A 52578-nucleotide genomic window follows, 5' to 3' on the forward strand; every position below is an offset into this window, starting at 1 on the left:
GGCATGTCGAGCCGGCTGGCAAGGCCAAATCTTTGGCGGGCGCGCCCGAACGGTCGATGTCCCAACGCGCCGCGAATCGTTTATCTGGTGATCTGTTGATTTTCTGGCGCCGCTCTAACGAACCAGCGCATGGCCGCCCGAAATCCAGAAGGCTGCAAAAGCGGCACCGGCGCCGGCAATCCAGAAGATCGGCCCACCGTGCACCCACAACGGCCGTTGGACGGCGGTTTCGGGCTTGCGCAACATGTCCATGCCTTCGATCGAAGGCGTGGACATCATGCGCGCAGGCGGCGGCGCAAAGTCTGGACGTGTAAAATGGCGGGCCAGCACCTCATAGTCGGCATCGATAACGTCGGCGGCCACGTCGCGCATGATGCGTTCCGGTTCGGCGGCCGGATCGGTCATGATTTCGCCGGAAACCGGGCGCGCGGTTCGATCCTCAGCCATCATGGCCCAACACTACGGCACCTGTTCGCTGTTCGTTTCTTTTGGTAAACGCAAATGGTTAACGCTTCCCCACCGGAACCCCTGTGAGTCGCTCGAAAAGCCGCCAAATTAACCCTCGGTTAACCATGCCGGCCGATGGTCTTTCCACAGAAAGGGCTGGCATCTTGCCGCCGGGAATTTCAGGTCGTCGAAAGTGATCCGCTTCGAAAATGTCGGCCTCCGCTATGGCATGGGTCCGGAGATTCTCCGCGACATCTCCTTGCACATTCCGGAGCGCTCCTTTCAGTTCCTGAGCGGACCTTCAGGCGCCGGCAAGACGACGTTGCTGCGGCTTTTGTTCATGTCGCTGAAGCCGACGCGCGGTCTGATCACCATTTTCGGCAAGGACCGCTCGCGCATCTCGCGTACCGAACTGCCGCATCTGAGACGACGCATCGGCGTGGTGTTCCAGGATTTTCGCCTGCTCGATCATATGACCACCTACGAGAATGTGGCCTTGCCGCTGCGCGTGCGCGGCCGCGAGGAGGCGAGTTACCGCACCGACGTCACCGAGCTGCTGAAATGGGTCGGCCTCGGCGAGCGCATGCATGTGCTGCCGCCGGTGCTGTCTGGCGGCGAGAAGCAGCGCGCCGCGATCGCCCGGGCATTGATCGAGCAGCCCGAGATCCTGCTCGCCGACGAGCCGACCGGCAATGTCGACCCGCCGCTGGCGCGACGCTTGCTGCGGTTGTTCATCGAGCTCAACCGGCTCGGCACCGCCGTGGTGATCGCCACACACGACCTCGGCCTGATGGAACAGGTCGACGCACGGCGAATGATCCTGGCCGGCGGAAGGCTGGACATCTATGACTGAGCTCTCCGTCGAACATTTCGAGGGTCAGGACGCGGCCGCGGCCAAGCCCCGCGTCCAGCGCAAGCTGGCGCCGATCGTGCCGGCGCAGAACATCGCCGGCCGGGCGCTGGTGCTGGTTATCGCCATCATGACCTTCCTGTCCTGCCTGACGTTTGGCGCCGTCACGCTGGTGCGCGACACCGCCTCCGTCTGGGAGAACCAGATCTCGCGCGAGGCGACCATCCAGATCAAGCCGGTCGACGGCCTCGACATGGAGGCTGCACTTGCGCGGGCCTCGCAGATCGCCGGCGAATTCCCTGGCGTGAAAAGCGCCCGGATCGTCGACCGCGAAGCAACGGCCCGGCTGCTCGAACCTTGGCTGGGCTCGGGCCTGAACATCGATGAGCTGCCGGTGCCGCGTCTGATCATCATCACCATCGACGAGAACAACCCGCCCGATTTCGCCGCACTGCGCGCGGCGATCACGCCGAAACTGCCGAGCGCCTCGCTCGACGATCATCGCACCTGGGTCGACCGGCTGGTTGCCATGGCCCGCACCACGGTAACGATCGGTATCGCAGTGCTGGCGCTGATGCTGTCGGCGACGGTGCTGACCGTGGTGTTCGCGACGCGCGGCGCCATGGCCGGCAATGGCCACATCATCGAGGTGCTGCATTTCGTCGGCGCCGAGGCGCGCTTCATCGCGCGCGAATTCCGCCGGCATTTTCTGGTCACCGGCATGAAGGGCGCCGCGGCAGGCGGCGCCGCGGCGATCCTAGTCTTCATCGTCTTCTCCTGGTGGTCGTCACGCAACATGGCAACGCCGCAGGCCGACCAGGCGACCGCCCTGTTCGGCAATTTCGCCATCGGCTCCGCAGGCTATCTCGGTGTCGCCGTCATGGTGCTGGTGATCGGAGCGCTGACGGCGGCAACCTCCCATTTTACCGTGGTTACCTATCTCAGCGACATCGACATTCGCCAGCCGGACGCCGGCTAAAGGAAAGGTCGATCACGGATGAAAACGCATCGTCACGAAAATTGCATTTTTTTCCTACCAAAGGCCGTATTTCGGGATTAACCATTTCATGATGGACGTTCGGGACTCGACCGATACCGCTGGGTGCATGCCAGTGCTGGTTGCGCGTCCGCATGAATTCGCCGGGCCCGATGAATTTTCCAAGCCGGATCAATTCGCCAAACCGGATCAATTCGCCAAAGATCAATTCGCCGGACGTGGGCGGCTGCTGGCAGCTCGCTCCTTGCGCCTCTCGGCTCTCCTTCTGCTCGCGCTTGTGGTGTTGTTTGTCGCCGGCTTCGGCTGGTTCGCCAATACCGTCAGCCATCTGACGACGCCCGCCAATCCGGCAAGGGCCGACGCTATCATCGTGCTGACCGGCGGCCAGTCGCGCCTCGACGCCGCAATGGGGCTGCTTGCATCAGGCAAGGGCGAACGGCTGCTGATCAGCGGCGTCCATCCTTCCGCCAGCCGCCGCCAGCTTCAGGCCGCGACCGGCGGCGACAAGAGGCTGTTTTCCTGCTGCGTCGACATCGACCGCGCCGCGCTCGACACGATCGGCAATGCCGAGGAAAGCGCCAAATGGGTCGAAGACCACGCCTACGGCACCGTCATCCTCGTCACCAACAATTATCACATGCCGCGCAGCCTGCTGGAAATGGGCCGGCTGCTGCACGGCGCAAGGCTCCAGCCCTATCCGGTGGTCAATACCAACCTCGAGAATGGCGGCTGGCTGACCAAGCCGGAAGCCCTGCGCGTGCTGTTCACCGAATACAACAAATATCTGCTGGCGCTGGCGCGCGGCATCATGCCAGTGAAGCAACCCGACAGCGTGACGCTGGCCGACGCCGCAGGCGGAAGCTGAACGGCACCGGCACTTTTTATTCCCTGGTTCTTATTCCCTGGCTGCTGCATCCGATCGCAAGCGTGCGATCTCCTGTTCGAGCCGTTCGATGCGCTGGTCGCGTTCGCCCAGAGCCGCCGCCACGTCGGCCGCTTCGAAGCGCTGCGGGATGTGCTGCGAGCAATTTGAATCCCAGGCAGAAACGGTAAACAGGATGACCTGCTCGGGTCGCGCTTTATAGTCTTGCGGCATCAGCCTTGCCGTCAGTTCGGCATCGCCCTCGACGACCTGCGCTTTGCCCCAGATCTTGATCCGCTGCCGGTGCGCGTAATCGATCAGGAACAGGAAAGCCTGTGGGTTGTCGCTGAGGTTGCCCTGGGTGATGAACTGCCTGTTACCGGAAAAATCGGCAAAGCCGATCGTCCGTTCGTCGAGCACCTTGAGGAAACCGGCAGGCCCGCCGCGATGCTGGATGTAAGGCTGCCCGTCCGCATTGGCGGTCGACAGAAAGACGCTGGTCTGCGCCTCGATGAAGCCGGCGAGATCGGGCGTGATTGCCGCCTGCCAGCCGCCACGCTCTTCGACACGGGCATAGGCGTCACGTGAGCCTTTGCGAGCCTGGATCGCCTTCACCGTCGGGGTGAAGGCGACATCGCTGGTGAAAGCATGAGCATTCATGGCAAGCCTCCTTTAAAGGCCGAGTTCCGTCAGAGAGGGATGGTCGTCCGGCCGGCGGCCGAGCGGCCAATGATATTCGCGGTCGGCCTCGCGGATCGGCAGGTCGTTGATGCTGGCGATGCGCAAGCGCATCAATCCATGTTCGTCGAACTCCCAGTTCTCGTTGCCGTAGCTGCGAAACCACGAGCCGCTGTCGTCGTGCCACTCATAAGCAAAGCGCACGGCAATGCGATTGTCGCGGAAGGCCCAGACCTCCTTGATGAGCCGGTAGTCGCGTTCGCGATCCCATTTGCGCGTGAGGAAGGTCTGGATGGCGCCGCGCCCTTGCAGGAACTCGGCCCGGTTGCGCCAGCGGCTGTCGATTGTGTACGCAAGCGCAACCCGTGTCGGATCGCGGGAGTTCCAGGCATCCTCCGCCATGCGTGCCTTCTGTGCGGCGGTCTCGGCGGTGAATGGCGGAAGCGGCGGGCGGCTTTCAGACATGGGAACTCCTTGCGGCGCGGGCGGGACTGCGACCGGCAACGCAGTGGTCATTGAACTCAGGCTGCCTTGCGGGCAGAAACCACCGGAAAGTCGATCTCTGTCCCGGCGACCTCATTGATATAGTTGGTCCAGACATTGAGAGCGACATGTTGGACGATTTCGATGATCTGCGCATCGTCGTAGCCTGCGAACCTGACGGCGTTGAGATCCTCGTCACCGATACGGCCGCGGTCGCGCGCGATCTTGGCCGCGAAACGCACGGCTGCTGCAGCCTTGGGTTCGTTCGACCCGCCACCTCGGTTGGCCACCATCTCAGCGCCATCCAGATTGGCGAGGTTCTTGCCGAGATAGGTGTGGGCGGAAAGGCAATAGCTGCAACCATTAATTTCGGCGACGGCCAGCGCGATGCGCTCGCGCGTCGGCCCGGGCAGGCTGCCCTTGGCGAGTGCCCCGGACAGACCGAGATAGCCTTCCAGCGCGGCCGGACTGTTGGAAACGAGCCGGAACAGGTTCGGCACGAGCCCGAGTTGTTGCTCGACGGCCCGCAGCGCGGCCTGCGACGCAGCGGGCGCGGCCGCTATGGACTGAGGTGTGGGGATACGGGACATCGGCATTTCCTTTTCGTGCACCGGTTCTGTCCGCCAAATATGCGATCTTCCATATTCCGGATGTAGATGGCATATCTGCAACTCGCCCTTCCATTTTACGGGAGAAGTATGGATCGCCTCGACGCCATGTCGCTTTTCGTCGCCGCGGTGGACGCTGGGAGCCTTTCGGCCGCCGGGCGCCGGTTCGGCATTCCGCTGGCAACCGTCAGCCGCAAAGTCTCCGATCTGGAGAAGCACCTGAAGACGCGGCTGTTGAACCGCTCGGCGCGGCAGCTGTCGCTGACCGATGCAGGCCACGCCTACCTCGCCGCCTGTCGTCGCATTCTCGATGAGGTTGGCGAGGCGGAGCGAATAGCCGCCGGCGAGTATACCGCCCCGACCGGCGAACTGATCGTTACTGCACCGATCGTCTTTGGCCGCCTGCATGTGCTGCCGGTCGTCACCGGCTTCCTTGCCGCCTACCCGGATGTAAGTGTCCGGTTGACACTCGCGGACCGGATAACCCAGTTGATCGAAGAGCATATCGACGTCGCCATCCGTATTAGTCGACTTCCCGATTCAACCATGGTCGCGACCCGAATCGGCTCAATCCGTCACGTCGTTTGCGCGAGCCCGGCCTATCTCGCCGAGCACGGCATACCTAAAACCCCGCAAGAGCTTGCGGCGCACGTTGCGATCACCTTCGAAGGGCTCACCGCCGCCGGCTGGAGCTTCGCCACCGGCAAGGCCGAATTCACCGTGCCGGTCCGTTCCCGGCTACGGGTCAACACCGCTGAGGCAGCAATCGATGCGGCGGTTGCCGGCGTCGGCGTAACGAGGCTGCTTTCCTACCAGATCGCCGCCGCCGTCCGGTCGGGTACGCTGCGCCCGGTGCTGCAGGAGTTTGAGCCAGACCCATGGCCGGTGAGCCTCGTCCATGCCGGCCAGGGGCTGCTGCCGGTGAAGCTGCGCGCATTCCTCGACTTCGCCGCCCCGCGCCTGAGACAGCGCCTGCTGCAGGCGGCGTGGCAAACGTGACGGAGGCGGCCCATCGCAAGAGCGGCCGATCGGCCGCCTCGCAAGGTTTCCTTTTTGCCGGCGCTTGGTGTACCAACGCACACCTCCTCATCGGGCACTTGCTGTATGCTCTATTTCCGCTCGCTGGCGTTCAATCTCGCCTTCTACCTCAATCTGATCGTCCAGATGATCCTCTGGACCCCGTATTATTTCCTGTCGCCGCGCCATCGCGCCTGGTTCGTGCCGAAATTCTGGTCGCGCACCAGCATGTGGCTCTACGACAAGATCGCCGGCACCAGAAGTGAGATTACCGGCCAGGAAAACCTGCCTGAAGGCTCCTTCATCCTGGCGCCGAAGCATCAGTCTTTCTGGGACACGATCGCTTTCCTGCCGTATCTCGACGATCCCGTTTACATATTGAAACGGGAGCTGACCTGGATCCCGTTCTTCGGCTGGTACATTTTGAAGATGCGGATGATTCCGGTCGACCGCGGCAGCCGCTCGAAGGCATTGAAGACGGTGATCGCCGCGACCAAACGGGAATTGGCGCGCAATCCGCGCCAGCTCATCATCTATCCCGAGGGCACGCGCCGGGCGCCGGGCGACGAACCGGTCTACAAATACGGCATCGTCGAACTCTATGCGCAACTTGGCATTCCGGTGGTGCCGGTCGCTCACGTCGCCGGCCTCTATTGGCCGCGCCGCAAATTCCTGCGCTATCCCGGCACGATCAAGGCGCGCTTCCTGCCACCGATCCCGCCCGGCCTCGGCAAGGAAGAATTCATGCAGCGGCTGATCGGCGAGACGGAAGCCGCCTGCGACCAGCTCCTCGTCGAAGCGTCGCAGACGCCGAACCCGCCGCCGATGCCGCCGACGGCGGTGAAACGGCTTGGTGAGCTGGACGGGAAACCCGAATTGAAAGGCTGAGGCAACGCCCGCGGTGCCGGAACGGCTCACGGCAGGGCAGCCAGGGCGGCTGTTGCAATCAGCGTTACGGCAAACACCAGATTGATGATCCGCGACGCCAGCGGTTTGCGCAACAAACGTGCAAAGGCCGCGCCGGCGAGAAGCCACAAGAGATGAATGGCAACGATCATCAAGGCGAGGACCGCCAGCTTGGCTGAAATAGCAAGGCCGCCGGTGCCGGAAGACGCGCCGGCAAACACGGCGGCAATCGCCACATAGGCTTTCGGGTTGGCAACGGCCAGAAGGAACCCGCCAAGGAACGTGGGAAGCGCCGCCCCACCGACGCGTGCCGCCAGTGGCGGCGCCGTCGCTATCTTGAACGCCAGGTAGAGGATGTAGGCTGCTGACGCGAGCGCCAGCAGCGCTGCGAGTTTCGGCAGCGCGGTGAGAACGGCCATGATGCCCGTCGCCACCACCAACAGCACGAGGACCGTGCCGACAACGATCCCCGAGGCATAGCGGAGCGAATCGCGCAGGCCGAACGCGGCGCCGAACGCCGTGACACTTATCGTCGCTGGCCCCGGGCTGCCCATGACAATGGCCGATGCCAGCACAAGCGCCAGCAATTGCTGCCATAGCTGCTGATCGAAAAAAACCTGTCCGGCCATGCGGCGTTCCTGCATCCTGCGGCGATGCAGGGACGGTAGGGCAAGGCAGCGGCGCCGGTCTTGAACGATCGTGCGTGGCTATGCGCTGGCCTTATCGAGCTCGGCGATGTCGTCCGGGCTGAGCTGCAACGACGCGGCACGCACCAGGCTGTCGAGCTGGTCGAGCGTCGTCGCGCTGGCGATCGGCGCGGTGACACCGGGGCGCGCCATAACCCAGGCCAGCGCGACTTCCGCCGGCTTGGCCGAATGTCTGGCCGACACGCCATCGAGCGCTGAGAGGATGCGCATGCCGCGCGAATTGAGGTACCCTTTCACACCGCCGCCGCGCGGGCTTTTGCCGAGGTCGGCCTCGCTGCGGTACTTGCCGCTCAAAAACCCTTTGGCGAGGCTGAAATAGGTGATGACGCCGATGTCCTCGGCCACGCACAGGTTACGCAGCGGACCATCGAAGGACCAGCGGTCGTAGAGGTTGTATTCCGGCTGCAGTACCTCGTAACGCGGCAGGCCGCGCAGGCTTGCTACGTCGAGTGCGGCGCGCAATTGGGCGGCGTCGAGGTTGGAAGCGCCGGCATAGCGGATTTTGCCCTTGTCGAGCAGTTTCTGGTAAGCGCCGAGCGTTTCCTCATACGGAGTGGCCGGATCAGGCCAGTGCGACAGATAGACATCGACAGTGTCGACCTGCAGCCTCTTCAGCGAGGCGTCGATGGCCTTTTCGATATAGGCGGCGGATAGATCCCGTTTGCCCTGCCCCATGTCCGAACCGACCTTGGTGACGACGACCACCTTGTCGCGGTTGCCGCGGCTCTTCATCCATTTGCCGATGATGGCTTCGGATTCGCCGCCCTGGTGGCCGGCAATCCAGCGCGAATAGGAATCGGCCGTATCGATGGCGTTGAGGCCGGCGTCGACAAAGCGGTCGAGCAAGTCGAATGAGGTTTTCTCATCGGCGGTCCAGCCGAATACATTGCCGCCCAGAACCAAAGGCGCGATGGATAGGTCGGTGCGACCGAGACGACGCTTCTGCAAGGCTGATCTCCCTGATGATTCATGCTGGGGCGGTTGGGAGCCGCCGACCGGGCTAACCTATGTCGTGCTGCAGCGACGTCAAACGCATAGCCACTTATCCAGCCCGCTGGCGCTTCACAAAACCGCGACCCGTCGCGCCGCGTCCGGGATCTAAAACCAGCAGCGTCTGAAGAAACGATCTGGCAAATTTAGCACATAGATTGTCAAATCTGCCAATTCTGACTTTTGCCGGCCGACCGTAGGTTCCGCAGCGCCAACGCAAATCTCGGCACGGTCGGGCCAGGCCCAGACTGTTGGCCTCAGATCGTTTGTTATGGAGACCGGCATGAAAGCAATTGTATTTGACGCAATCGGCTCGCCGCACGACGTGCTCTATATGCACGATCTGCCGATGCCGCGGATCGGCGACGGCGAGGTGCTGGTCAGGATGGTCTCGGCCTCGGTCAATCCGGGCGACTTCCTGTTTATCCAGAACCTCTATCCCGAACCGAAGAAGCCGCATTTTCCCCAGCAGATCGCCGGAAACCATGGCGCCGGCATCGTCGAAGCCGTTGGCGCGAACGTCTTGCTGGAACCGGGCACGCTTGTCGCGTTCAGCTATTATGGCAGCTGGGCCGAGTACGCGGCCGTTCCCGCCGAATGGCTGATACCGTTGCCTGCCGGCTATCCGGTCGAACGCGCCGCGCAGATGGTGAACCCCATTACCGCGTGGGATCTGCTGACGGATTCCCGTGTGCGGCCCGGCCAGTGGCTGGCTGTCACGGCCGGCTATTCGTCGATTTCGACAATGGTGATGCAGTTCGCCCAACGACGCGGCATCAACGTCATCGCGCTTGTGCGGCGCTCGCACCAAAGCTTCGACCTGAAGACGCTTGGCGTCGCCGCCATTCTTGATCTTTCGGACTTGAAGGCAAGTATCCGGGAAGCGGTGATGGATATCACCGCTGGCGCCGGATCGAACGGGATAATCGACAGTGTCGGCGGACCTCTCAGCGGCGAATTGATCCGCACCCTGGCGCTCGGTGGGCAGATGGTGATCAATGGCGGCATGAGTGCCGAGCGTTTCGAACTGCACAATTTCGATATCTTGCTGAGCAGCGTCGAGATCAGGGCGAATATCTATCGCTATTTCTTTTCGCCGCCGGCCGAAGCCGACCGGCCTGTGCTACGCGAGATCATCGACATCTTCGGCCAGCCCGGCTTCCACGTTCCAGTCGGCGGTCTCCACGCGCTGACCGAGTTCAACCTTGCCGTGGCAAACAGCCTGGATCGCACCGATCTTGGCAAACAGATTTTTAGGATGTAGCCCGGATCACGACGCCGAAGCTAGGTCGCGATCCGTCTTGTCACCTCTTCCAGCCAGTGATCGCTTATACCCAGTGCTTCAAGGTGCTCCAGCGTGCTGAAGACGTAATCCTCATTCCTCCCCGACTGGCCGACGGCGCCGCGAACGACGGCCGCCGCCTCGGCCGGGTCGAGCGCACCGGCATATTGCTCATGGCTGCGGTCCACGACATAGGCGACGGCTTCGACCGTCTCGCCCTCATCCGTTTCACTCTTGTCGAGGCGAACGCTGAGCGCACGTTCGAGATAGACGTTGGTGACCAGCTCGCGCTCGCGCAGATAGGTGACGACCTCGTTGCGCAGCTCGCCTGGAACCCGGAATGCCAGCCCGATGCAGGAGCCGCCGCGGTCGAGTCCGAGCACCAGGCCCGGCCGTTCGCGCGTGCCGCGATGCACGAAAGAATAGACGCAGAGCGAACGGCGGTAGCCATGCAGGCGGGCGCGCCGCGTCTCGACATGCGCGAATCCCGGCCGCCAGATCAGTGAGCCGTAGCCAAAAACCCAAAAATCGCCCATATCGCCAAGCCTGATTGTGACGAACCACCGACCGGTGGTGTTTCGGTCCGTCTACCTGTTGTTGCCGCAAGCGACAGCCCGCCCGTGCCACCCGCGTTAACGAAAGCCGCAGCATGACGTCAAGTGACGAGCGACCGCCGCCCAGCCAACGTCGCCGCCTGTTGTGGCCTGCCGCTTTCATTCTCGTGCTGTTCGGCATCTACAGCGTGGGCTGGTTCTACCTGGCGGACCTGGTCGTGAGCGCAACCGAAAAGGCGGTCGCCGATCTCGACGACAAAGGCATCAAGGCCGACTGCGCCAATCTCGCGGTCAGCGGCTATCCCCTCAGCTTCACCCTTTCCTGCGACAGTCTGGCTTACGAGGACGACAGCCGCAACGTCGCGGCATCGACAGGCAAGATCAACGCCACCACGCAGATCACCCGGCTTTTGTCGCCTGCCGCCGAGCTCAGGGGGCCACTCAGGACCTCTGTTCCCGGCATGACCCCGCTGTGGATCGACTGGGATGATCTGCAGGCCGACATGAAGTTGTCCTGGCCGCTGCCAAACCGGCTGTCGCTGCAGGCAGAAGGCCTGTCCGGCCAGACCGATCCGGCAGACGACACCGGTCCCGTCTCGCTGTTCAGCGCCGGAACCGCCACCGGGCAATTGCGCCCAAACGGTCCGGACATCGACTATGCCGGCAATTTCACCGATCTCGAAATCGACGCGGCGGCCATCGACGGGCGCGTCTTGCCGCCGCTCGACGGCGGCGGCGACGTGACGCTGAAGAACGGCGTGACGCTGATCAAGGCAAATCCGAAGAGCCTGCGCGGCCAGGCGGCCGAAATCCACGAGCTCGATCTGTCGTCCGGAACTGCGCGCATCACCGTTTCCGGACCGCTGTCGGTCGATGACGACGGTCTCATAAATGCCGACCTGACGATCAGGCTCGATGACCCAAAGGCCGTGGCGGCAATCCTCGCCACCGCCATCCCCGAGCGGAAAAAAGAGATCCAAACCGGCTTTGCCGGACTGGCGCTGCTCGGCAACCAGCCGTCGATGCCGCTGAAGATCGTCAGGGGCAAGGCCTCGCTCGGCTTCATCCCGCTCGGCAAGATCAAACCGGTCGATTAGCCGGTCCGGCCTGCGATCGGCTGCCGCCGCTTATCCCTTCGGCGGGTGTTCGACTGCCTGGCGGCCGAAATCCGGTACGTCGATATCCTGGCCGGCCTCGATGATCGAGCGGCGGACGGCGCGCGTGCGGGTGAACAGGTCGAACAGTTTTTCGCCGTCGCCCCAGCGGATCGCCCGCTGCAGCGAGGACAGATCCTCGGAAAACCGCGCCAGCATTTCGAGGATGGCGTCCTTGTTGTGCAGGCAGACGTCGCGCCACATGGTCGGGTCGGACGCCGCGAGACGGGTAAAGTCACGAAAGCCGGAAGCCGAGTATTTGATGACCTCGGACTTGGTCACCGACTCCAGATCGTCGGCAGTACCGACGATATTATAAGCGATGATGTGCGGCAGGTGCGAAACGATGGCCAGCGTCATGTCGTGATGCTGCGGGTCCATGGTGTCGATGTTGGAACCGCAGCGGCGCCAGAATTGCGAGAGCTTTTCCAGTGCGGCGGGATCGGTGGCGGGCAGCGGCGTGAAGATGCACCAGCGGTTCTCGAACAGTTCGGCAAAACCGGCATCCGGTCCCGATTTTTCGGTGCCGGCCAAAGGATGGCCGGGAATGAAGTGCACGCCATCAGGCACGTGTGGCTGCATCTGCGCGATCACCGACGCCTTGGTCGAGCCGACATCGGTGAGGATGGCGCCCTTCTTCAGCGCGGGTGCGATCTCCTGGGCGACGGTGCCTGAAGATCCTACCGGCACGGATACGACGACCAGATCGGCGTCGCGAACCGCCTTTTTCGCGTCGGTCGTGTAGATGTCGCCGAGGCCGAGTTGGCTCGCCCGTGCCAGCGTCGTGTCGCTGCGCGTCGAAACCGCGACTTGGCCGGCGAGCCCCTCGCGGCGGATGACGCGGGCCAGCGACGAGCCGATCAGGCCGATGCCGACCAGAGCGATCTTTTCGAACATCGGTGAAGTCATGGTGCTCTAGCTTTTCAGGAATGTCGCGAGTGCTGCGACAACGCCGCGATTGGCCTCTTCGGTGCCGATGCTCATGCGCAGCGCGTTGGGAAAGCCGTAGCCGGAAACGCGCCGCAATATGTAGCCGCGCGCACTGAGGTAGTCGTCGGCCTCCGCCGCCGAATGCTTTTTGTCCTCGGGAAAGTGGACGAGGATGAAATTGCCGACGCTCGGCGTCACCCGCAGCCCGAGCCCGCTTAATTGCTCGCTCAGCCAGGCCAGCCAGCTCTCGTTATGCGCGACGCTGCGTTCGATGTGGGCGCGGTCGCGGATCGCCGCGATGCCGGCCTCGATCGCCGTCGCATTGACATTGAAAGGCCCGCGCACACGGTTGATCGCGTCGATGACGTGCATTGGCGCACACATCCAGCCGATCCGCGCGCCGCCCAGGCCCAATTTGGAGAAAGTGCGGGTCATGACCACATTTTCCGCGCTGCCCACCAACTCGACGCCGGCTTCATAGTCGTTGCGCCGGACATATTCGGCGTAAGCGGCATCCAGCACCAGAAGCACGTTTCGCGGCAGGCCGGCATGCAGACGGCGCACCTCCTGGAACGGCACGTAAGTGCCGGTTGGATTGTTTGGATTGGCCAGGAAGACGATCCTGGTGCGCGGCGTCACCGCGGCGAGGATCGCATCAATGTCGGCGCGTTCATCGGTCTCCTTGACCGTTACCGGGACGGCACCGGCCGACAGTATGTAGATCTTGTAGACCATGAAGCCGTGTTCGGTGATGATGGCTTCGTCGCCGGGCGCGAGGTAGGTCTGCGCCAGCAAGCCCAGAATCTCGTCGGAGCCGTTGGAGCAGACGATGTTCGCCGGGTTGAGCCCGTGCACCTCTGCGATCGCTTCCCTCAGGCGCTTGGCGCTGCCGTCGGGATAGATCGCGAGCTTGTCGGCGACCGCGCGCGCGGCCTCTATCGCCTTTGGCGAAGGACCGAGTGGGTTCTCGTTGGCCGACAATTTATGGACCTTGACGACACCTTCAGGCGCCGCGCTCTTGCCGGGCACATAGGCTTCGATGTCCATGATGCCCGCGCGGGGCGTCGGCCGTGCCTTATCCGGTATCTGATTCATCTCACAAATCCGTCGAGAATGCTTCCGCCGGGAAGCCGCAGCGGAAATACAAGCCGTGGCCCGGAATGTCGAGGGCCGGCAATTCGGGATCAAGAACTTGCCGTTGACGAAGCCATGCGGGAGTCATAGAAGAACGGCTACAGTTCCGTGGTGATTTGCCGGTCGGCTTGCAGCCACGTTAAACAACTTGCTAAAGGGCCGTTTGCATCTTGTAACCGGCTTTGCGAAGGCATGGCCGGTTTTTTGTTGCCCTGACTGGCTGTTGCCCAGATCGTGGACAACTGAAGGCCGGGCAAGGAGATGTGATGGTCGCTTTGCGCGCTCGAAAAACCAATAACGAGGCCGACCAGCCGTCGAGCCCGGTGTTGCGTTTCGGCGCCGACAAGCCGCTCAAGCTCGACGCCGGCACGCTGCTGTCGCCGTTCCAGATCGCCTACCAGACCTACGGCACGCTCAACGACGCCCGCTCCAACGCCATCCTCGTCTGCCATGCGCTGACCGGCGACCAGCATGTCGCCAACACCAATCCGGTGACCGGCAAGCCTGGCTGGTGGGAGGTGCTGATCGGCCCCGGCAAGATCATCGACACCGACCGTTTCTTCGTCATCTCGTCGAACGTCATCGGCGGCTGTCTCGGCTCCACCGGCCCCGCCTCGACAAATCCCGCCACCGCCAAGCCCTACGGGCTCGACCTGCCGATCATCACCATCCGCGACATGGTGCGGGCGCAGCTGATGCTGGTCGAGCATTTCGGCATCGAACAGCTGTTCAGCGTGCTGGGTGGCTCGATGGGCGGCATGCAGGTGCTGCAATGGGCCTCGAGCTATCCGGAGCACGTCTTCTCGGCCCTGCCGATCGCCACCGGCGCCCGCCATTCTTCGCAGAACATCGCTTTCCACGAGGTTGGCAGGCAGGCGGTGATGGCCGACCCGGACTGGCACGGCGGCAAATATTTCGAGCATGGCAAGCGGCCGGAAAAAGGGCTGGCGGTGGCGCGCATGGCCGCCCACATCACCTATCTGTCGGAAGCAGCGCTGCACCGCAAGTTCGGCCGCAACCTGCAGGACCGCGAAGCCCTGACCTTCGGTTTCGATGCCGACTTCCAGATCGAGAGCTATCTGCGCCATCAGGGCATGACCTTCGTCGATCGCTTCGATGCCAACTCCTATCTCTACATGACCCGGGCGATGGACTATTTCGATCTCGCCGCCGACCATGGCGGCCGGCTGGCCGATGCCTTCGCCGGCACCAAGACGCGCTTCTGCCTGGTTTCGTTTACCAGCGACTGGCTGTTCCCGACCGAGGAGAGCCGCTCGGTCGTGCACGCGCTGAACGCGGCCGGCGCCTCGGTATCGTTCGTCGAAATCGAGACCGACCGCGGCCACGACGCCTTCCTGCTCGACGAGCCGGAACTGTTCGCCGCCATCAAAGGCTTCATCGCCTCGGCGGCCCGGGCCAGAGGGCTCGGCGCATGACCTCGAAAGGTTGCAGACCGTTCGGATCAGGACCATGCGCCAGGCATAAGCGCATGACCCCGAAAAGTTGCAGACTTTTCGGATCAGGATCACGCGCCAGGCAGGAGCCGAACGCATGAGCGTCAACCGCGCCCAGCGCGTCGACCTCGAAGTCGTCGCCGATCTCATCCCGCCGCAGTCGCGGGTGCTGGATGTCGGTTCGGGCGACGGCCTGCTGCTCGAATTGCTGCAGGAGACCAAGAAGGTCGATGGCCGCGGGTTGGAACTGTCGCAGCGCGGCGTCAACGAATGCGTGGCGCGCGGCCTGTCGGTCATCCAGGGCGATGCCGACAAGGATCTCCAATTCTATCCCGACAAGGGTTTCGACTTCGTCGTCCTGTCGCAGACCTTGCAGGCGACCCGCAATCCGAAATTGGTGCTCGACGAGCTGCTCAGGATCGGCAACCGCGCCATCGTCTCATTCCCCAATTTCGGCCATTGGCGGGTGCGCTTTTCGCTGCTCTTCAACGGCCGCATGCCGGTGACCAAGGACCTGCCCTATTCCTGGTACGACACCCCCAACATCCATTTCTGCACCATTCGCGACTTCGTCAATCTGTGCGACGAGCTTGGCGCAACGGTGGAAAAGGCAACCGCGCTGGACGCGAACGGCCAGCGGATCGGCTTCTCCATGCCTTGGTGGTTCTGGAACTTTTTCGGCCAGCAAGCGGTGTTCCTGCTGAAACGATAGCAGGCCGCGCGCGGCCCGATCATTCGCTGTGGCCAGCCCGGCACCTCGCCGGCGGCCGATCGGAGCCTTGAGCGAGCCCGTCACCTGAAGAATCTTTCATCCGCACCGATGATTTCGGCACGCCTGCGCTGTCCTTATCGATGAGCGCGCCTGGATGGTCCGGCGCCCGGGGACAGAGAGGTGATCCATGGGATCGTTGCAAAATCAGAATGTCGTCGTCGTCGGAGGCAGCCGTGGTGTCGGCCGCTCGATCGCGGAGGCCGCCCTCAAGGAAAGAGCGACGGTGCTGGCCGTCGCCCGCGGAAAACAGGCCCTGGCGCAATTTGCCTGGGAGGTCTCGGGCGTAAAGACACTCGCGGTCGATGCGACGGTGGACTCCGCCCCGGACAAGGTCTTCGCCGCGCTGGAGCCGGACGTGCTGGTGATCTGTGCAGGTGCGCTGGCGCCATCCGCGCCGCTGCATGAACAGAACTGGAAGGCGTTCTCCGCAAACTGGGACACGGACGTCAAGGCGTCGTTCCTGTTTTGCCGGGCCGCTCTGCGGCGTCCGCTCAAGCCGGGAACCCGGATCGTTCTGATCTCCAGTGGCGCGGCCTTGACCGGCGGGCCACCCAATACCGGCGGCTACGCCGGCTCAAAACGCATGCAGATGTTCCTGGCCGGCCATAGCCAGAAGGAGTCGGACCGGCTTGGCCTCGGCCTGCGCTTCATGGCGCTCGCGCCGATGCGCATCATGCCGGAAACCGGCGTGGGCAAGGCCGGCATCGACAGCGTCGCGGCCTATATGGGCATCCAGCCGGCGGACTTCATCGCCGCCATGACCGACATGCAAACGCCGGCCGATGTCGGACGGGCGGTGGTCGCGCTCGCCACCGGTCAGCCGCAAGGCAGTTCCTTCATGGTGAGCGGTAGCGGGCTTGCACCGGCCGCCTAAAGGCGCGCGTAATGTAAACCTGAACCCGGAAGCCGCCCGAAAGTCGCATGACAGACGCTCAGCCACCTCTGGAGCCAGCAGGCCAGCCGATCCTCGATCGGCTGGCCTTCGAGAAGGTCACGGCCGCCCATCGCCGCGAGCTCAAGCTGCATTGCTATCGCATGATGGGTTCGCTGCACGAGGCCGACGACCTCGTCCAGGACACGTTGCTTCGCGCCTGGCGCGCAAGATCGGAGTTCGACGGGCGAGGTTCGGTTCGCGGTTGGCTCTACATGATTGCCACCAACGCTTGCCTCAACGCCATCAAGGCAAGGTCGAGGGCGCGTCGCATTCTCCGGGAAACCGGACGGCCGCCCTCGCACGGAGCGGCGATAGGCGGGCCGGTAGCCGACGTCGCCTGGCTGGAGCCCTACCCCGACGCCGAGCTTCCAGACGTTGCCGGCAGCGAGCCAGGTCCGGAAGCCCGTTACGAGAGCCGCGAGGCCGTCCAGCTCGCCTTCGTCGCCGCCATCCAGGATCTGCCGCCCAGGCAGCGCGCCGCGCTGCTGCTTGCCGACGTGCTGGGATGGTCGGCTGTCGAGACGGCGCGTTTGCTGGGCGGATCGACGGCTTCGATCAACAGCGTGTTGCAGCGCGCCCGCGCAACGCTGGCGGCGCGCTATCCTCAGGGGCGGCCGGCCAGCCGATCACGGCCCAGCCCCGAAGAAGGCCTGCTGCTCGAACGCTACATGCAGGCCTGGCAGGCGGCCAATCTCGACGGTTTGATCGAGCTGCTGCGCGAGGACGCCATCTATACCATGCCGCCTTGGCGCGAATGGTACCAAGGCCGCGAAGCGATCCGCGGTTTCTTCGAGACCGTCTGGCCGAGGTTTGGCGGCTTTCGCGCGCTGGCGACCCGCGCCAATGCCCAGCCGGCGGTCGGGGTTTATTCCCGCAGGCCCGATAGCCCTGAATGGCGTGCCCATTCCCTGCATGTGTTCGACGCAGCCGAGGGCGGGATCGCTTCCTTGACGATCTTCATAGGGCCCCTCGGCCCCAGCCTGTTCTCGGCCTTCGGCCTGCCACCAGCCTAGCTTACCCCTGGCAGCCTTACCGGTCGAGTTCCGGGAAATACGGGTCGGAGAAAAACCGCCGGTCGCGCTCGCCTTCCAGGCAGTCGATTGGTGCGTCGATGCGGATCGTCCTCGGATCCTCCCTGGAATATCCGATGCCGCTGACCTCGAGGATCAGTTTGCGGCGAGTGGCGGTGGCAAATTCGGAAGCCGCGTAGATCGGCAGCACGAACGAGCCGGGCCCGCCGGTAACGCATTCGGCATAATACCGGTCGAGATGGCTGAAGGTGGGTGACGGGCTGATCAGGATCGGCAGCCCGTTGATGACGATGCCCTTCGCCAGCGCCGCATCGCGCGCCGTTGTGACCGGCAGGCCGGTGTTGTTCGGGCCGTCGCCCGAGACGTCGATGACGCGGCGTTTGCCGGCGAAGGCCGTGCCGTTGAAAAGCTCGGCGCCGAAAGCCACTGCACCGGAAATGGAGGTGCCGCGAAAGCTCCTGAACGGGCGGGCCGCGATCTTGTCGGCGAAAGCGTTGGCGCTCTCCTTGCTGTCGACGACCTGCCAGGCAATGACCGCATCGTCGCGGATGGTGCCTGCCCATTCGAAATAGGCGATGGCGATGCGGCCGGAGGTGCCGGCACGCACGGCATTGATGAAATCGGGATGGCGCAGCGCCGCGACATAGCCGGCGCGCTGCAGGGCAAACTCTCTTTCATCCATCGACTGCGAGATGTCGACAGCCAGCACCAGCTCGACGTCGACGGCAATTGCATTGGCGGGCGCGGCCGCGAGTGCTGCGGGGGCGCAGGCAAAGCAGGCGAGCAGGGCGAGAGCATCAAGCATGGCCGATCGGAACGTTTCCATCTGAAACGATCGCGACAGTTTTTCGCCGGGATCGCGGCGAAATAAAGCTTGCCTTCTATTTCTTTCGGCCGGCCGAGGCGAAAACCGGGGGCGGTTCGATGGCGCCTGCCCTGATACGGGCCTGCTTGAGCGGCGGTTGGCCGGCATCCTTGACGATGGTCAACGCCCGCGGGAAAAAGCGGGAATTGTGCTGGCCGCGGCCGATGTTGAGGATCGCGGCGTCGGCAAGGCGCTTGTCCAGCATCGACAACACTTGCCTCAGCGTCGGGCCGTCGAACGCGTCCAGCGCCTCGTCGATGATGACCCATTTTGGCCGTCGCAAGGCGAGCCTGGCAAAAGCCAGCAGGCGCTGCTCGTCGTCGCTGAGCTCACGCTCCCAGCGCGCCGAGCGATCGAGTGAGGACGACAGGCGCTGCAGCCCGACATCGGCCAGCACCTCCGAAATCTCGGCATCGCTCGCCTCCGCCGCGCCGTCTGCATGGTTGAGCACCTCGCGCAGCCTGCCGAGCGGGAAATAGGGCGTTCGCGGAACAAAGATCGGCGCTTCTCCGGCCGGCATGCCGATCCGGCCGCCGCCCCATGGCCATAGACCGGCAATGGCGCGGAAGAACAGCGTCTTGCCGGCGCCCGGATCCCCGGTGATCATGACGCGGTCGCCGGCACGGATTTCGACATGCGGCTCGGCAAGCCTGGTGCATCCCTCCGGCGAGGCAATCTCGAGTTTCTCGAAAGTCAGGCTGCCGTCCGGGTTTTCGCCGAACGAAATGCGCCTTTCCGTATCGTGCAGCACGTCGGTGTCGTCGAGCGCGATGCGGAAGTCGGCGACCCGCATCAGCGTGGCGCGCCAATCGGCGATGCCGCCGATATTGTTGATGAACCAGCGCAGCGAGGAATGGACCTGGTTGAAGGCGCCGACCGCCATCATCAGCCCGCCAAAGCTGATATCGCCGGCAAAATAAACTGGTGAAGCGACGAGGATCGGCGCGACGACAGTGATCCAGCCATAGGTGTCGGTAACCCAGGAGAGATTGATCTGGGCGCTGTAGATGCGCCGCATGGCGCCCAGCACCATGCCGAGATCGAATTCGAGGCGGCGCCTGGCATCGGCCTCGCCATGCGCCAGCGCGATGGCATCGACATTCTCGTTGACGCGAACCACCGAGGAGCGCAGCTCCGCTTCACGCGTGTAGCGATCGTTGTTGAAGCGGATCAGCGGCCGGCCGACCAGCCAGCTCAACCAAGAGGCGGTGCCCGCATAAAGGATCGCCGCCCAGACCATGTAGCCGGGTATGGCCAGCGAATGGCCGCCTATGTGGAAGACGAAGCCGGAAGACAGCGACCATAAGACGCTGACGAATGAGGCAAGCAGGATGCAGGACTGCAGCAGGCCGATGCCGAGGCCGGTGGAAAGGTCGGAGAGATGCGCGACATCCTGCTGCAGGCGCTGGTCGGGATTGACGCCGATGGCGCCCGCATGGGCCAGCCGGAAGGCGCGCGCCGGCCGCATCCACTCGCCGATCAGGTCGAGCGTCAGCGCCTCGCGCAGCTTCAGGCGGATCATCTGGTCGAGCCAGGTCTGGCTCACGTTAAACAGAAGCAGCCCGCCGGCTATTGCCGCAAAGACCAGAAGCTGATGCAGGAAACCCGGCATGTCGCGCCGCGCCAGCGCGTCGAAGAACGGCTGGTTCCAGCGATTAAGCAGAACCTGCCCGACCGAGGTTGCGACAATGACGGCGACGATGCCGATTGCGGCCCAAAACAATTGCTTTCGCACCGGCGAGGTGGTCAGCGCTAATTTGATTGCTGCCAGCTGCTCCCGCAGGCTGCTGGCTTCGATTGACGCGGCAAGCGTCTGGGCGCTTGGCTCGACATCCGGACGATCATCCATCGGTTAAATCCTTGCATTCGGAGCGATGCCGAACCGGTCATAGGGGTCGGCCGCACGGCCTTCAATCGGACAGCAAACCCGATCTCGTCAGATAGGCGTGAAAAAGCCTGTCCCAGATCACGAACGCGTCATCCTGGCGGCGCCGGATGTTCGGCCCGCGACAGCCGGCCGAGCGTCGGCGCGCCATGCGGCGACAGAACCGGCACGAAGACACGGCGGGACGCGCGCTGGGCGACCGGCACGCCCTGATAGAGCCGCTTCTGCGCCTCGACGACGATGACGCCGGAAAAGATCGGCCAGAAGCGCCGACCGGCACGTTCCAGCACATTGTGGAACTGCATCATGAATCGTCGCGGCGACGGCGGGAAGAACAGCGCATCGGACCATGCCGCCGGCGTGAAATTCGCTTCGCGCAGCAATTCGGTCAGCTGGCCGCGCGAGAACGGCCGGCCATTGCCGAAAGGCGTATGCTCGAAGCGCGCCCAGACGCCGCGTCGGTTGGGCACAACGATGACGACACGGCCGGCCGGCGACAGCACCCGCCAGATCTCGTTCAGTGTCTCGCGCGGGTTCTCGACATGTTCGAGCGAATGGACGAGCAGCATGCGGTCGATGCAGGAATCGACCAGCGGCAGCTCCTCGTCGAAGACCAGAGCGGTCGCCGTCGGGCCCGTCGCCGGCCAGACCACCGCACCCTGCGTCGCCGGCATGAAGGCAAAGACCCGCTCGGCATCGCTGCCGAAGCGCTCCAGCCATGGCAAGGTATAGCCGAGGCCGACCAGCCGCTCGTTGGGCACAACAGCCCATAGCGAGGACAGCGCCATGGTGATCGAGCGTTCGGCCAGGCGCCCGAGCGTGGTCGAATAGAAGGAACGGAGGTCGACAATATCGGAATGCATGGGCGGAACGGTAGCTTCGAAGCAGTCCAAGTTCAACAAAGGCAGATGACATCGGCTGGCAGGCGGCCTATGTCTGCGGCAATAAAGGGAGAGGTATGATGCCGGTCGAGATCGAACAATTCATGTGCCGCAGCGACAATTTCGGCGTGCTGATTCATGACCCCAAAAGCGGCCAGACGGCGCTCATCGATGCGCCCGAGGAGGCGCCGATCCTGGCAGCGATCAAGCGCACCGGCTGGACCCCGACGATGATCCTGACCACCCACCACCATCTCGACCACGTTGAGGCCAATCTGGCGCTGAAGGAGCGTTTCAAGCTGCGCATAGTCGGGCCGGAAGCCGAAAAGGCAAAGATTCCCGGCATCGACGAAACGGTCGAGCAAGGCTCGGTCCTCCGCCTCGGCGACGAGCGGATCGAGGTCATCGCCACACCTGGCCATACCGCCGGCCATGTCACCTATCATCTGCCGGCGTCGAAAGTGGCATTCGCCGCCGACACGCTGTTCGCGCTCGGCTGCGGGCGGCTGCTCGAATGCAAGCCGCCGGTGATGTACGAATCCCTGAAGAAGCTCGCGGCGCTGCCGGCCGAGACGGTCATCTATTGCGGCCATGAATATACGCTGGCCAATGCCCGTTTCGCGCTCACCGTCGACCCGACCAATTCGGCGCTGAAAGAGCGCGCCGCGAAAGTCGAGGCGCTGCGCGCCGACGGTAAGCCGACGCTGCCGACGACGATCGGCGAGGAACTGTCGACCAATCCGTTCCTGCGCTGGCACGACCCGGCGATCCGCAGACATCTCGGCCTGGAGAAGGCCTCTGACCCCGAAGTGTTCGCCGAGATCCGCAAGCGCAAGGACAATTTCTGAGCGGCGCCAGGAGCCAGGGTCATGACCAGTTCCGCCGAAATCATCGCCCTGCTCGGCCTGAAGCCACATCCGGAAGGCGGCTGGTATGCCGAGACCTTTCGCGACGGCGCGGCAGGCACGCGCGGCCATTCGACAGCGATCTATTTCCTCCTCGAGAAGGACCAATTGTCGGCCTGGCACCGGGTCAAGCACGCGGCCGAGGTCTGGCATTTCTATGACGGTGCGCCGCTGGCGCTGTCGATACATCGAGAAGGCGGTCCCGTCATCGAGGAGATCCTCGGTACGGCGCTTGCCGCGGGCGAGCGGCCGCAGATCGTCGTGCCGGCGGGCTGGTGGCAGTCGGCACGCAGCCTCGGCGAATGGACCCTGGTCGGCTGCACCGTGGCGCCGGGCTTCGATTTCGCCGCCTTCGAACTTGCCGAACCAGGCTGGCTGCCGGGAACGCCCTAATGCATGTCGCGCAAATGTGTGCAGCGGTTTTGCGATAATGACATGCATTAAGAACAAGAACCTAAAGCGCGCGTCGCATGAGGCCGATCGAACGCGACACGCTTTTAGGCACACCTAGCCTAAAACGAAACCCAGCGTGATCGCCAGCTGGCCGGCGTAATGCAGCACCCAGACGGCGTGCCCCATCCAAGCGCGGTGCGGCGAGATGGCGGGCAGCAGGAACTTTTCCGCGGCGTATAGCCCGTCGGACAGGATGAGCAGGACGACGCCGCTCACGACCCAGACGCTGTTCAGGGTGAGCGCCGCAATCCCCATGGCAAGCAATGCCGCGGCATGCACACCGATCGGCAAACGCAAGGCGGGGCCGACGCGATGCCGGAGCGCGAAAAGCATGGCCAGCACCAACACGATCATCGCCGGCACGATCGCTGCCCGCCATGGCTCGACCGAAAGCAGCTCGAGGCCGCCGCCGGCACGCAGGAACAGCACGACGTAAAGCACATGCGCGGCAAGAAAACTGGCCGTACCGCCAAGAAATGCCTTCTCGCCGTCGCGCGACAGGAAGGCGTCGCCGACGGCGCTGACGCCGAGCGCCGCGACGAGCAGCCATGGACCGCCCTGCTGCGCGACCAGCACCGCCAGCATCGCCGGCGCCAATGTCCTTGCCGCCGACCGCGAAAGACGCGGCGGCATGCCGAGGCTGAACGCGTAGATCACCGCCGCCGCCAATGAAAACAGCAGCGTCGCATTGGCATTGGCATCGATGCCGCCGGCAAACGGCATCATGCGTTTGCCTCGCTCGCCGCCCTCTTGCGCAGGAACAGCGATTTCGCCGCCAGTGCCGCGCCGCCGGTGATCAGCACGCAGGCGGCGAGGATGCGCCATGACGGCTCGGCGAAGCCGGCGGCGATCAGCACCAGGGTGGACAGCAGCGGCGCGGCGTAGCTCGCCGCCCCCAGCACCTGGATGTTGCCGCGCTTGACGCCGATGTCCCACGCATAGAACGCCGCCCCCACCGGCATCAGCCCGAGACCGAGCACGGCCAGCCACTGGCCGGCGCCGGCGGGCAGCACCGTCTGTTCCAGCAACAGATGGCAGACCAGCGAAAGCGCCGCGGTGGCGGCGCAGAACCAGGTGACGATCGAGGTCGGCACCGACGGGAAGCGCCGCGACAACAGAGAATAGGACGACCACAGCAGCGCACAGACGCCGGCCATCGCATAGCCGAAGGCATAACGCGCATCGAAGGCAAGCCCGCCGCCCTTAGTGACGATCAGGACCGTGCCGGCAAGACCGAGCAGCGCGCCGACGATATGGTTCCAGGCCAGCCGCTCGCCAGGCATCAGCGCCGATCCCAGCACGATCAACAGCGGCCACAGATAGGCGATCAGGCTGGCCTCGACTGCCGGCGCATTGCGCAGCGCGGTGAAATAGAAGAAGTGATAGCCGAACAGGCCGGCAATGCCGATAACCCAGACTTTGCGTGGTATTTTGACCTGGCGCGGTATCTTCGCGGCGCCGTCGGCTGCCGGCATCAACAGCCGGGCAACCAGGCCGACGCAGGTGCCGATCGTAAAGGTGATTGCCGAAAGCAGGAACGGCGGCACCGAACCCGAAGCATCCGTAAGCAGCGCCAGCAGCGCCCACATGGCGACCGCGGAGAAGCCGATCAGTGTTGCGCGCGCCATACCCGTGTCCACCGTTGGCGGCGCACCGTCACGCCTATTCTTTTGCTTCGAACCGCTCTGCGCTGATCGTCAACGGGCCGATTTGCGTGCTGACCGTGGCGCGGATCGGCGCATATACGGCGCTTTGACCGACCGGTGCAAACGTCACCATGATGCGGCTGCGTTTCTTCAGGTAGTTCAGCGCCTTGCGGTTCTTGCGGTAGCCGGCCACCGGCTCGAAGCCCAGCCTGCAGGTGACCGTATCGCCCTCATAGCCGGCCACCGAGATCGACCCTTTCGATTCGTAGGTCAGTTTCAGATCGGCACGCATTTCGCCGTCATAGAGCTTCACCGTGCGCCCGCAGACCTGGTCGAGGCTGTCGGCATGGATGACGGTGGCGGCCATCGGATCGAGGACGGATACGAGATCGCTGCCGGCCAGCGGTATCCAATTCTCGGGATTGCGCTTCTTCGGCTCAGGCACGACCTTGGTCGAGGTGACGACGCCGTTGGCAAACTGGATATCGATCATCGATGCCTTCTTGCCGGACGTGTAGTCGGCACGAAACGCCTGCGGCTGCAACTGCTTGCCCGAAATCTTGCCCTTCGACGAGATAGTGCCTCGCGTATCGTCGAACAAAGTGGCGAGCCCGGCGGCGGAGACGCTGCCCTCGATCGAATAGGTGTCGCCCTCGTAATGGCTGGAGAATTTCGCCTTGGCCACGGAGAGGCCGAGGAACGACACCGAATACTCGCCCGTGAAGGATTGCGGCTCGGCGGCAGAAGCCGTCGTCGGCAGCGCGACGATTAACAGCACGACCAGGGCATGGAGGAAAGAACGAAGCATGGCGGGTCCTTGATTGTCGACCGGAGACGGGCGGCACCGGTCTGGCATGTCCCTGTGCGACCGCTTATAGGCCGAATTCCGGCCTTAATGTGAAAGGCGGCCTCGGCAGGAAACGTTCGGGGCTGGCCGACGGCCAAAACAAAAAACCCGCCTCGGCGGGCGGGTCGTTGGAGCCAATTGGCACCATACCCAAATTAGTAGCATAGATGCCGGCACAAAGCAAGAACAAAATGTGGCGCCATCGACGAATTTGCCGATCTCCCCCTTGCGGCGGAGATGTCCGGCAGGACAGAGGGGGGTGTGACGGATCGCCCAAGGTTCAATTTTGTCCTCCCAATGCCGAGAGTTTCGGCTGCAACGGTGCCAAGTCGGCGGGACAGCACCCCCTCTGGCCTGCCGGCCATCTCCCCGCAAGGGGGGAGATCGGCAGCGTCGCTGGTGTCGCCTCCTCCGAAAGTGCGATTCCCTCCCGCCAACCAACCCCAAGCTTGACGCCTCGGCGAAATGCAACTATGGAACGCCAACTTTTTCCATAAGGCCGCCTGACCGAAACCGCGCGCCACCCGGCGCGGGTCGAATGTTTGGCCAGGACCGAGAACCGAAGGTTAGAACCATGTCCCGCACCTGCGAACTCACTGCCAAGGCAGTCATGTCCGGCAACAATGTGAGCCACGCCAACAACAAGACCAAGCGTCGCTTCCTGCCCAATCTCGTCAATGTGACGCTGATCTCGGAAGCGCTGAACCAGAATGTGCGCCTGCGCATTTCGGCCAACGCGCTGCGTTCGGTCGAGCATCGCGGCGGCCTCGACGCCTTCCTGGTCAAGGCTGACGCCAAGGAATTGTCGCAGCGCGCCCGCCTGTTGAAGAAGCAGATCGCCAAGAAGCTCGCCGAACAGCCGGCCGCCTGAGTTTTTCGGCGTCAGCCGCCTTCCAGGGCGTGACCCGGGTTCCGGATCGCGTTCCGCTGGTTCCATTACCCAGGATAAAAAAATGATTTTCCTCTCGCGGTACCTGCCCTTCGTGGCGGCCATGGCGCTCGTCGTCGTGGCTTCGAACATCCTTGTGCAGTTCCCGATGCAAGGTGCAATCGGCGGGCTGTCGCTGGCCGACATCCTGACCTGGGGCGCCTTCACCTATCCGTTCTCCTTCCTGGTCACCGATCTCGCCAATCGCCGCTATGGGCCAGCGGTGGCGCGCAGGATCGTCTTTGTTGGCTTCATGACAGCGGTGATCTGCTCGATCGTCATCCCGCCGCTGCTGTTTCGCCACGGCTTGATCGAATTCGAGACCGCCGCGGACCGGCTGGTTCGCATTGCCGCGGCGTCGGGCGCCGCCTTCCTCACCGCGCAATTGCTCGACGTCACCGTGTTCAACCGGCTGCGCCGGCAGAGCTGGTGGCGCGCGCCGATCGTCGGCACGCTGGTCGGCTCCGTTTTCGATACAGTGGTGTTTTTCACCGTCGCCTTTGCCGCGGCTTTCGCCTTCGCCGGGCCCAACGACGGCTTTGCGCTGGAAACCGCGCCGCTGATGGGCGTGTTGCCGGTCGAGACGATGCGCTGGGTATCCTGGGCGCTCGGCGATCTCAGCGTCAAGCTGGTCATAGCGGTGGTGGCGCTGATCCCTTACCGGCTGCTTGCCGCCCGCTGGAGCCAGCCGGCACTGGCGGCATAGTCTGTGATCCCTTGGGTCCAGCTTGATTCAGCAAAGACGCCTGACGGCAGACAAGAGCTCCGCCTGAAGCGGCGCGGCGGCGAATTCTCGATCATGCTTGGCGCCAACGAGCTGATGAACAGCCGGCTCAGCGGTTCCGAAGAAGCGCTGGCGAAGCTGTCCTGCCAAAGGATTGCCGGCGTTCAGAATCCAAGTATCCTGATCGGCGGCCTCGGCATGGGCTTTACGTTGCGCGCGGCTTTGGCCGAGCTTGGCGATGATGCACAGGTCACCGTTGCCGAATTGGTGCCGGCCGTCGTGATTTGGGCACGCGGCCCGATGGCCGAGCTTTTCGACGGCTGCCTTGACGACCGGCGCGTCAGTGTTCACGAGACCGATGTCGGTCAGCTCATCCGTTCGCAAGCATCGGCCTGGGACGCGATCCTGCTCGACGTCGACAACGGCCCCGAGGGCATCGTCTACGAGGCCAACGACGCGCTCTACAGCGCCGCCGGCCTCAACGCCGCACGCGCCGCGCTCAGGCCCGGCGGTGTGCTGGCGGTCTGGTCGCAGGGCCCTGATGCAGGCTTCACCCGAAGGCTCAAGCAGGCGGGCTTCACGGTCGAGGAGGTCAAGGTACGGGCTCACGGCAAGCGCGGCGCCCGTCACGTCGTCTGGCTGGCAAGCAAAGCATAGCGGAAGCATTTCGGGCGGAGTACTGTTTGGGCTCCGCCCGGCATGCCGACACCTACTACTTCGCTTTCTGAAGCTCAGCGGCGAGCGCCTGCAGCAGCCCGCGCGTGCCCTCCTCGCGTCCTTGCGCTGAATCGACGCCATCGAAGAACGCGCCCTGTTCGGTATAGGTCAGGCGGGTGCCGTCGCCGGAGGGTGCGAGCTCGACAGTGGTGAGCGACGCCGACAGCGGCTGCGGCCCGACCGCCATCCGGTAGGAAAATACGATGCGCCGGTCAGGGACGATGTCCTGGAACTGTGCATCGAGCCTGATCTCCGGGCCGCCCTGATAGCTGAACCGCGAAACCTCGCCGCCGCCGACACGGAAATCGAAGGTGAATTCGGCGATGGTGAAGCCGTCACCTTCGACGCGCCAACGCCGCACCGTCGCCTTGTCGGCAAAGGCGAAGAAGACGCGCTCGGGCGATTGAGGATAGGTCCGCTCGATCGTGAAGGTCGAATGGATGACGGAGTGCTCGTCGTTAACCGGGGCAATCTGGTTCATTTCTTGTCGTCCTTTTCCTGGTCGTGGAGTGTTGCGTTCGGTTGGTCAGTCTCCGCCAGGATCAGGCCGAGACGGTCGAGGTGGCGTTCGGCCGGCGTACGGCGCGCAGCGATCCAGTCGGCGAGCGGGGCGAGCCCGCCGGGCTCGATCCGGCAGGTGCGCACGCGTCCGACCTTCTCGCTTCGGATCAGCCCGCACGCTTCCAGCGCCTGGAGATGCTGGAGCACGGCGGCGAAGGTCATGCCGAACGGCTCCGCCAACTGGCTGACGGTGGCCGGCCCGCGGCTCAGTCTTTCCAGGATTGCCCGGCGCGTCGGCTCGGCAAGAGCCCGCAGGATGCTGTCGATCCCGGAATACTTAAGCATGGACTTGAGTATTTCGCCGATGGCGCAAATTGTCAAGTCACGACTAAAGTATTTTTTGCAGATGGTGAGAGCTGGCTGGAAAACCCGCGACGCCGGTCATTCCAAGGGAAACGTGTATGAGCTGCGAAACAGCGCTGGGACGGCAGCATGCCATCAGCCCCGCAACGGGGATCGCGCGTCAATCCTCGTGCAGGATGAATTCCAGATAGAGGTTGCGCTGCAGGATCGAGTGGTTGTCGTCGGACATCAGCGACACGATCAGCGTGCCGTCGGCGCGGGTCCAGACGTCGAGCGCTTCCATATTGTCGATCTGGTAGCCCATATCGGCTTCAAGCAGCACCGGCCCGTCGGCGACGGCGCCCTTCTCGACGCTTTCGCCATAGATGCGCCGCAGCCGCATCTTGACGCCGCCGGCCATCGAAAAACTGCGCTCCAGTAGCAACAGGTCGCCATCCGGCAGGAAAGCGCCGTCGGTGATGTCGAAATCGCCATTGCGCTTGACGGTGAAGACGCCCTTGTGCGGCCCTTCGATGATCGCGGCAAAGATGTTGCCGGCCTTGTCGAGGCTCTTTTCCGACACCACGACCAGCCCGCCCGCATGCTGTCCGTAAGGATGGGCGCGGGTGACGGTCTCGAAGCCGCGATTGCGGCGAAGTTCCCAGGCAGGGATCAGGAAGTCCAATTGCTTGAACGGCGCCTTCATGTCGTCCGGGTCGATCTTGAACTCTGCGATACGGTGATCGCGCTCGAAGCCGACCGTGGCAATGCCGTCCTTGACCGCGAGGCCTTCGGCATCGACCGCCCATTTCGGCTGGCCGGCCGCATCGACCATTTGCTGCATGCGAAAATTCTGTATGCCGGAAGGCCGCTTCTCGGCATCGTGGACGAGGGTGCCGAAAAACCAGAAACCGGTGTCGGCGACGCCGATGAAATCGCTGCCGGGCTTGAGGAAGCGAAGCGCCGACAGCGCGCCGAAATCGCGCGTCGGCGAGGTCATTTCGAGCCCGCCGACGAATTCGAGCGGCCCGAACTGTTTGTCCGGCCGGCCGATATGGAATTCGCTGATCGGCCGTGCCGAGATTTCGGCCGGCTCGACCGAGGCCGGGCCGGCAGCAACAGCCGGGGCCAAACTGATGCCTAACAACGCAATGGCGGCCAAAAGCTTCTGCCGAAAGCCGCCGCGGGAAAAAATCATCCGGCGCGCCGCATGCCGCCGCGCCGCGTATCGCGCACGGTTTCCTCGGCGAACAGCGAGGCCAGTTGCTCGGTCATGGCGCCGGCCAGCTCCTCGGCATCGACGATGGTGACGGCGCGGCGATAGTAGCGGGTGACGTCGTGGCCGATGCCGATGGCCAGAAGCTCGACCGGCGAGCGCGTCTCGATGAGCTCGATGATGGCGCGCAGATGCCGCTCGAGATAATTGCCCGGATTGACCGACAGCGTCGAATCGTCGACCGGCGCGCCGTCCGAGATCATCATCAGGATCTTGCGCTGCTCCGGCCGCGCGATGAGCCGGTTGTGCGCCCACAGCAGCGCCTCGCCGTCGATGTTTTCCTTGAGCAGCCCCTCGCGCATCATCAGCCCGAGATTGCGGCGCGCCCGCCGCCACGGATGGTCGGCGGATTTGTAGATGATATGGCGCAGATCGTTGAGCCGGCCGGGGTTCGGCGGCTTGCCTTCCTTCAGCCATCTCTCGCGCGCCTGCCCGCCCTTCCAGGCGCGGGTGGTGAAGCCGAGGATTTCGACCGAGACGCCGCAGCGTTCCAGCGTACGCGCCAGGATGTCGGCGCAGGTGGCGGCGACGGTAATCGGCCGGCCGCGCATCGAACCCGAATTGTCGAGCACCAGCGACACCACCGTGTCGCGGAATTTGGTGTCGCGCTCCTGCTTGAAGGACAAAGGCTGCATCGGGTCGATGACGACGCGCACCAGCCGCGCCGGATCGAGATAGCCCTCTTCGAGGTCGAAATCCCAGGAGCGGTTTTGCTGCGCCATCAGCCGGCGCTGCAGCCGGTTGGCCAGCCGCCCGACGACGCCGGAAAGATTGGCGAGCTGCTTGTCGAGGAAGGCGCGCAGCCGGTCGAGTTCCTCCTCCTCGCACAATTCCTCCGCGCCTACGGTCTCGTCCAAGGCCGTGGTGAAGACCTTGTAGTCGATCTCCTTCGGCAGATTGGTGAAGGGATTGTCGTTGCGGCGGGCCTCGCCGGGCGTCTCCGCATCGGCGTCGTCATCGTCGGAGAGATCCTCGGCGGTGGCGTCGGAAGCTTCCGTCTCGGCCGATTGCTCGTCGTCCGACGATGCCTCGGTATCCTCGGACTGCGACTGCTCGGAGCCGGAATCGTCTTCGCCGCCCTCCTCGCTCTGCTCCTCGCCTTGCGGCTGGTTTTCGTCATTGTCCTCGGAGTCTTCCGTCTCCTGGTCGTCGCCGAGCTCCTCGGCCATTTCCATGGAGGCGAGCATCTCGCGCACGACGCGGGCGAACGCCTGCTGGTCGTCGAGCTTTGCCGACAGCCCGTCGAGGTCGGCGCTGGCCTTTTCCTCGACCCAGGGCCGCCAGAGATCGACCAGCCGTTCGCCGCTTTTCGGCACAGCGCGGCCGGTCAGCTTTTCGCGCACCATCAGCGCCAGCGCTTCCTCGATCGGCGCGTCGGCCTTGTCCTTGACGTCGACGAGGTTGGCCCTGGCGTATTTGTCCTCCAGCATAGAGCCGATATTGTCGGCGACGCCCTGCATGGCGCGGCTGCCGATCGCCTCGACGCGGGCCTGCTCCACCGCGTCATAGATGGCACGCGCCGCCTTGCCTTCCGGCGCCAGCCTAGTGTGGATGCGCGCATCGTGGCAGGCGCGCTTCAGCGCCATGGAATCGCCGAGCCCGCGGGTGATGGCGATGTCCGCCTTCGATGCCTTCTTCGGCAATTCCGGCAGCCGGGCACGGCTGCCGGCCAGTGCCGGCCGGTCCTTGGCGAAGCCGACCTCGAGCTCCTTGTCGCCGGCAATCGCGCGCATGCAGACGGTGACGGCGCGCTTGAAGCTATCGTTCTCAGCGCCGGTCTTGGATTTGTTTCGCGTGTTGTCGCCCGGACCGGCCATCGAGACTCTGCTTAGCCCAGCACCACATTGGCCGCCGATTCGGGCAGATCTTCGCCGAAGGCGCGCTGGTAGAACTCGGCGACCAGCGAGCGTTCCAGCTCGTCGCATTTGTTGAGGAAGGTCAGCCGGAACGCCATGCCGATATTGCCGAAGATTTCGGCATTCTCGGCCCAGGTGATGACCGTGCGCGGGCTCATAACCGTCGACAGGTCGCCGTTGATGAAGGCCGAGCGCGTCATGTCGGCCACGCGCACCATCTTGTTGACGATCTCCTTGCCCTTGCCGTCGCGATAGTGCTTGGCCTTGGCCAGCACGATGTTCACCTCATTGTCGTGCGGCAAATAGTTCAGAGTGGTGACGATCGACCAGCGGTCCATCTGCGCCTGGTTGATCTGCTGGGTGCCGTGATAGAGGCCGGTGGTGTCGCCCAGCCCAACCGTGTTGGCGGTCGAAAACAGCCGGAAGGCCGGGTGCGGGCGGATGACCCGGCTCTGGTCGAGCAGCGTCAGCCGCCCCGACGATTCCAGTACGCGCTGGATGACGAACATCACGTCCGGGCGGCCGGCATCGTACTCGTCGAAGCACAGCGCGACATTGTGCTGGTAGGCCCAGGGCAGGATCCCGTCGCGGAATTCGGTGATCTGCAGCCCTTCCTTGACGACGATGGCATCCTTGCCGACGAGGTCGATGCGGCTGACATGGCTGTCGAGATTGACGCGCACCATAGGCCAGTTGAGGCGGGCGGCGACCTGCTCGATATGCGTCGACTTGCCGGTGCCGTGATAGCCCGACACCATGACGCGGCGATTATAGGCAAAGCCGGCGAGGATCGCCATGGTCGTGTTCTTGTCGAACAGGTAGTCCGGATCGATGTCGGGGACATGCTCGCTCGTCACCGAATAGGCCGGCACCACCATCCTGGAGTCGAAGCCGAATGTCTCCTTCACCGACACCGTGGTGTCGGGCAGGTTGGCGATGTCGCGATCGACCTTGTTCATCTCTATCAACGTCTCCACAAGCGAAACGCCGCGTTTCGCCGGCAATCGATTTTGTTCGGGGGCGGTCTTAGAGCCTTTTCCAACCTTATGAAAGTTGGAAAGCGACACGAACCGTAAGGTCGCTCAGCACAAACCTGCCTGCTTGAGCACGCGATACGCCTGGAGCACATCGCGGAACCGGTCTTCCGAACCTCTGTCGCCGCCATTCGCATCCGGATGGTGGCGTTTCACAAGTTCCTTATAGCGCGCCTTGATATCCTTGCCACTTGCCTTTGTATCAAGGCCAAGCGTTTCCAGTGCCTTGGCCTCAAGCGGCTTGGCCTTGCGCTGGCGGGCTTCGCGCGGGTCCTTCGGGCCTTTGAACAGGTCGAAGGGATCGCGCATGCGATTGTAGTAGCCGGCGCGGCCGGAGCGCGCCTGGGCGAAGTCGGGCGAGGAGCGTGTCGAGGCGCCGTTGACGCCCATTTTCCAGGTCGGCCGGTGGCCGGTCATGGCTTCCTTCTGGAAGCGGGCGATCTCGGTATCGGGAACGCCCGAGAAATAATTGAAGCCCTTGTTGTACTCGCGCACATGATCGAAGCAGAACTGGAAATACTCGCCTTCCTTCATGCGCCCGACCGGGGCGCGGTGGGTACCGGCCTCCTTGCAGCCATCCCACTGGCAGATCGGCGAACGCGACTTCAGCTCCGCGTCCTTCTCCGGGCGGATGCGAATCTTTTCGAAATATTTTGGGTACGGCTTCATCTCACCCATTTATGGGCTGTTCGCGGATGCGAAACAAGAATTGACATTTTCGCGATGATCGCCCTAACCGCTGAATCGCGGCATAAAACCGGCGAACGGCGAATTTTGTGCGATGACATAGATGTGGTGAAGGGAAGCGGCGATGTCCATACAGGCGACGATGGAAGATAAGTTGAAGAAGGCGTTTTCGCCGGAACGGCTGGACGTCATCAACGAAAGCCATCTCCATGCGGGTCATCATCATGTGGATCCCGGCCATCACGCCACCTTCGACGGCTCCGGCGAGACCCATTTCCGCGTCCGCATCGTCGCCCCCGCCTTTGCCGGCATGAGCCGCGTCGAACGCCACCGCGCCGTCAACGATCTGCTGGCACAGGAGTTGAAATCCAGCGTCCACGCCCTGGCGATCGAGCCCGCGGCGCCCGGCGAAAAGACCCGCTGGTAGTTGCCCTACCAGATTGTCTTTACATATCGATAATCTCGCAGCTTCTGATCCGCGGTCACCAAAGGTGCCGCAAATTTTCGACTGGTCGCAACAATGATCCGATCAGCCGGATCCTTGTGAAGTTCTCCCGGAAGTTCGGTACTATTCACGGCAATCTCATTGTCGACGGAAATGAAGCTCAGCTTTTCAAGCTTGCTGACCGTCGCCAGCCATTCACCCACATCCATCGATAGCATGAGACGCCCCCTCGATATCAGCATGGCGATTTCCCATGCTGATATCGAGGAGATCAAAATCTCGCCGCCTGTCCTCTCCCGCTCGATTGCGCGAAGTGCTGGTTCTGAAAGCAGATCGATGTCACCGCTGACCCAGCGGACGAGAACATGCGTGTCCAACACGATCAATTGTCGGCTTCCCAATCATCTTCGGCCACCGGATCCGTGGGGCGGTCGTAACGCAGGACAGACCCGCGCAGCACCTCCAAAGGGTCGCGCGAAACCGGTTCATAGCGTCGTATCTCCAGTGTGGGCTGGCCGTGATCGGTCACAATGATTGGCTCGCCACTCGTTTCAACCTGACGAAAATACTCGAGAGCCTTTGCCTTGAACTTGGATTTCGACACCTGCGCGCTCATGCGCCACCTCAATGAACAAAATTGCCGTTCACTATATGGGATCAGAAGTGACCACGGTCAATGACCATGGTTACAGAAATCGCTTCGGCCTTAGCCGCCGCCCGTTCCCCCCGTCTGCGCCCCTCACCTGCCTGCCGCCATCCGGCGAAAAGACCCACTGGTAGATTTCAGCTGAGGCTGGCCCTCAGGAAAGCCATCACCGCAGTGGTCAATGCATCGCCTTCGGTGCCGAAGTCGCGATTGATCGACATGTGCGAATAGGCGCTGCCGTCGAACAGCGTGACCCTGGTTCCGGTGGACTTCAGACGCTCGGCGAAGGCCTGCGCGTCCGCCGCGCGGGTTTTCGCCCGTGAATGGGCGATGAAGGTCGGCGGGTGCTTGCGACCTTCCACGTAGGTGACAGGCGACAGCGCGCGCCACTGCGCCGGATCGGGAAAGGCGCGGGCATAGACCCCTGCCATGCCGCCGCTCCTAGCCAATGCCTGAAGATCGTAAGCCCTGGTGTCGTCGAGGACCAGCGCCGCGACGCCGGGCAGGCCGCCGCGCAGGCCGGTCAATGCGACGAGATGGCAGCCGGCCGAATGGCCCATGGCAACGATCCGGTCCGGATCGCCGCCATGCCTGGCGATATTGGCGCGGACGTAGCGATAGGCCAGTTCGACATCCGCCGCCTGGGTAGCGACGTCGGCCTCGGGCAGCATCCGGTAGTCGATCGAGACGAAGCAGAAGCCATTGTCGAGCAGGAAACCAGGCTTGGCATCCACGTTGTTGCGGTTGCCCACCCGCCAGGCGCCGCCATGGACGAAGAAGACGACCGGCAGGCCGCTTGCGCCGTCGGGGGAATAGATGTCGAGCTTGGCCGGCCCATAGTCGAAGGTTTCGGGCGACGGCGAACGCAGCCGCGATGCCGCCGCGGCCTGCCCCGGCAGCAGCGCCGCCATCGAGGCCAGAAGCAGGCTTCGCCGATCGATCGTCATAAACGCCTGCCTGCCCACGGCTGCCACAAGGTGCGCCTCGTCATTCGCCAAGCAGCGCCGGCTTGATCCTCAGCCGCGCGATGCGGTTCTTGTCGCGTTTCATGACGACGAAGCGCTTGCCGTGAAATGTAAAGGCCTGCTTTTCGTCCGGGATAGACTGCGCCTCATGGATGACAAGCCCGGCAATGGTGGTGGCTTCCTCGTCCGGCAGGTTCCAGTCGAGCGCCCGGTTGAGGTCGCGGATCGGCACCGTGCCGTCGACGACGACGGAGCCGTCGGCCTCCTGCTTGACGCCCTGGATGTCGATGTCGTGCTCGTCGGCGATCTCGCCGACGATCTCCTCGATGATGTCCTCCAGCGTCACCAGCCCTTCGACCTCGCCATATTCGTCGACGACGATGGCGAAATGCGCCTTGCGGCGCAGGAAGGCATTGAGCTGCTCCTGCAGGGTCGTGGTGTCGGGCACGAACCACGGTTTGGACGCGATCTTCATCACGTCGATCCTGGAAAAATCATTGCCGACTTCGTTCAGCGCGCGCAGCAGATCCTTCGCGTGCAGCACGCCGACAATGTTGTCGAGCGAGCCCTTCCACAATGGCATGCGGGTGTGCGGGCTCTGCAGGATCTCGCGAACCACCGCTTCCGGCGGGTCGTCGGAATTGACCGAGCGCATATTGGTGCGGTGGACCATCACGTCCGACACTTCGAGCTCCTCGAGGTCGAACAGGCCGCCGATACGGGCGCGGTCCTCGCGCACCACCTGGCCGTCGCGGCGGAAATCATCGACGGCGCCGCGCAATTCCTCGCGCGCTGAGCGCTGCGGCTCTATGCGCTGCAGCTCGTAGCCGAAGGCGGCGAGCAGGCGCCGGCGCAAGACGAAGCCCAGCAGGCCGAGGCCGGCGAGCACGGCAGCCGCGATCCAGCCGACCTGGCTCATCCCGGATGGTTCTCCCGGAGGAACGTCAGCACTTCCGAGGTCGGCACATCCCGGGCGATAAAGGCCTGGCCGATGCCGCGCGTCAGGATGAAGGTCAGCGCGCCGCGCGACACCTTCTTGTCCTGGGTGATGAAGGAGAACAGCTGCTCGGCGTCGGGCAATTCACCCGGAATGTCGGCCATGCGCCAAGGCAGGCCGACGGCGCGAAGATGCGCCTCGACGCGCGCCGCGTCGTCGGGGCTCGCCAAATTGAGCCTCGACGAAAAGCGGTGCGCCAGCGCCATGCCGATGGCAACGCCTTCGCCATGCACGAGCCTTGTACCGTCATAGCCGACCGCCGCCTCCAGTGCATGGCCGAAGGTGTGGCCGAGATTGAGCAGGGCGCGGTCGCCGGTCTCGAACTCGTCGCGGGCAACGACGTCGGCCTTGGCGCGGCAGGCCTCGGCAATCGCCTCTCCCCGCTCCGGTCCGCCGGCAAACACGCGAGGCCAGTTTTCCTCCAGCCAGGCGAAGAGCTCGGGCCGGTCGATCAGCCCGTATTTGGCCAGTTCGGCATAGCCGGCGCGAAACTCGCGGATCGGCAGCGTGTCGAGCACTTCGGTGTCGGCCAGCACCAGTTTCGGCTGGTGAAACACGCCGACCAGGTTCTTGCCGCGCTTGCTGTTGATGCCGGTCTTGCCGCCGACCGACGAATCGACCTGCGCCAGCAGCGAGGTTGGGATTTGCACGAAGTTCATGCCGCGCCGCGCGACGCCGGCGGCAAACCCGGCGAGGTCGCCGACGACGCCGCCGCCGAGCGCGATGACGACGTCGCCGCGCTCCAGCTTGGCGGCCAGCACGCCGTCGACCACCTCTTCGAGATGCGCAAAGCTCTTGGTTTTTTCACCTGGCGGCAGCGTGATGACCGCATGTTGGATGCCACCGCTTGCGAGGCCGGCCGCAAGCGTCGCGAGATGCGCGGCCGCGACATTCTCGTCGGTGACGACCGCCGCCCGCGTGCCCGGCAGACGGCCCGAAATCTCGGCGCCGGCGCGTGACAGCAGGCCGGGGCCGATCAAAATGTCGTAGGCACGCTCGCCAAGCCCGACTTCGACAGCGACCGTTGCATCAGCGCTCACGACCGCACCTCGTCAATATCGGCAACGCCGAGATGGCCGCGCAGCGCGTCTACCACTTCGGCCGCAATGATCTCCTTGCGATCGTCGCGGGTCGGCACGGTGACATCGGCCGCGGCATAAACCGGGTAGCGTTCCGCCATCAGCCGTTCGAGCACGGCGCGCGGATCGGCGCTTTTCAGCAACGGCCGGTTCTGCTTCTTGGAAACGCGCTCCATCAACAGGTCGATCTCGGCCTTCAGCCAAACCGAAATGCCATGGCTGGCGATCACCTCGCGCGTCTGCGCGTTCATGAAGGCGCCGCCGCCGGTCGACAGCACCTGCGGCCCGTGTTCCAGCACACGCAGGATGACGCGCTGCTCCAGTGCCCGGAACTCCGCCTCGCCATAGCGCTCGAACAGGTCCGGGACGCTCATGCGCGAAACGGTTTCGATCTCCTGGTCGCTGTCGATGAAGGGCAGTGCCAGCATCGCCGCCACCTTGCGGCCGATCGCCGTCTTGCCGGCGCCCATCAGCCCGATAAAGACGATGGAACGATCGCCCAGCCGGCCGAGCAGCGCGGCACGGCTCTCGCCCGGAGGATTTGCTGGTAGCGCGGTCATGTTTCTAGGGCCTCTTTGCCGGCGTATCGACATCAAAAGCCTGTTTGCGTCAAGCGCGACGCAACCGGGACCTGTTATCGGCTTCACCCTTGAATTGGCGGTATTGGCGCCTCATAAGGGCACAGGGTTGGAAATGCAGAATAAGACGACGGGCGAAAATTAATGCCAACACTGTTTCGCTTTGTCGTGACGCTCGCGATTCTGGCCGGCATTGTCTATGGCGCGATGTTCGCCCTGGTCATGTTCGTCGAGCCGAGAAAGGCGGAAATGAGCGTGCGCATCCCTCCGGAAAAGCTCAATCCCAAAAAATGAACAGCGCCGCCCGCATCGAAGCCTTCCTGGAGATGATGAGCGCCGAGCGCGGCGCTGCCGAAAACACGCTTTCCTCCTATCGCCGCGACCTCGAGGACGTTTCCGCCGCGATCGGCGGCGGGCTTGCCGTTGCCAGCAGCGCCGACATCCGTGCCTATCTCGACGACATCGCCGCGCGCGGCTTTGCCGCCACCTCGCAGGCGCGCAAATTGTCGGCGATCCGGCAGTTCTTCAAGTTCCTCTACGCCGAAGGCCTGCGCGGTGACGATCCGACCGGCACGCTGGACAGCCCTAGGAAAGGCCGGCCGCTGCCGAAGACGATGAGCGAGGCCGATACCGGCCGGCTGCTCGACCGCGCCGCGCAAGAGGCGATGGACCCCTCCATGCATGACGGCGACAGGCTGGCGGCGCTGCGCCTCCAAGCGCTCGTCGAGGTGCTCTACGCCACCGGCTTGCGCGTTTCGGAGCTGGTCGGCCTTCCCGTGACGGTGGCGCAGCGCGACGACCGCTTCTTCATGGTGCGCGGCAAGGGCAACAAGGAGCGCATGGTGCCGCTGTCGGCCAAGGCGCGCACGGCGATGCGGGCCTGGCTTGCCGCACGGGCGGCGGTGTCGGCTTTTGCCGACAGCCCGTTCCTGTTTCCGGCCGCCGCCGACAGCGGCTATCTCTCGAGGCAGGTCTTTGCCCGCGAGCTGAAAGGGCTTGCCGGGCGGGCCGGCATTGCCGCGGCGAAGATATCGCCGCATGTGCTGCGCCATGCTTTCGCCAGCCATCTCCTGCAGAACGGCGCCGATCTCAGGGCCGTGCAGCAGCTGCTCGGCCATGCCGATATTTCAACGACGCAGATCTACACACATGTGCTGGAGGAGCGGCTGGTGCGTCTGGTCAACGATCATCATCCGCTTGCCGACTAGGCGTCATGTCGCTATGTGAGAACGACGCTCCACCGCGCCCAGCCTGCATTTTCAGGCTTGCGTCAGTCATTGCCTTCCGACTTGCCGGTCCGCCCAAGAATGTACAATTACCTCGATTTCGAAAAGCCTGTGCAGGATCTCGAAGGCAAGATCATCGAGCTGAAGAAGCTTGCCGAGAACGGCGAGGCGGTCGATGTCGGCGATGAGATCGCCCGCTTGGAGAAGCGCTCGCGCGATGCGCTGCGCGACGCCTACAAGGCGCTGACGCCGTGGCAGAAGGTGCAGGTGGCGCGTCATCCGGACAGGCCGCATTGCATCGACTACATCAAGGCCCTGCTTACTGATTTCACACCGCTCGCCGGCGACCGCAATTTCGGCGAGGACCAGGCGATCGTCGGCGGCTTCGCCCGCTTTCGTGGCGAGCCGGTGGCGATCATCGGCCAGGAGAAGGGATCCGACACGGCAAGCCGGCTGAAGCATAATTTCGGCTCGGTACGGCCGGAGGGCTACCGCAAGGCCGTGCGGCTGATGGAACTCGCCGACCGTTTCCAGATCCCGCTGCTGACGCTGGTCGACACTGCCGGCGCCTATCCCGGCGTTAACGCCGAAGAACGCGGCCAGGCTGAAGCCATCGCCCGCTCGACTTCGGCCTGCCTTGGCCTGAAGGTGCCGTCGATCTCGGTGGTGATCGGCGAAGGCGGCTCGGGCGGCGCCATAGCGATTGCCACCGCCAACCGCGTCTACATGCTCGAACACGCCATCTATTCGGTGATCTCGCCGGAGGGCGCCGCCTCGATCTTGTGGCGCGACACCACGCGGTCCAGGGATGCGGCGACCAATATGAAGATCACGGCGCAGGATCTGCTGGAGCTGAAGATCATCGACGCCATCATTGCTGAGCCGCTCGGCGGTGCCCATCGCGCCCCCGAAACGGTGATCACCGCCACCGGCGACCTCATCGCCAGGACGATGAAGGAATTCTCCGGTGCCAACACTGATTTCCGTGAGCATCGCCGCGAGAAATACCTGGCGATGGGCCGCAATCTTTAACCGACGCAGGCGCGCGGCCTGAAATGTGGCGGCGTGAACCAGTTTCGCCACAAAAATGCCGCTGCATTCGGCTCAGTGGGCTTGCCGTAAGGGACGCCAGCATGCTTGCGGTAAGGAATTTTCAAGGTTAACGGGCTTAAGGTCCGTCAGTGGTCGGTTTAGCAGTCGCGGCATCCGCGGCGCAGAGATGAAGACGATAGCCATATCCATGTTTGCCAAGCTTGCCCGCACCGGAGTTCTGATCGCTGCGATCGGCGTCGCCGGCTGCAATGATGCTTCCATGAAGGATTTTGCGCCGCAGGCCAACAAGCCGCTGCCGGACAAGATCCTGGCCGAGATGAAAGCCAAGGGCATGGTCCGCACCTCTTCGGTGATGGCCCGCATCTTAAAGGAAGAAGGCAAGCTCGAGATCTGGAAGGCCAAGACCAACGGCCGCTACGACCTGGTCGCCAGCTACGACATCTGCAAATGGTCGGGCAAGCTCGGGCCGAAATTCACCGAAGGCGACCGCCAGGCGCCGGAAGGCTTTTACACCGTCCGCCCGGCACAGATGAACCCGCGCTCGAATTACCACCTGTCCTTCAACATCGGCTACCCGAACGCCTATGACCGCGCCAATGGCCGCACTGGTTCCAACCTGATGGTCCACGGCGCCTGCTCGTCGTCGGGCTGCTATTCGATGACCGACGCGCAGATCGAGCAGATCTACGCTTTCGGCCGCGACGCTTTCCAGGGCGGCCAGACCGAGTTCCAGATCCAGGCTTTTCCGTTCCGCATGACTGCGGCCAATATGGCGCGCTATCGCGACGACCCGAACTACGAATTCTGGAAGATGCTGAAGGTCGGCTACGACAATTTCGAGGTCACCAAGGTGCCGCCGAAGGTCGACGTATGCGAGAAGCGCTACGTCTTCAACCAGGTTGCGGCCGACGGCTCGGCCTTCAACCCGACCGGCCCTTGCCCTGCGACCACCCAGCCCGATTCGCTGAAGAGCGCCATCAACGCCTATCAAAGCACCTATGAGGCGGCCTTCAACGGCGCCATCAAGGCCAGCGTGCCGGCGCCCAAGCCGACGATCGCCGGGATCAAGGAAGCCAGCATCGTTTCCGACTGGTCGAAACGGCGTGCGCGCGGCGAACGCGTTCCCATCGAGCCGCCCTCGCTCAACCCGGACGGCACCGTGACCGAGACGGCGCGCATGGGCCGCGTCGATTCGCCGGCCGGCCGCAAAATGGCGGCGCTCGACGCCGAAAGGGCTGCCAAGCAGAAGGCCGAGGAACAGAGGCTCGCCGCCATAGAAGCGGCCAAGGCCGCCAAAGAGGCAGCCAAGGCGCAGGCCCTGGCCGAGAAGGAAGCTGCCAAAGCCCAGGCGCTCGCCGAAAAGGAAGCTGCCAGGACAGCCGCCGAGATGCCTGTCGCCACCGCCACCGTAGGGCCGGAGGCCGCCCCGGCAGTCGAAACGCAGGCTGCCGACGCCGAAAGCACGGCGACAAGGTTGAAGAAGAAACTGCTCGGCATGTTTGGCGGCTGAGCTTCATGCTTGAACAGGAAGATGGGGGCCAAGAAGACAGGCCCTCAACCGGCCCCGCCGCCGTCTACGACCTCAAAGGCTTGAACTGCCCGTTGCCCGTGCTCAAGGCAAAAAAGCGCCTGGCCGCAATGCAGCCGGGCAGCCGGCTGTGGCTCGAAACCACCGATCGGCTCGCCGTCATCGACATTCCCGCCTTCTGCGCCGAGAGCGGCCATCGGCTGGTCGAGACGACCGCGATATCGGGCGGCCACCGTTTCCTGGTCGAGCGCGGCTGAGCGGGATAATCTCCCCCCTCGAGGGGCAGATGTCGCCGAAGGCGACAGAGGCGGTCACCTCGCGTAAAGCGCCAGCCTTGATCTGCCGCAGGAGGCCGCGTCCGGGCGCGCCGCCCCCCTCTGGCCTGCCGACCATCTCCCCTTCGAGGGGGGAGATTGGCAGCTTCACGGACGTCCGGCGATAGCCAGCGGGTTGCTTTCCAGGGCTGCGCGATCCGGCGTGTCGATCGACGGGCGGTTGGTGAAGGCGGCGAACAGCCGGCGGACATAGTCTTCCGGCATGTCGAGCGTGATCAGCACCAGCCTGGTGCCGCGCTGGCTGTCCGGCCAGGCCGGCAGTTGCACCGGCGGATGCAGGATCTTCTGCACGCCATGGATAACCAGCGGCCGCGATGGGTCTTCTGCAAGTTCGATGACGCCCTTCATCCGCAACAGGCGCTCGCCATGCGCCGAGCGCAGCAGATCGAGGAACATCTCGATTGCCGAAAACGGCACCGGCCCGTCATGAACCAGCGAATACGCGCGGATGCGGGAATCGTGCCGGTGGCCATGGTCATCGTGATCGTGGTCGACATGATCATGCCCGCCGTGGTCATGGTCGTGGCCGGCTTCTTCGCCGAGCCAGCGCCGCACGTCGGCCGATTTGGTGGCCGGATTGTAGAGGCCGCAGTCGAACAGGGTCGCGGCGCTTGCCTGGCTGGCATCGAGCACCAGGGCACCCGGGTTGAGCTGCCTGAGCCGCGCCCGCAACGCCTCCGCGTCGCCTGCATCCTTGGCCAGGTCGGTCTTGCTGAGCACGATGCGATCGGCGACGGCGACCTGCTTCACCGCCTCGACATGGGCATCGAGCGTCGCATTGCCGTTGACGGCGTCGACCAGGGCGATGACGCCGTCGAGCCGGAAGGCTTGGACAAGGGGCGGGTGCGCCATGATCGACTGCAGCACGGGGGCGGGATCGGCGAGCCCGGTGGTCTCGACGACGACGCGGGCAACCCGGTCGATGCGGCCGGTCTGCAGCCGGTCGACGAGGTCGGCCAGCGCATCGACCAGCTCGCCGCGCACCGTGCAGCAGAGGCAGCCGTCGGACAGCTGGATGATGCCGTCGGAGGCCTGCTCGACCAGGAGATGGTCGATCGCCACCTCGCCGAACTCGTTTATGATGACGGCGGTGTCGGCAAGCGCGGGATCCCGGAGCAGCCGGTTGAGCAGCGTCGTCTTGCCGGCGCCGAGAAAGCCGGTGAGCACCGAAACGGGGATCGGAAAATCCGCCATGCGGCTAGTTCAGCACCTTGGCCGGCTGCTGGACCTGCGCGGCGGTGGCGGATCCGGCCACAACAGGCTCGGCGCCGGCCGGCGGCGCCCGGTCCGGCCGCCATGTCGGCAGCGGCACGTCGGCATATTCCTGCCCCGAGGCGTCGAGCATCGCCTTCGGCACCGGCCCCGTGGCACCGCCGAGCCCGACGGCGATCAGCGTCGGGACATGGTCGAGCTTTTCCTTATAGGGCGATTTCGGCAGGTCCTTGCCCTTGTCGCCGACGGCGGGTGCCGCTTCCGACTGCTCCGCGACCGGCTTCTTCTTGCAGATTTCGTCATTCATGTCGTTGGCCGACATGGTGTCGCCATAGGCGGGCAGCGCCGCGACCGTCAGCCAGCTCGGCGCCTGTGTTGCAAAGCCCTGGTCGAGCAGTTTTGCCGCCGTTTCGGCGCGGGTAATGGCTGACCGTTCGCCGAGCACTACGGCGACCACGGTGCGGCCGTTGCGGGTCGCCGAGCCGATCATGTTGAAGCCGGACGAGCAGACGAAACCCGTCTTCATGCCGTCGGCGCCCGGATAGCGGCCGATCAGGAGGTTGTAGTTGGAGATCGCCTTCTTGCCGACGGCAAGGCCTTCGATCGAGAACCAGGGGGCATATTGCGGAAATTCCTTACGGATCGCCATCACTAGCAAAGCGAGATCGCGTGCTGTCGTATACTGGTCCGGCGAATAGAGCCCGTTCGGATTGACGAAATGCGACCCGCTCATGCCGAGCCTCTGCGCCTCGGCGTTCATGCGTTCGGCGAAAGCCGCCTGCGAACCGCCGATATTCTCGCCGACCGCCATGGCGATATCGTTGGCCGATTTGACCAGCATCATCTTCAGCGCATTGTCCAGCCGCATCACCGAGCCCGGCTTGAAACCCATCTTGCTCGGCGGCTCGCCGGCCGAATGTTTCGTCACCTTGATCGGCGAATCGAGCTGGACCTCGCCCGCGGCAATCGCACGAAACGCCACATAGGCGGTCATCAGCTTGGTCAGCGAAGCCGGGTACCAGCGCCTGAACGCCTCCTGGTGCTGCAGGATCTTGCCGCTGTTCAGGTCGAACAGAATGGTTGGATTGGCCAAGGCAGGCGCGGCCGGGGCAGCAAGCACCACCGCGCCCGCCACCAACAATTTGAGGAAATGCCTGTAGCCCATCATGGAAACCGAAATAGCCTCTTGCCGCAGTCGCACCTGGCTTCGTAAGATTTCGTTACACGATCGCCAGGATAATGGTCCGGCCCTCAGTTCCCGGACCACAGTCGCGGTGCTATTTACTCTATGTGACGTCAACATGGCAAAGTGCTGCCGATCACAATGTGGAAGCAGCAGCACAATGCAAAGCAGCGTGCATGGTTGCAAGGCAGCAGGCACAATTGCAAAGCAGCAGGCCAAGACCGCCTGCTCCAACAGCGAAATGGAACCATCATGCCGATCCTGAACCGAGCCGCCGAAATGCAGGACGAGGTGGCTGGCTGGCGCCGCCATTTGCACCAGACGCCGGAGCTGAATTTCGATGTCTTCAAGACCGCCGATTTCGTCACCGAGAAGCTGAAGGCTTTCGGCTGCGACGACATCGTGACGGGTCTGGGCAAGACCGGCGTCGTCGGCATCATCCGCGGCCGCCACGGCGAAGGCTCGACGATCGGCCTGCGCGCCGACATGGACGCCCTGCCGCTCAACGAGATCACCGGCAAATCCTATGCCTCGACCGTCCCCGGCAAGATGCACGCCTGCGGCCATGACGGCCACACCGCGATGCTGTTGGGTGCCGCCAAATACCTCGCCGAAACGCGCAATTTCGCCGGCTCGGTCGCGGTCATCTTCCAGCCGGCCGAAGAGGGCGGCGGCGGCGGCAACGAGATGGTCAAGGACGGCATGATGGAGCGCTTCGGCATCTCCAAGGTGTTCGGCATGCACAACATGCCGGGCCTGCCGGTCGGCCAGTTCGCCATCAGGCCGGGCCCGATCATGGCGGCGACCGCCGAATTCACCATCACCGTCAGGGGCCGGGGCGGCCACGCGGCGATGCCGCACGGCACCATCGATCCGATCGTCATCACCAGCCAGCTCGTCGGCGCATTGCAGACGATCGCCTCGCGCAGCACCGATCCGGTCGAGGCGGTGGTCGTCTCGGTGACGAAATTCCACGCCGGCGACGCCTATAACGTCATTCCCGAGACCGCCGAGATCGCCGGCACCGTACGTACGCTGAAGAAGGAGGTCGCCAAGAAGGCCGAAGAGCGCATCCGCGCGCTTTGCCAAGGCCTGGGCGCTGCCTTCGGCGCGACGATCGAGGTCGACTACAATGCCAACTATCCCGTCACCTTCAATCATCCGGAAGAGACGGTCTTTGCCAGCGACATCGCGGCCGACGTCGCAGGCGACAGCCATGTGCACCGCGCCATCCAGCCGGTGATGGGCGGCGAGGATTTCTCCTACATGCTTGAAGCGCGGCCGGGCGCCTTCATCTTCATCGGCAATGGCGATACCGCCGGCCTGCACAACCCGGCCTACGACTTCAACGACGAGGTCATCCCGCATGGCATGAGCTATTGGGTGAAGCTGGCGGAGACGGCGCTGGCGGCGTAGCCATTCGACTCTATCGGCTCAAGGCCCGCTCTTCGGATCCTCGACCTCCAGCGCCTCCATGACCGGCGCCAGCTCACTGTCTTCGATCGGGACCGCATTCTGCGGTTCCTCGCCTGTCCTCGCCTTCTTCAGGGCTGCCTCGATCGCCTCCTGGATGTTGCCGAGCTCGTCGTCGCGAACTTCGTGGCCATAGCCGGCAGCATCGGCATCCTGTTCGAATTGCTGCGCCAGGACGGCGACACTTACCTCGCTCTCGGCCGGCAGATTGCCGACATTCTCCTGCAGCCAGGTTTCAAAGAATTCTTTTGTGGCGCTCATGCTGTCTCTCCTCGGGACACTAAAGCGCGCCGGCGTCCCGAAAGTTCCGCAGTCTCAGCCGTCTTTGCGCCCGTTGCTGGCTGCCCCGCAATTCAGCGCGACCAGGCGGCATTGGCGCCGCCTGGCTAGGCTGCTTACTGGCTGGCAGCAGTCGTCGGTTCGCACGATACGTTCGGGTTCATGTCGGCGAACGCGCCGGTCGGGTTGCCCTTCCAGGCCCAGACATGCGGCTCATAGAACGGGCCGAGGCCATAGCGGTTGGGCGCGCTGTTGAAGTTGAACAGATGCCCATCGAGTGAGGCTGGGCCTTTCGAGGTGATGTATTCGACCGCGATCAGTTTCAGTGTGCCGTCGGCCATTGGTTCGTACATCACGGCTTCAGGCTTGGCGACATCGACCGCGTCGTCCTTGAGGTAGCCCGGATTGACGTAGTGGATGCCCATGGCGCCGCCGGTGATGCCGCTGGCGCAGGGGATTGGCGCATAGCCCTCGGCGGTCGCCGCGGCCACATTCTCGAAGCGGCTGTTGGCGGCGCGTACCTTGTCGGCCAGCGGATTGGGACCGGACGCGGGCGCTGCCTGATGCGCCTGAGCCAACGCAGTGCAGGCCGACAGCAGCGTCGCGGCGGCGAAGAACTTGTTGCGAAAGTTGATTGTCATAGTCATTCCATTCTTCTTGAAAAGCACAGCCCGGCCGGCCGCCGGAAATAGGGAGTTCCGGCAGGTGGGCGCTGTGGCTGTTGTTGCTGGGAGATCCCTATCCCGATGCGACGAATGCAGGGGAAGATCATCCCTTCGGCAAATACGGGATGGTTCCGGCCAGATCGGAGTTGTCGATCAGCTGGAAACGGCCGTCGCTGCCGCCCTGACGCGCCGAAACGAAGGGTGCGTAGGCAGGATCGTCGGTGAAGGCGCGCGCCGCTGCTTCGGTCGGGAACGCCATCAGGGCAATCAGCGTCGTGTCGAGCGGCTTGCCTTCGAGCGTCTTCACATTGCCGCTGCGCGACAGATATCTGCCGCCGTGCTTGTGAACGAGGTCGTGGACCGACGCGGCATAGGCCGGCATCCACTTCGGGTCCCTCACCTTGATGTCTGCGATAACGTAAGCGGTCATGGGTCATGTCTCCTGGTCATGCACAGGGGGATCCCGTGCAGCGGCCAAGGGGTCGCATGGCAAGGCCGGCGCCAGCCAGTCCCGCGATCTGTACCGGGCCGGTACAGTTTCTGTACTCGCCGCGCCGCTAGGAAGCGCCTATGGTCCCAGCGGAGTTTTGAGGGGAAGGCAACATCATGACCCAGTCCGGATACAAGCAGTTCTGCCCGTTATCGATGGCCGCGGAGGTGCTGTGCACCCGCTGGACCATGGTTCTGCTTCGCGAATTGGTGGCAGGCTCGACCCGTTTCAACGATCTGCGCCGCGGCGTCCCCAAAATGTCGCCGACCCTTCTGTCGCAACGCCTCAAGGAGCTCGAGCTGGCCGGGATTGTCGAGCGCAAGGAGGTGCGCGGCGAGAAAGGCATCTTCGAATACCGGATGACAGAGGCAGGCAGGGATCTGCGTTCCGTCGTCCAGGCGATGGGCTTTTGGGGCCAGAAATGGGTCGAGTCGCGGCTGTCGCTGAAGAACCTCGATCCGTCGCTGCTGATGTGGGACATGCGGCGCAACCTCAACGCCTCGCCACTGCCCGACGGGCGCACGGTGATACAATTTCTGTACCAGGAACTCCCCGCCTCCAAACGGTCATGGTGGCTGATCGTCGAGAAACACGGCGAAGTCGACCTCTGCTGGTATGATCCGGGCTTCGACGTCGATCTCTACGTCTCGACCGACCTGCACACGATGACCGAAATCTGGATGGGGCTGATTACCGTCGAGAAGGCCGGGCCGAAAGTCATCCTGACGGGCGACCAGGATATCGCCCGCAAAATGCAGACCTGGCTCGGCCTGAGCCCGTTCGCGGTCGAACCCAAGCGAGCGGCCTAGCTGCCTCTTGGCGAAACGATCCGAAGCGGTTATGTGTCGGGCGCGATGGTCCCGTAGCTCAGTAGGATAGAGCGGCAGATTCCTAATCTGTAGGTCACAGGTTCGATTCCTGTCGGGATCACCAACAGATACAGCGACTTGAGTACGATTTTGCGGGTGATCATGTCGCGCCGTGTTGCGAACTGCTACCGTTGATTTCCAAGGTTTCGTGCGACTATCGGCAGGTCCGTGCGACATGGCCAACATCAAATTCCCGGTGACCCACGCGCAGCGCGAATTGAATAGGCGGGGCCAGATGAGCCTCGGTTGGGTCGATCCGCCCGGCTATTTCAGCCGCGCGCCATGACTGCGCGACACCAAGTTCGCCTCACCAATTACGGCGTTTCGCTCGGCCTGCAGGCCGCGGGTATCTGGCCGGGGCGTGTCGATAGGCTGAACGCCTTCTTTGAGGATTGGCGCTCCGGCGACGAATACGACCGCGAGGCGATCACCTGGATGATGGCCTGCACCTCGCATCTTTCTGACCCGGAGTGGCGAGAGATCGATTGAAAGCGACGAAGCGCGGGAACGTTCCCCTGCCGGCGCGGTTTTCGATGGAAGTGCATCGAGACGCAAGGGGCGCGGTTGAAATGGCCATTCTCTTGGGAAAACCGGGAAGCTGTTGGGTGGCGGCGGCCAATTCCACGAACTATCCCCAGCTTGAGGGCTCGATCCGTGCGGACGCCGTTGTCGTGGGTGCTGGAATTATCGGGCTGACGACGGCGCTTCGGCTTTGCGAAGCAGGCCGGTCGGTGGTCGTCCTCGAAGGCCTGCGCACGGGCGGACAGGTGACCGGCCGCTCGACGGCCAAGATCACCACGCAGCATGCGCTGATCTATCGTCATCTCATCGACAGCGTTGGCCGGGACCTGGCGCAGACCTATGCCGATGCGAATTCCGCCGGCGCCCGACAAATCCGCGATTGGGTTAACGATTACACAATCGCCTGCGATCTCGAGAGCAAGGACGCCTATACCTACACCTGCGACGAAAGCCGGCGCGCGGAGATCGCGGCCGAGGCGGAGGCCGCGCGCCATGTCGGGCTGGAGGCCGAGATCCTCGACCGCGCGCCGCTGCCCTTCGAAACGGCCGCCGCGCTACGGTTCGCCGACCAGGCGCAGTTCAATCCGGCGATGTATCTCGTTGGCCTGGCGGAAGCGGTGACGGCCCGTGGCGGTCGGATCTTCGAGAACAGCCGCGCCATCTCGATCGACGAGGCAAGCCGCTGGCGCGTGGTCACCGATGGCGGCGCCGTCGATGCCGGGCACGTCGTCGTCGCCACCAATATGACGGTGAAGAGCCCCGTCGGCATGGCGAACCGGACGCAACCGCGCTGCCACACCGCCATAGCCTTTCGGACCGATGATCCCCTCACTGTCGACGGCATGTTCATCGGTATCGACGACCCGACGCATTCCATCCGCACGGGCCGTGATGCCGATGGGCCGCTGCTGGTCACGCTCGGCTCCAAGTTCAACACCGGCTGGGACGGCGACGTGGCGAGGCGGTTTGTCGAACTGGAAAAATGGGCAAAAAAGAACCTTCCGGTCAGCGACGTCGCGTGGCGATGGTGCAATGAGGATTATGACACGGCCGACAGGATCCCATATGCCGGCGAAGCCGATCCCGCCAAGGCCGCCGGCTTCCACATTGCCACTGGTTTCAACGCCTGGGGCATCACCAACGGGACGGCTGTGGGCACCATGATCGCCGACCTGATCTGCGGCCGCCCGAGCCCATGGCAAAAACTCTACGATCCGGCGCGACCCTATCCCGAGGACTTCCACAAGAATGGCCGCAGTCAATCGATCGTCTCGAGCACCCACGACATTGCGCCTGGCATGGGTGGCGTGATCGTCAGGGGAGACGAAAAGATTGCCGCGTGGAGAGACACCGAAGGCGCACTCCAGGCGGTTTCGGCGACCTGCACGCACAAGGGCTGCACTGTAACCTGGAACAATGCGGACCACACCTGGGATTGTCCCTGCCACGGCTCGATCTTCGCTGCCGACGGTTCGGTCATCCACGGCCCTGCCCGAAAACCGCTTGCCCAGATTACATTGTGAAGATGGCGACCGTTGCGGCCCGCGTCACGCCGGCCGTTCGTAGGTTCCCACCAACTCCGTCTCCTCCAATGCGTGTTTCTGGGCTTGCTTCCAGACCTGATGCACGCCCGCCTGTCCTGGCACGCTGAGGCTCGGCACATCGAGCGCGGCCAGCAGGAAGTGGTAATGGTGGACGCCGTGCCCTGCAGGCGGCTGCGGACCATCGTAATAGGCGTTGCCGAAATCGTTGATGCCTTGCCTGAGGGCCGACGGGCCGGGCTTGCCATCTTCGGCCTCGGCGAGTCCGCCGGTATCCGGCCGGATATTGAAGACCGCCCAGTGCCCGAAAATCCCGCTTGGCGCATCGGGATCCCGCACGACAAGAACAAGACTCTTGGTACCATCCGGGACACCGGACCACTTCAGCGGCGGCGAGACGTTCTGGCCGTCACGCGTATATCTTTCGGGGATTTTTCCGCCTGCCGGGAATGCCGGGCTGATAAGGGTGAGTGCCATTGCTATTTCCCCAGGAGATTGCGACCGAGAAACTCGCGCCGGCGCCGTTCATGCCGCCCGCTGAGCTTCGGCGACGCGTCTGATCTCGCCTGGCAGGGAGTCCCAGACCTTGTGCATCTGTCCTTCTCCGACGTGATGGGCAAGCACCTTGGATACGACCCTGAATGCATCCTTGGAATCGACCGGACGGGTAGATTCCAGCTCCACGTTGATTTTGGCGAGAAACTCGTCGAGCGACCGCATCTTCTCGGGAGCTTTGGAAGGCTGATATTGGTCATAGAAGGCGCCGCGCACCAGGATCGGCAGCTGCGAGCCGAGGTGGGCTGCAAGATCCGGCTGCATACGGTCGCGCAGGGCGTGCAACACCGCTCCGAGAACGTGCCAGGCGACCTGCCGATCCGGTCCAATCTCGTCCATGATCTCGTCGAGCCAGATGTTCGTGGTCTGCAGTGTCTTATCGAATACATCGAGTCCGGTGGCATTCATCGAAGTCCTCCTTCCGTTCAAGTCCGACTACGTCTGATGTGACCAAACAGCCGTACCTGCCCGTTGTTCCCGATACCTATTCCCCGGTCCATTCAGTGCCGTCGGCGCTCCGTCTTGGCGAGGTTCGAACTGGCTTTTCGTCTCGACGAGAGCAAGATCGGCAGCGGACGGCCGTCTAGCGCCGGGAATCGTCCGTTGCCTCGGACACGCCTTCGAGAGCGATTTTGGCAGCTTCTCATCGGTGCGCCCAAGGTCAGGGCAATGAGGCCGACGAGGCGCTTGTCGTGTTGATCACCGGAAGACGACGCACCTGATGCGCAAACGGTCGTCGCGATCGAAACTATTCTTGGAACGTCCAGGCAGCGAGCGAGTTCCAAAATGGTGCCGGTGCCGCAGCCATCCCACGGGATGTGGCCGCAGGCTGGTGAAAAAAACCACCGGAAAAACAGATGCAGGCGGATTGAAGATCATGGCTGTCATATTTTCAGATCGGCGCGAGGCCGGGCGGCGACTCGCCGGGGAGCTCGTTCGCTTTGCCGGCCGCGACGACGTGATCGTATTGGCTCTGCCCCGAGGCGGCGTGCCGGTCGGCTACGAGGTCGCGCAGACACTCAAGGCACCGCTCGACGTCTTCGTCGTGCGCAAGCTCGGCGTCCCCGGTCACGAGGAACTGGCCATGGGGGCGATCGCGCCCTCAGGCGTACGCGTCCTGAACGACGAAATCGTCAGCGGTCTCGCGATCCCGCAACATGTCATCGAGGCGGTCGCCGCAAGAGAGGAAAAAGAGCTTCTGCGCCGCGAGCACCTCTATAGGAACGGGCGACCCCCACCGCAGTTGAATGGACGAACCATTATCCTCGTGGATGACGGGCTTGCGACCGGATCGACCATGCGGGCCGGGATCAGGGCGCTGCGAAAAAACCACGCTGCCCGTATCGTCGCGGCCGTTCCCGTCGGGAGCCCCGATACTTGCGACGCGATGCGGGCGGATGCCGACGAGGTCGTTTGCGCGACGACACCAGAGCCCTTGCTCGGTGTCGGGCGGTGGTACGTGGATTTCTCGCAGACGAGCGATGAAGAGGTCCGCGCGCTCCTCGCTATGTCCGTGCCCAAGCCTGCCGCTTCCGAAGAGGAGTTGGCTGGGCACGCGAGCCCGGGTCCGGCGGACGGCACCAGATCGACATAGCGGAGG

The 52578-nt window shown here is 63.7% G+C and carries 61 protein-coding genes, 1 tRNA gene and 1 riboswitch; of the genes, 28 read left to right on the top strand and 34 right to left on the bottom strand.

Translation table 11 applies throughout. The annotated features are described in order from the left end of the window. Positions 1–114 precede the first annotated feature (114 nt). The gene (locus AC0L2P_RS24930) at positions 115–405 is read right to left on the bottom strand and encodes a hypothetical protein (protein ID WP_473504938.1); all 291 of its coding nucleotides are present in this window, start codon (positions 403–405) and stop codon (positions 115–117) included. A 235-nt stretch (positions 406–640) separates the two neighbouring features. On the opposite strand from AC0L2P_RS24930, the gene ftsE reads away from it, so the two are divergent. The 3 genes from ftsE to AC0L2P_RS24945 all read left to right on the top strand — a co-directional run bounded on the left by ftsE (position 641) and on the right by AC0L2P_RS24945 (position 3159). Beyond that, complete coding sequence (gene ftsE / locus AC0L2P_RS24935; RefSeq protein ID WP_010911739.1) at positions 641–1300, top strand: cell division ATP-binding protein FtsE; 660 nt, start codon at positions 641–643, stop codon at positions 1298–1300. After that, the gene (locus AC0L2P_RS24940) at positions 1293–2276 is read left to right on the top strand and encodes a cell division protein FtsX (RefSeq protein ID WP_473504940.1); all 984 of its coding nucleotides are present in this window, start codon (positions 1293–1295) and stop codon (positions 2274–2276) included. Before ftsE ends, AC0L2P_RS24940 begins: the two co-directional genes overlap by 8 nt. An 88-nt stretch (positions 2277–2364) precedes the next feature. Continuing rightward, positions 2365–3159 carry a YdcF family protein gene (locus AC0L2P_RS24945; protein WP_473504942.1) on the top strand — a complete coding sequence of 265 codons (795 nt, stop codon included), beginning with the start codon at positions 2365–2367 and terminating at the stop codon, positions 3157–3159. A gap of 30 nt (positions 3160–3189) precedes the next feature. Here AC0L2P_RS24945 and AC0L2P_RS24950 read toward each other — a convergent pair whose 3' ends face one another. Genes AC0L2P_RS24950 through AC0L2P_RS24960 form a run of 3 tightly spaced genes read right to left on the bottom strand, consistent with a single transcriptional unit; the run spans position 3190 to position 4907 of the window. After that, positions 3190–3816 (bottom strand): pyridoxamine 5'-phosphate oxidase family protein, encoded by a 627-nt coding sequence (locus AC0L2P_RS24950; RefSeq protein ID WP_473504944.1) that lies wholly within the window; start codon positions 3814–3816, stop codon positions 3190–3192. Between the two features lie 12 nt (positions 3817–3828). Beyond that, complete coding sequence (locus tag AC0L2P_RS24955; RefSeq protein WP_473504946.1) at positions 3829–4299, bottom strand: nuclear transport factor 2 family protein; 471 nt, start codon at positions 4297–4299, stop codon at positions 3829–3831. A 56-nt stretch (positions 4300–4355) separates the two neighbouring features. Beyond that, positions 4356–4907, bottom strand: a complete 552-nt coding sequence (locus AC0L2P_RS24960; protein WP_473504948.1) for a carboxymuconolactone decarboxylase family protein — start codon at positions 4905–4907, stop codon at positions 4356–4358. Between the two features lie 108 nt (positions 4908–5015). On the opposite strand from AC0L2P_RS24960, the gene AC0L2P_RS24965 reads away from it, so the two are divergent. Then, on the top strand, positions 5016–5924 hold the full coding sequence (locus AC0L2P_RS24965) for a LysR family transcriptional regulator (protein ID WP_473504950.1): 909 nt from the start codon (positions 5016–5018) through the stop codon (positions 5922–5924). Positions 5925–6029: 105 nt separating this feature from the next. Next, a complete protein-coding gene (locus AC0L2P_RS24970; RefSeq protein WP_473504952.1) occupies positions 6030–6830 on the top strand; it encodes a lysophospholipid acyltransferase family protein in 801 nt (266 codons plus the stop codon). Between the two features lie 26 nt (positions 6831–6856). On the opposite strand, the gene AC0L2P_RS24975 is transcribed toward AC0L2P_RS24970, so the two are convergent. Together AC0L2P_RS24975 and AC0L2P_RS24980 are read right to left on the bottom strand one after the other, a co-directional pair. Further along, positions 6857–7477, bottom strand: a complete 621-nt coding sequence (locus AC0L2P_RS24975) for a LysE family transporter (RefSeq protein ID WP_473504954.1) — start codon at positions 7475–7477, stop codon at positions 6857–6859. A gap of 78 nt (positions 7478–7555) precedes the next feature. Beyond that, complete coding sequence (locus AC0L2P_RS24980; RefSeq protein ID WP_473504956.1) at positions 7556–8503, bottom strand: aldo/keto reductase; 948 nt, start codon at positions 8501–8503, stop codon at positions 7556–7558. A gap of 325 nt (positions 8504–8828) precedes the next feature. Between AC0L2P_RS24980 and AC0L2P_RS24985 the strand changes: the two genes are divergently transcribed. Further along, positions 8829–9809 carry a quinone oxidoreductase family protein gene (locus AC0L2P_RS24985; RefSeq protein ID WP_473504958.1) on the top strand — a complete coding sequence of 327 codons (981 nt, stop codon included), beginning with the start codon at positions 8829–8831 and terminating at the stop codon, positions 9807–9809. A 20-nt stretch (positions 9810–9829) separates the two neighbouring features. Here the strand turns inward: AC0L2P_RS24985 and AC0L2P_RS24990 are convergent, their stop codons facing one another. Beyond that, a complete protein-coding gene (locus AC0L2P_RS24990) occupies positions 9830–10363 on the bottom strand; it encodes a gamma-glutamylcyclotransferase (RefSeq protein WP_473504959.1) in 534 nt (177 codons plus the stop codon). A gap of 113 nt (positions 10364–10476) precedes the next feature. On the opposite strand from AC0L2P_RS24990, the gene AC0L2P_RS24995 reads away from it, so the two are divergent. After that, a complete protein-coding gene (locus AC0L2P_RS24995; RefSeq protein ID WP_473504961.1) occupies positions 10477–11478 on the top strand; it encodes a DUF2125 domain-containing protein in 1002 nt (333 codons plus the stop codon). 30 nt (positions 11479–11508) lie between these two features. Here the strand turns inward: AC0L2P_RS24995 and AC0L2P_RS25000 are convergent, their stop codons facing one another. Next, complete coding sequence (locus AC0L2P_RS25000; RefSeq protein WP_473504963.1) at positions 11509–12444, bottom strand: prephenate/arogenate dehydrogenase family protein; 936 nt, start codon at positions 12442–12444, stop codon at positions 11509–11511. A 6-nt stretch (positions 12445–12450) separates the two neighbouring features. After that, entirely contained in the window at positions 12451–13560 is a 1110-nt protein-coding gene (gene hisC, locus AC0L2P_RS25005) for a histidinol-phosphate transaminase (RefSeq protein WP_473504965.1), read from the bottom strand. A gap of 137 nt (positions 13561–13697) precedes the next feature. Then, positions 13698–13774: riboswitch (SAM riboswitch) on the top strand. A 91-nt stretch (positions 13775–13865) separates the two neighbouring features. Here hisC and metX point away from each other — a divergent pair. The 4 genes from metX (at position 13866) to AC0L2P_RS25025 (ending at position 17772) form a co-directional block, all read left to right on the top strand. Continuing rightward, complete coding sequence (gene metX, locus AC0L2P_RS25010; RefSeq protein WP_473504967.1) at positions 13866–15035, top strand: homoserine O-acetyltransferase MetX; 1170 nt, start codon at positions 13866–13868, stop codon at positions 15033–15035. 115 nt (positions 15036–15150) lie between these two features. Then, positions 15151–15765, top strand: a complete 615-nt coding sequence (gene metW, locus AC0L2P_RS25015; RefSeq protein WP_352489406.1) for a methionine biosynthesis protein MetW — start codon at positions 15151–15153, stop codon at positions 15763–15765. Positions 15766–15952: 187 nt separating this feature from the next. After that, complete coding sequence (locus AC0L2P_RS25020; RefSeq protein ID WP_473504969.1) at positions 15953–16699, top strand: SDR family NAD(P)-dependent oxidoreductase; 747 nt, start codon at positions 15953–15955, stop codon at positions 16697–16699. Positions 16700–16746: 47 nt separating this feature from the next. Continuing rightward, positions 16747–17772 carry an RNA polymerase subunit sigma-70 gene (locus AC0L2P_RS25025; RefSeq protein WP_473504971.1) on the top strand — a complete coding sequence of 342 codons (1026 nt, stop codon included), beginning with the start codon at positions 16747–16749 and terminating at the stop codon, positions 17770–17772. Between the two features lie 16 nt (positions 17773–17788). Here the strand turns inward: AC0L2P_RS25025 and AC0L2P_RS25030 are convergent, their stop codons facing one another. From AC0L2P_RS25030 to AC0L2P_RS25040, 3 genes are all read right to left on the bottom strand, one after another. Continuing rightward, complete coding sequence (locus tag AC0L2P_RS25030) at positions 17789–18595, bottom strand: DUF1194 domain-containing protein (protein WP_473504973.1); 807 nt, start codon at positions 18593–18595, stop codon at positions 17789–17791. Positions 18596–18671: 76 nt separating this feature from the next. Further along, entirely contained in the window at positions 18672–20504 is a 1833-nt protein-coding gene (locus AC0L2P_RS25035) for an ABC transporter ATP-binding protein/permease (RefSeq protein ID WP_473504975.1), read from the bottom strand. 128 nt (positions 20505–20632) lie between these two features. Beyond that, the gene (locus AC0L2P_RS25040; protein ID WP_473504977.1) at positions 20633–21403 is read right to left on the bottom strand and encodes a class I SAM-dependent methyltransferase; all 771 of its coding nucleotides are present in this window, start codon (positions 21401–21403) and stop codon (positions 20633–20635) included. 98 nt (positions 21404–21501) lie between these two features. Here AC0L2P_RS25040 and gloB point away from each other — a divergent pair, with 98 nt between their 5' ends. After that, a complete protein-coding gene (gene gloB / locus AC0L2P_RS25045) occupies positions 21502–22269 on the top strand; it encodes a hydroxyacylglutathione hydrolase (RefSeq protein WP_473504979.1) in 768 nt (255 codons plus the stop codon). 21 nt (positions 22270–22290) lie between these two features. Beyond that, positions 22291–22719, top strand: coding sequence for a cupin domain-containing protein (locus AC0L2P_RS25050; RefSeq protein WP_473504980.1), 429 nt, complete (start codon positions 22291–22293; stop codon positions 22717–22719). A 114-nt stretch (positions 22720–22833) separates the two neighbouring features. Here AC0L2P_RS25050 and AC0L2P_RS25055 read toward each other — a convergent pair whose 3' ends face one another. From AC0L2P_RS25055 to AC0L2P_RS25065, 3 genes are read right to left on the bottom strand one after another with little or no spacing between them, the layout of a single operon-like run. Then, positions 22834–23505: a lysoplasmalogenase family protein gene (locus tag AC0L2P_RS25055; RefSeq protein WP_473504982.1), complete on the bottom strand. Its 672-nt coding sequence runs from the start codon at positions 23503–23505 to the stop codon at positions 22834–22836. Continuing rightward, positions 23502–24407 (bottom strand): aromatic amino acid exporter YddG, encoded by a 906-nt coding sequence (yddG, locus tag AC0L2P_RS25060; RefSeq protein WP_473504984.1) that lies wholly within the window; start codon positions 24405–24407, stop codon positions 23502–23504. Before yddG ends, AC0L2P_RS25055 begins: the two co-directional genes overlap by 4 nt. A 34-nt stretch (positions 24408–24441) precedes the next feature. Further along, positions 24442–25233: a DUF3108 domain-containing protein gene (locus AC0L2P_RS25065; RefSeq protein WP_473504986.1), complete on the bottom strand. Its 792-nt coding sequence runs from the start codon at positions 25231–25233 to the stop codon at positions 24442–24444. A gap of 613 nt (positions 25234–25846) precedes the next feature. Here AC0L2P_RS25065 and rpmB point away from each other — a divergent pair. The 3 genes from rpmB (at position 25847) to AC0L2P_RS25080 (ending at position 27581) form a co-directional block, all read left to right on the top strand. Continuing rightward, a complete protein-coding gene (gene rpmB / locus AC0L2P_RS25070) occupies positions 25847–26143 on the top strand; it encodes a 50S ribosomal protein L28 (RefSeq protein WP_292664929.1) in 297 nt (98 codons plus the stop codon). A gap of 82 nt (positions 26144–26225) precedes the next feature. Beyond that, positions 26226–26906 (top strand): queuosine precursor transporter, encoded by a 681-nt coding sequence (locus AC0L2P_RS25075; RefSeq protein WP_473504988.1) that lies wholly within the window; start codon positions 26226–26228, stop codon positions 26904–26906. Between the two features lie 3 nt (positions 26907–26909). Next, on the top strand, positions 26910–27581 hold the full coding sequence (locus tag AC0L2P_RS25080) for a hypothetical protein (RefSeq protein WP_473504989.1): 672 nt from the start codon (positions 26910–26912) through the stop codon (positions 27579–27581). Between the two features lie 55 nt (positions 27582–27636). Here AC0L2P_RS25080 and AC0L2P_RS25085 read toward each other — a convergent pair whose 3' ends face one another. The 6 genes from AC0L2P_RS25085 to AC0L2P_RS25110 form a co-directional block, all read right to left on the bottom strand. After that, the gene (locus AC0L2P_RS25085) at positions 27637–28122 is read right to left on the bottom strand and encodes an SRPBCC family protein (RefSeq protein WP_352468695.1); all 486 of its coding nucleotides are present in this window, start codon (positions 28120–28122) and stop codon (positions 27637–27639) included. After that, positions 28119–28487, bottom strand: a complete 369-nt coding sequence (locus AC0L2P_RS25090) for an ArsR/SmtB family transcription factor (RefSeq protein WP_473504991.1) — start codon at positions 28485–28487, stop codon at positions 28119–28121. The genes AC0L2P_RS25085 and AC0L2P_RS25090 overlap by 4 nt, the downstream gene beginning before the upstream one ends. Before the next feature lie 178 nt (positions 28488–28665). Then, the gene (locus AC0L2P_RS25095) at positions 28666–29682 is read right to left on the bottom strand and encodes an esterase-like activity of phytase family protein (RefSeq protein WP_473504993.1); all 1017 of its coding nucleotides are present in this window, start codon (positions 29680–29682) and stop codon (positions 28666–28668) included. After that, positions 29679–31577, bottom strand: coding sequence for a cobaltochelatase subunit CobT (gene cobT, locus AC0L2P_RS25100; protein WP_473504995.1), 1899 nt, complete (start codon positions 31575–31577; stop codon positions 29679–29681). Before cobT ends, AC0L2P_RS25095 begins: the two co-directional genes overlap by 4 nt. A gap of 11 nt (positions 31578–31588) precedes the next feature. Further along, entirely contained in the window at positions 31589–32575 is a 987-nt protein-coding gene (cobS, locus tag AC0L2P_RS25105; protein ID WP_473504997.1) for a cobaltochelatase subunit CobS, read from the bottom strand. Between the two features lie 123 nt (positions 32576–32698). Then, positions 32699–33328 (bottom strand): J domain-containing protein, encoded by a 630-nt coding sequence (locus AC0L2P_RS25110; RefSeq protein ID WP_473504999.1) that lies wholly within the window; start codon positions 33326–33328, stop codon positions 32699–32701. Positions 33329–33461: 133 nt separating this feature from the next. Here AC0L2P_RS25110 and AC0L2P_RS25115 point away from each other — a divergent pair, with 133 nt between their 5' ends. Next, positions 33462–33764 (top strand): BolA family protein, encoded by a 303-nt coding sequence (locus tag AC0L2P_RS25115; RefSeq protein WP_473505001.1) that lies wholly within the window; start codon positions 33462–33464, stop codon positions 33762–33764. A 5-nt stretch (positions 33765–33769) separates the two neighbouring features. On the opposite strand, the gene AC0L2P_RS25120 is transcribed toward AC0L2P_RS25115, so the two are convergent. From AC0L2P_RS25120 to AC0L2P_RS25145, 6 genes are all read right to left on the bottom strand, one after another. Beyond that, the gene (locus tag AC0L2P_RS25120; RefSeq protein ID WP_473505061.1) at positions 33770–34162 is read right to left on the bottom strand and encodes a type II toxin-antitoxin system VapC family toxin; all 393 of its coding nucleotides are present in this window, start codon (positions 34160–34162) and stop codon (positions 33770–33772) included. A gap of 2 nt (positions 34163–34164) precedes the next feature. Beyond that, positions 34165–34398: a type II toxin-antitoxin system Phd/YefM family antitoxin gene (locus AC0L2P_RS25125; protein ID WP_473505003.1), complete on the bottom strand. Its 234-nt coding sequence runs from the start codon at positions 34396–34398 to the stop codon at positions 34165–34167. Between the two features lie 167 nt (positions 34399–34565). After that, positions 34566–35375, bottom strand: a complete 810-nt coding sequence (locus tag AC0L2P_RS25130) for an alpha/beta hydrolase (RefSeq protein WP_473505005.1) — start codon at positions 35373–35375, stop codon at positions 34566–34568. 40 nt (positions 35376–35415) lie between these two features. After that, the gene (locus tag AC0L2P_RS25135; RefSeq protein WP_473505007.1) at positions 35416–36312 is read right to left on the bottom strand and encodes an HlyC/CorC family transporter; all 897 of its coding nucleotides are present in this window, start codon (positions 36310–36312) and stop codon (positions 35416–35418) included. Next, a complete protein-coding gene (gene aroB / locus AC0L2P_RS25140) occupies positions 36309–37430 on the bottom strand; it encodes a 3-dehydroquinate synthase (protein ID WP_473505009.1) in 1122 nt (373 codons plus the stop codon). The genes AC0L2P_RS25135 and aroB overlap by 4 nt, the downstream gene beginning before the upstream one ends. Next, positions 37427–38029 carry a shikimate kinase gene (locus AC0L2P_RS25145; protein WP_473505011.1) on the bottom strand — a complete coding sequence of 201 codons (603 nt, stop codon included), beginning with the start codon at positions 38027–38029 and terminating at the stop codon, positions 37427–37429. Before AC0L2P_RS25145 ends, aroB begins: the two co-directional genes overlap by 4 nt. Before the next feature lie 162 nt (positions 38030–38191). Here AC0L2P_RS25145 and AC0L2P_RS25150 point away from each other — a divergent pair, with 162 nt between their 5' ends. From AC0L2P_RS25150 to AC0L2P_RS25170, 5 genes are all read left to right on the top strand, one after another. Beyond that, a complete protein-coding gene (locus AC0L2P_RS25150; RefSeq protein ID WP_023677884.1) occupies positions 38192–38341 on the top strand; it encodes a hypothetical protein in 150 nt (49 codons plus the stop codon). Then, positions 38338–39255, top strand: coding sequence for a site-specific tyrosine recombinase XerD (locus tag AC0L2P_RS25155; RefSeq protein WP_473505013.1), 918 nt, complete (start codon positions 38338–38340; stop codon positions 39253–39255). The genes AC0L2P_RS25150 and AC0L2P_RS25155 overlap by 4 nt, the downstream gene beginning before the upstream one ends. A 99-nt stretch (positions 39256–39354) precedes the next feature. Then, positions 39355–40305 carry an acetyl-CoA carboxylase carboxyltransferase subunit alpha gene (locus tag AC0L2P_RS25160; protein ID WP_473505015.1) on the top strand — a complete coding sequence of 317 codons (951 nt, stop codon included), beginning with the start codon at positions 39355–39357 and terminating at the stop codon, positions 40303–40305. A gap of 208 nt (positions 40306–40513) precedes the next feature. After that, complete coding sequence (locus AC0L2P_RS25165; protein ID WP_473505063.1) at positions 40514–41836, top strand: L,D-transpeptidase family protein; 1323 nt, start codon at positions 40514–40516, stop codon at positions 41834–41836. A gap of 5 nt (positions 41837–41841) precedes the next feature. Beyond that, positions 41842–42111, top strand: coding sequence for a sulfurtransferase TusA family protein (locus AC0L2P_RS25170; protein WP_473505017.1), 270 nt, complete (start codon positions 41842–41844; stop codon positions 42109–42111). 165 nt (positions 42112–42276) lie between these two features. Here AC0L2P_RS25170 and AC0L2P_RS25175 read toward each other — a convergent pair whose 3' ends face one another. Beyond that, complete coding sequence (locus AC0L2P_RS25175) at positions 42277–43383, bottom strand: CobW family GTP-binding protein (RefSeq protein WP_473505019.1); 1107 nt, start codon at positions 43381–43383, stop codon at positions 42277–42279. A 4-nt stretch (positions 43384–43387) separates the two neighbouring features. Then, on the bottom strand, positions 43388–44566 hold the full coding sequence (locus tag AC0L2P_RS25180) for a D-alanyl-D-alanine carboxypeptidase family protein (RefSeq protein ID WP_473505065.1): 1179 nt from the start codon (positions 44564–44566) through the stop codon (positions 43388–43390). 270 nt (positions 44567–44836) lie between these two features. Here AC0L2P_RS25180 and AC0L2P_RS25185 point away from each other — a divergent pair, with 270 nt between their 5' ends. Next, a complete protein-coding gene (locus AC0L2P_RS25185; RefSeq protein WP_473505020.1) occupies positions 44837–46000 on the top strand; it encodes a M20 aminoacylase family protein in 1164 nt (387 codons plus the stop codon). Between the two features lie 18 nt (positions 46001–46018). On the opposite strand, the gene AC0L2P_RS25190 is transcribed toward AC0L2P_RS25185, so the two are convergent. From AC0L2P_RS25190 to AC0L2P_RS25200, 3 genes are all read right to left on the bottom strand, one after another. Continuing rightward, entirely contained in the window at positions 46019–46318 is a 300-nt protein-coding gene (locus tag AC0L2P_RS25190) for a hypothetical protein (protein ID WP_473505022.1), read from the bottom strand. A 134-nt stretch (positions 46319–46452) separates the two neighbouring features. Continuing rightward, positions 46453–46983 (bottom strand): hypothetical protein, encoded by a 531-nt coding sequence (locus AC0L2P_RS25195; RefSeq protein ID WP_473505024.1) that lies wholly within the window; start codon positions 46981–46983, stop codon positions 46453–46455. A gap of 121 nt (positions 46984–47104) precedes the next feature. Then, entirely contained in the window at positions 47105–47431 is a 327-nt protein-coding gene (locus tag AC0L2P_RS25200; RefSeq protein ID WP_473505026.1) for a DUF1330 domain-containing protein, read from the bottom strand. A 176-nt stretch (positions 47432–47607) separates the two neighbouring features. On the opposite strand from AC0L2P_RS25200, the gene AC0L2P_RS25205 reads away from it, so the two are divergent. The 4 genes from AC0L2P_RS25205 to AC0L2P_RS25220 all read left to right on the top strand — a co-directional run bounded on the left by AC0L2P_RS25205 (position 47608) and on the right by AC0L2P_RS25220 (position 50405). After that, complete coding sequence (locus AC0L2P_RS25205) at positions 47608–48300, top strand: winged helix-turn-helix transcriptional regulator (RefSeq protein WP_473505028.1); 693 nt, start codon at positions 47608–47610, stop codon at positions 48298–48300. A 47-nt stretch (positions 48301–48347) separates the two neighbouring features. After that, a tRNA-Arg gene (locus AC0L2P_RS25210) sits at positions 48348–48424 on the top strand. 218 nt (positions 48425–48642) lie between these two features. Beyond that, positions 48643–48849 (top strand): hypothetical protein, encoded by a 207-nt coding sequence (locus AC0L2P_RS25215; protein WP_473505030.1) that lies wholly within the window; start codon positions 48643–48645, stop codon positions 48847–48849. A gap of 80 nt (positions 48850–48929) precedes the next feature. Continuing rightward, positions 48930–50405, top strand: a complete 1476-nt coding sequence (locus AC0L2P_RS25220) for an FAD-dependent oxidoreductase (protein ID WP_473505032.1) — start codon at positions 48930–48932, stop codon at positions 50403–50405. Positions 50406–50429: 24 nt separating this feature from the next. On the opposite strand, the gene AC0L2P_RS25225 is transcribed toward AC0L2P_RS25220, so the two are convergent. Continuing rightward, entirely contained in the window at positions 50430–50900 is a 471-nt protein-coding gene (locus tag AC0L2P_RS25225; RefSeq protein WP_473505033.1) for a YbhB/YbcL family Raf kinase inhibitor-like protein, read from the bottom strand. A 48-nt stretch (positions 50901–50948) separates the two neighbouring features. Next, positions 50949–51386 (bottom strand): DUF2267 domain-containing protein, encoded by a 438-nt coding sequence (locus tag AC0L2P_RS25230; protein WP_473505035.1) that lies wholly within the window; start codon positions 51384–51386, stop codon positions 50949–50951. A 424-nt stretch (positions 51387–51810) separates the two neighbouring features. Between AC0L2P_RS25230 and AC0L2P_RS25235 the strand changes: the two genes are divergently transcribed. Beyond that, positions 51811–52572, top strand: coding sequence for a phosphoribosyltransferase (locus AC0L2P_RS25235; protein ID WP_473505037.1), 762 nt, complete (start codon positions 51811–51813; stop codon positions 52570–52572). Positions 52573–52578: the final 6 nt, after the last annotated feature.

It is taken from the genome of Mesorhizobium sp. WSM4836 (assembly GCF_055811815.1).

Bases quoted from the DNA above. Each gene is read 5' to 3' on its own strand.
- AC0L2P_RS24995 (WP_473504961.1), top strand. From the start codon at position 10,477: ATGACGTCAAGTGACGAGCGACCGCCGCCCAGCCAACGTCGCCGCCTG.
- AC0L2P_RS25185 (WP_473505020.1), top strand. From the start codon at position 44,837: ATGCCGATCCTGAACCGAGCCGCCGAAATGCAGGACGAGGTGGCTGGC.
- AC0L2P_RS25215 (WP_473505030.1), top strand. From the start codon at position 48,643: ATGACTGCGCGACACCAAGTTCGCCTCACCAATTACGGCGTTTCGCTC.
- AC0L2P_RS24985 (WP_473504958.1), top strand. From the start codon at position 8,829: ATGAAAGCAATTGTATTTGACGCAATCGGCTCGCCGCACGACGTGCTC.
- AC0L2P_RS24945 (WP_473504942.1), top strand. From the start codon at position 2,365: ATGATGGACGTTCGGGACTCGACCGATACCGCTGGGTGCATGCCAGTG.
- AC0L2P_RS25115 (WP_473505001.1), top strand. From the start codon at position 33,462: ATGTCCATACAGGCGACGATGGAAGATAAGTTGAAGAAGGCGTTTTCG.
- AC0L2P_RS25150 (WP_023677884.1), top strand. From the start codon at position 38,192: ATGCCAACACTGTTTCGCTTTGTCGTGACGCTCGCGATTCTGGCCGGC.
- AC0L2P_RS25040 (WP_473504977.1), bottom strand. From the start codon at position 21,403: ATGCATTCCGATATTGTCGACCTCCGTTCCTTCTATTCGACCACGCTC.
- hisC (WP_473504965.1), bottom strand. From the start codon at position 13,560: ATGAATCAGATACCGGATAAGGCACGGCCGACGCCCCGCGCGGGCATC.
- AC0L2P_RS25075 (WP_473504988.1), top strand. From the start codon at position 26,226: ATGATTTTCCTCTCGCGGTACCTGCCCTTCGTGGCGGCCATGGCGCTC.
- AC0L2P_RS24955 (WP_473504946.1), bottom strand. From the start codon at position 4,299: ATGTCTGAAAGCCGCCCGCCGCTTCCGCCATTCACCGCCGAGACCGCC.
- AC0L2P_RS25175 (WP_473505019.1), bottom strand. From the start codon at position 43,383: ATGGCGGATTTTCCGATCCCCGTTTCGGTGCTCACCGGCTTTCTCGGC.
- AC0L2P_RS25090 (WP_473504991.1), bottom strand. From the start codon at position 28,487: ATGCTTAAGTATTCCGGGATCGACAGCATCCTGCGGGCTCTTGCCGAG.
- AC0L2P_RS25065 (WP_473504986.1), bottom strand. From the start codon at position 25,233: ATGCTTCGTTCTTTCCTCCATGCCCTGGTCGTGCTGTTAATCGTCGCG.
- AC0L2P_RS24940 (WP_473504940.1), top strand. From the start codon at position 1,293: ATGACTGAGCTCTCCGTCGAACATTTCGAGGGTCAGGACGCGGCCGCG.
- cobS (WP_473504997.1), bottom strand. From the start codon at position 32,575: ATGAACAAGGTCGATCGCGACATCGCCAACCTGCCCGACACCACGGTG.
- AC0L2P_RS25195 (WP_473505024.1), bottom strand. From the start codon at position 46,983: ATGACTATGACAATCAACTTTCGCAACAAGTTCTTCGCCGCCGCGACG.
- cobT (WP_473504995.1), bottom strand. From the start codon at position 31,577: ATGGCCGGTCCGGGCGACAACACGCGAAACAAATCCAAGACCGGCGCT.
- AC0L2P_RS24930 (WP_473504938.1), bottom strand. From the start codon at position 405: ATGACCGATCCGGCCGCCGAACCGGAACGCATCATGCGCGACGTGGCC.
- AC0L2P_RS25085 (WP_352468695.1), bottom strand. From the start codon at position 28,122: ATGAACCAGATTGCCCCGGTTAACGACGAGCACTCCGTCATCCATTCG.
- metW (WP_352489406.1), top strand. From the start codon at position 15,151: ATGAGCGTCAACCGCGCCCAGCGCGTCGACCTCGAAGTCGTCGCCGAT.
- rpmB (WP_292664929.1), top strand. From the start codon at position 25,847: ATGTCCCGCACCTGCGAACTCACTGCCAAGGCAGTCATGTCCGGCAAC.
- AC0L2P_RS25155 (WP_473505013.1), top strand. From the start codon at position 38,338: ATGAACAGCGCCGCCCGCATCGAAGCCTTCCTGGAGATGATGAGCGCC.
- AC0L2P_RS25000 (WP_473504963.1), bottom strand. From the start codon at position 12,444: ATGACTTCACCGATGTTCGAAAAGATCGCTCTGGTCGGCATCGGCCTG.
- AC0L2P_RS25125 (WP_473505003.1), bottom strand. From the start codon at position 34,398: ATGAGCGCGCAGGTGTCGAAATCCAAGTTCAAGGCAAAGGCTCTCGAG.
- yddG (WP_473504984.1), bottom strand. From the start codon at position 24,407: ATGGCGCGCGCAACACTGATCGGCTTCTCCGCGGTCGCCATGTGGGCG.
- AC0L2P_RS25170 (WP_473505017.1), top strand. From the start codon at position 41,842: ATGCTTGAACAGGAAGATGGGGGCCAAGAAGACAGGCCCTCAACCGGC.
- AC0L2P_RS25050 (WP_473504980.1), top strand. From the start codon at position 22,291: ATGACCAGTTCCGCCGAAATCATCGCCCTGCTCGGCCTGAAGCCACAT.
- AC0L2P_RS25180 (WP_473505065.1), bottom strand. From the start codon at position 44,566: ATGGGCTACAGGCATTTCCTCAAATTGTTGGTGGCGGGCGCGGTGGTG.
- AC0L2P_RS24975 (WP_473504954.1), bottom strand. From the start codon at position 7,477: ATGGCCGGACAGGTTTTTTTCGATCAGCAGCTATGGCAGCAATTGCTG.
- AC0L2P_RS25165 (WP_473505063.1), top strand. From the start codon at position 40,514: ATGTTTGCCAAGCTTGCCCGCACCGGAGTTCTGATCGCTGCGATCGGC.
- metX (WP_473504967.1), top strand. From the start codon at position 13,866: ATGGTCGCTTTGCGCGCTCGAAAAACCAATAACGAGGCCGACCAGCCG.
- AC0L2P_RS25055 (WP_473504982.1), bottom strand. From the start codon at position 23,505: ATGATGCCGTTTGCCGGCGGCATCGATGCCAATGCCAATGCGACGCTG.
- gloB (WP_473504979.1), top strand. From the start codon at position 21,502: ATGCCGGTCGAGATCGAACAATTCATGTGCCGCAGCGACAATTTCGGC.
- AC0L2P_RS25095 (WP_473504993.1), bottom strand. From the start codon at position 29,682: ATGATTTTTTCCCGCGGCGGCTTTCGGCAGAAGCTTTTGGCCGCCATT.
- AC0L2P_RS25130 (WP_473505005.1), bottom strand. From the start codon at position 35,375: ATGACGATCGATCGGCGAAGCCTGCTTCTGGCCTCGATGGCGGCGCTG.
- AC0L2P_RS24950 (WP_473504944.1), bottom strand. From the start codon at position 3,816: ATGAATGCTCATGCTTTCACCAGCGATGTCGCCTTCACCCCGACGGTG.
- AC0L2P_RS25135 (WP_473505007.1), bottom strand. From the start codon at position 36,312: ATGAGCCAGGTCGGCTGGATCGCGGCTGCCGTGCTCGCCGGCCTCGGC.
- AC0L2P_RS25220 (WP_473505032.1), top strand. From the start codon at position 48,930: ATGGCCATTCTCTTGGGAAAACCGGGAAGCTGTTGGGTGGCGGCGGCC.
- AC0L2P_RS24960 (WP_473504948.1), bottom strand. From the start codon at position 4,907: ATGTCCCGTATCCCCACACCTCAGTCCATAGCGGCCGCGCCCGCTGCG.
- AC0L2P_RS25145 (WP_473505011.1), bottom strand. From the start codon at position 38,029: ATGACCGCGCTACCAGCAAATCCTCCGGGCGAGAGCCGTGCCGCGCTG.
- AC0L2P_RS25020 (WP_473504969.1), top strand. From the start codon at position 15,953: ATGGGATCGTTGCAAAATCAGAATGTCGTCGTCGTCGGAGGCAGCCGT.
- AC0L2P_RS24970 (WP_473504952.1), top strand. From the start codon at position 6,030: ATGCTCTATTTCCGCTCGCTGGCGTTCAATCTCGCCTTCTACCTCAAT.
- AC0L2P_RS25110 (WP_473504999.1), bottom strand. From the start codon at position 33,328: ATGGGTGAGATGAAGCCGTACCCAAAATATTTCGAAAAGATTCGCATC.
- AC0L2P_RS25230 (WP_473505035.1), bottom strand. From the start codon at position 51,386: ATGAATGCCACCGGACTCGATGTATTCGATAAGACACTGCAGACCACG.
- AC0L2P_RS25225 (WP_473505033.1), bottom strand. From the start codon at position 50,900: ATGGCACTCACCCTTATCAGCCCGGCATTCCCGGCAGGCGGAAAAATC.
- AC0L2P_RS25025 (WP_473504971.1), top strand. From the start codon at position 16,747: ATGACAGACGCTCAGCCACCTCTGGAGCCAGCAGGCCAGCCGATCCTC.
- AC0L2P_RS25030 (WP_473504973.1), bottom strand. From the start codon at position 18,595: ATGCTTGATGCTCTCGCCCTGCTCGCCTGCTTTGCCTGCGCCCCCGCA.
- AC0L2P_RS24965 (WP_473504950.1), top strand. From the start codon at position 5,016: ATGGATCGCCTCGACGCCATGTCGCTTTTCGTCGCCGCGGTGGACGCT.
- AC0L2P_RS25190 (WP_473505022.1), bottom strand. From the start codon at position 46,318: ATGAGCGCCACAAAAGAATTCTTTGAAACCTGGCTGCAGGAGAATGTC.
- AC0L2P_RS24990 (WP_473504959.1), bottom strand. From the start codon at position 10,363: ATGGGCGATTTTTGGGTTTTTGGCTACGGCTCACTGATCTGGCGGCCG.
- AC0L2P_RS25035 (WP_473504975.1), bottom strand. From the start codon at position 20,504: ATGGATGATCGTCCGGATGTCGAGCCAAGCGCCCAGACGCTTGCCGCG.
- AC0L2P_RS25205 (WP_473505028.1), top strand. From the start codon at position 47,608: ATGACCCAGTCCGGATACAAGCAGTTCTGCCCGTTATCGATGGCCGCG.
- AC0L2P_RS25200 (WP_473505026.1), bottom strand. From the start codon at position 47,431: ATGACCGCTTACGTTATCGCAGACATCAAGGTGAGGGACCCGAAGTGG.
- AC0L2P_RS25160 (WP_473505015.1), top strand. From the start codon at position 39,355: ATGTACAATTACCTCGATTTCGAAAAGCCTGTGCAGGATCTCGAAGGC.